Source organism: Methylovulum miyakonense HT12, assembly GCF_000384075.1.
Lineage (GTDB): Bacteria > Pseudomonadota > Gammaproteobacteria > Methylococcales > Methylomonadaceae > Methylovulum > Methylovulum miyakonense.
In genome coordinates this window covers 4,632,216-4,687,143 of sequence record NZ_KB913025.1, presented here as the reverse complement: position 1 = coordinate 4,687,143, position 54,928 = coordinate 4,632,216, and the positions used below count along the sequence as shown (strand labels likewise).

The window sequence follows — 54,928 nt, the reverse complement described above, 5'->3', positions numbered from 1 at the left end:
ATAGTGCCAACACATGATCTCGTTCTCGTCGGTGCTGGCCTTTTCCTGGACGGTGTCGTCGAAGATCAGGCACGCGTCATCCTTCTCGATCTGGCGCACGGTGCGTTTGGCATCAACCCACAAGTCTTTTGAGGTATACAGCCTGGCGGACATGTGGCGGGTTATTTGGTCATGGCTGACTTCACCGTCAAGCATCGCCGACAGGCTGGTCGCCGTCGCCAAGCCTTGGTTGCAAATCAGGTAGTCTGTGTAGAGTTCTGTTTTTTCTTTATCCATCCTGAAATGATACGCTTTTTGGGATGGGGGTGCGTAACATCAGTTGCTACTATATAAAGCCTTCGTCCTTAAAAATAACAAAATCATCCTATGAATAACTCAGGCGCAAAAGCTGCATTAAAAGGCTACCGGTTCCAAACGTTATACACTTTAGTTGAAATCCTTGAATCTCATGACAGTGATAACATATTCCAACCTGAAGGAGTTATCGGCCAGGCATCGTCTTACCGCGATGAATGGGACAGTTTTATCGAGGCGGTCAAGGAAGCCGATGATTGGGCTTTCCAGAATTTTGTGATCGCCAATACCTCATCCGATCCAGCGCAAGCCTTGCAGCGCTTATTGCCTTCGTTCAGTGGTTGCCCGGCATTATTTGCTAAGCGGTTTCAACTGGAATTGGACTTGCGTGGTCAGGTTATTGCCATCATTGAAATCCGGTAATCGATAACATTCATTATAAAACGGCTAAGGGCGCACTTATCCATGGTAAGTGCGCCCTTTTTTTGTTTGCTAAGCTCTGTTGACATAACTTAGCGCAACCAAATCAAGGCGGAGACGAAACAAAGTAATCCCCTGTTTGCGCGCAAGCTTTTCGAAGCGGGAGAAGATACGGCGGTAATGCTTGATTTTGCCGAAGAAACACCCGATGGCATGGCGCTTCTTATAAGCGTCCCAGTCGCATTCGCGGGGGTCGGCGCGGTTGGCCTTGGGCGGGATGACCACCGCCATGCCACGGGCTTTGATGGCGTCAACCAGCGCGCCGCAATCGTAGCCCTTGTCACCGCCTAGGGCTTTGGCCTCTTCCGGGGCGAGTTCCAGCAAGGCTTCGGCCTGGCCGATGTCGCTTTTTTGGCCACCCGTCAGGATGAAGCCCAACAGGAGACCCAACGCGTCGGTGATGGCGTGGACTTTGGTGCCGGAACCGCCCCGGGAGCGTCCCAAAGCCTCGGCGTTGCTGCCAGCCGCCCCCGCCGCGCAGGCGTGGGCGCGGTTGATAGTGGAATCGATGAAAACCGCTTGCAGGTCAGGCAGGTGGATGCAGCCTTGGTGGAGAGGCTCCCAAACGCCGAACTGGCACCAACGCGAAAACCGCTTGAACACCGTGTCCCACTTGCCCAGTGTTGCCAGCAACAACCGCCACTGCGCCCCGCTGCGTAGAACCCACAGCACGGCACAGAGAAAAGCCCGGCATCGGCCAGGGTCGCCCACCCGGACATAGGGATGGGTCTCTAGGATTGGGCGGATGGCCTCCCATTCCCGATCACTGATGGCTAATCGGTTCGCCATTTCAAATGGCGCATATATCAACGGGTTTCTGTTGTTATGTCAACAGAGCCTAAGCTGACAGTTAATATCGAAATCTGTCTTTTTACATGACTGATAGGTGACTACCCGCCGACATTGAATCATGTCATTGCTAAGTTTAGCGGTTGCAGCTATGCTACCGTATACTCATGAAAATTGTCGTAGATACCAATATTTTTTTGGCTGCCTGTTTAAGCCAAGGCGCTGCTAACGCGGTGATCGCTGCTTGTTTACGAGGTCAGGCCATTCCCTTAATGGGCACGGCATTGTTTAACGAGTACGAAGATGTACTGGCCCGGACAACGTTATTTGACCGTAGTCGTCTGAGTGCTGAAGAACGTAATGAGCTTTTGGATATTTACCTCTCGGTTTGTCAGTGGACGCGGATCTATTATGGCTGGCGGCCGAATCTACCTGACGAGGGCGATAACCATTTGGTCGAGCTAGCGGTTGCAGGTAATTCACAATTTATAGTAACTCGCAATCTTCGTGATCTATCCAGAATGGAATTGAACTTTCCGCATTTGACTGTCCTGACACCTGAATCATTTTGGCTATGTCACCGTTAATTGTGGAAGCCTTAAATGACGCGGCTTTGAGCGAAAGCCGCAATCCGCATTAAATAAGGCTTTGCGCCGAACATAAAATTTTTTCAACAACTAACGATGACATAGCCATCATTTTTGAAGGAAATAGCAGCATGACAGCAATGACCGTAAGACTACCCGATGACAAGTACCGTCGCCTTAAAGAGGTGGCTCATCAGCGTGGCACCAGCGTCAACCGTTTGATCGACGAAATGGCCACTTTGATGCTCGCCGAGCTGGATGCTGAAACTCGTTTTTTAATTAGGGCCGAAAGGGGCCGTGGAAACTTGGCGCGAGGCTTAGAATTGCTTGAGAAAGACTAACCTAGCAAGGCGGATTCGGCAATTCGCCATGGCTTTGAAGAATATTGGCGTTTTGCTATCGCGAAAACGGTCATCGGTTATTGATTTTTACATCGGGTTGTGTTTTTTGACTTAATTTCTTTGTGTTAGACGACCGCTTTATGTCTCTACCCGTCCTTGAAAACCAGTCCTTGTCCGTCTCTTTGGGTCGATAGCACTCTTTGGCGAACGAATTGGCCCGATTGACCCAAAGGAGACAGTCTGGCTTGTGCAAGCTCAACGACAGGTTTTGGGATAGAACTGCCCCTGGAATGTTCAGGATGTGTTGGAAATCATCGGCTATTGCCGCCATTCGCAATATATCGAGGCGGATTCCGGCAGTGTCATTGCAAAGATGCTGGATCTGGAAAAATTCTGGCTTCGAAGTAGAATGCAGATCCATTGCATGTCTTAAGCCAGAAACATTATCATGGAGCAAGCAAAATCGGTGCTATATACCCTGAAAAATTGGCCATGTGAAATTAAGATTAAAGCTTCGCTCGTTGGATTTGCCTGACAGAGTTTTAGAATCTAGATTAAGCCAATTTCAAACTAACGTTCATGCACTTATGCAGTATTTTTGTCCTTATTGAATCTTGGGGGTAATTTATGTCATGCCAATACGTTGATTTTCCTGAAAGATCACAAAAACTTCTGGCAGCCGGCAGGTTGTTGCTAGAATCCATTCGCGACGAGGAGGTTGATCGTGGTATCGCTATCCAAAACATCGAGTCCGCCACCCAGGCCGTCCGTCCGTCTGAATTCATTTTAGGTTTCAAGCCCGCAATCGACGACGAATCCTATCAGCCTGCATACGATGCCGATGATGTCCTATCCGGACTCCTGTTTGAATTGCAATCGGCCAATATCCTGATGTCCTCCGGCATCGCGCTCAACGAGCATGGCCGAGGATCAGATGTTGCGCTGCTTAATCAGTCTCTTCTGGAGATAGCGATCTCCAAGGGGGAAGTGACGCAAGACTTGCAAGCCCGCGCCAAGCTGGCGTTTTCTCCTGAGAGTCTTGCAAAATCGCCAAACCTCGATAAGGCCAAGGAGACTTTCCGCCTTAATGCCGACAGCGTTCTCACGGGCATCGTTGATGATGCGGTTCCAGTCGTCAATGCTCTATTCGAGCAGTTGAAAAAATTAGATGCCACCAAGGTTTTGGAAGCTATCGCCGAACTCGGCAAGTCATATGAAACTATCGCAGCCGCAGGCAACCTAATTCGAAAAGGTGCCGAGAAGTTAAAAAATGCCCTGGAGGCTCTTTCAAAGCTGTTAGGAAGCGAGGTATTGAACCGGATCAAAGACAAGATTCAACAGATTTGGCAAAAGTTCCAGGATGGTGAACATACTAGGGCGTTGTTGCATTGGGCTTTTGGGGTTGAGGAGGCGGAATCGCTGATTGCAAAGGTTTGCACCACGGCAGGTGTCGGCTTGGGTGAGTACGACAGCGCTTCCCATGATCTATCCGCGTTGTATTCCAGATACGGGAATACCATCAAGCTGCTGCGCTCTCTGATTTCGGCAGTGGCGCTTGCGGGCGGCATTATGGCTTTTCTGCACCTCTCGACCCCAGCAGTGCCTCTGGCTATGGCAGGCGTCTATGCAGTCTTGATTGCGGCTACAGTTCTGGTAGGCATGGATTATTGCGATTCAGGGCGTGGATTGGGCTGGGTCGATGGTGTTGGGAAGATCACGGATAAACTGCTTCGCCCCGAAGTTATTCAGACACCATGACAGACAAAGAACTGTTCCTGATGCGCATGGACGCGCTCGTTGAGCGATTGAAAGAAACCCTGCGGGCCGTTGAAGCCGTCAAAGCTATCAACAACTATTTGTACAGGCGCGCCGCTGCCGAGTTTCAGTTAAGGATCAATGATAAGCTCAAGGAAATCCAAGCTCAGCGCTCGATGATTAAGGACAATTTCGACTCCGCCGAATGGCGCGCACAACAGGACTGCGAGCAAAATTGCTCCGCCTTGTTCCAGGAGTGCTTGGCGTTTCTGCAAGCCGCCCACACCCGGGGTCAAGACGTGGATGCCTATCTTTGCGTATTAGCCGACGCGCTGCTGGATGAACTGGCCAAGGTAACAGAAATAACATGGAACCGTTTTACTGTGCTTGCTTCCGAGGAATTCTTCTTCGATATGGCGCAGATAATCCGTTTGCGGTTCCCTGTGTGCGGGATCTGGGACTTGCCCGTGTCCGCACACGAATTCGGCCATTTTGTGGCGGGCCGTCTCAACCGTGCGAAGCTAGATGGCATAGGCCATGAGCTCCCGTTTCAAAAATATAAAGAAGCGTTCAAACAACAGCACCCGGAAGGAGGGGATAAATGGATGTTTTATCTTGAAGAGTTTTTCGCAGACATCTTTGCCACCTATACGCTCGGTCCCGCTTATGCCTGCACATGCCTTCTGCTTCGGTTTTATCCCGCATCGGCTCAGCACGGACTGGACAACCGGCATCCTCCCGACAGTTGGCGCGCACAAGCCATATTGCAGACGCTTCGGTACATGAATATGGAACAAGACAGCAAAGGCCGTTCCAAACTCCCCGTAGACCAGCTCGAAAAATTCTGGACGGAAACCCTGGATTCGGCGGGTGTCGTCGTAGATGTTTCGGAATACGACACAATCAACGGGATTGTTTCGAGCCTCTACCCCGACTTGTGCGCGGCAGTGCCGCACGCTCGCTTCAACCGCTGGGCTTCCGCGCTGGACATGTATTCATGGCTGGGCCGTACGCCGCCATCACAAACACCCCCTCCCGATTTCAATATCTCCGACCTTCTCAATGCCGCTTGGCTCTGCCGTTTGGGTCCAGATACCGATCCCACTCAACTGAGCAAAACTGTAATCGGCCTGTGCCAGACTGCGGCCAGGTAATAATATAAGGTTTCCTTCATGGATATACTAAAAATACGAGTAGAAGCTTTGCACTCAAACCTCAACAAGATTAGTGGACATCTCCAGGCGATCCCAGATCCTAGGGTAGACTTGAATGAATTGGATAAATACCTTAATGGAGCGGTAACATTATTGAAGAATTCTAAAAAAATTGTGTCTCATGCCAGAATAGATTCTGAAGATGACGCACCAGGAATATCTCAAGATTTAAAAACAGCCGAGGAAGATCTGGATAAGACCAAACAAGAGTTAACCAAGGCCATATCGATTGTCGAATCAATGCGAAATAAATGCTTCCGTATCCAGGATCGTGATATCGGAAAGAAGATTGCTGAAGATGTAAGAGACCGGACAAAACCTTGTATTGCAGCTCTTGATGAAATAGAAATATATTCCGCTGATCCGAAACAGGAATGGGACAAATTTAGTAAAACCATAGATAAGGTGAATGAATCTATATTTGCGGAATACATTGAGTTTTTGGGTGGCCTAGCAATGCGGGACAGAGGTTTCGACGAGGATATTAGCCAGATAGCCGACGGACTTATCCGAATCTACTCTTCTACAAGAGATAACATAGATCCAATTGCCATTCCGACACGCGAGCAAGCGGTTAACATCTCTTTGACCCGCGTCATCCGCGTTACGTTTCCAGACTGGTCTATTTGGACCTTGCCCTCCACCGCCCATGAGTTTTGGCATGTGATGGCCCAGGATGAACTTAAAGATAGGCTTCAGCTTGCGTTGCGTAAGCTGACAGGAAATAAAAAAGACACTATCCAGCCATATTTCTATAACTGCTTAGCAGATGCTTTTGCCACTTATACCATGGGACCGGCCTATCCATATTACGCGATTTTTCTTTTGTTGAGTCCATGCAGCCCTTACACAGCCAAATCCACTGATGCTGCGGATGATATACGGGTCTACGCCATGTGCCAGATGTTGGCTTGTATGGACTCGAAAGAATCAGCTCTTGAACTGCCTTACGCCAAAGTAAGGGCATGTCTTGACAAGGTGTGGGCTGACGCTATTGCCGAGACTTCAGCCAAGCCGACTGAAAAGCAAAAAACTCGAATCGAACAAGACAAGAAACGGGCGTGCGAGCTTGTCAAAACTCTATGGGAGGTGTTACTCAAAAGTAGTTACCCGTTATTTACGTCTGACGTATGGCGCACAATCGAACCTTGGGCGACTCTATTGCGCAATGGCAAGGTGGATGAAATACAAGTGCCACAGGGAGCGGAATTGCGTCATGTATTGAATGCGGCTTGGCTTGCCCGTGTCGATCCCATGCGCAACCCAGATGTGGATATCACCGCCGCTGCCAAAAACTTGGCAAATCGCATCAACGAGAGGCAATATTAAATTATGGCTGCACCACTTCCCCCAACCCCCGGGCGTACCCCCGATATCTTTCCTATTGACCAGAGATCGCCTTCACCGTCATCCGATTTGCCTTCGGAGTCTGCGGTAATTTCTGAGTTGCGCACCGCTCTTGAACGTGCACGGGCTGAATTCAGTTTGCGCCACTATGACTCGGTAAAAAGTATTCTTGACGACTTGCGAAACAAACTACGGCATCTTGATGGTTCTTCGCCTAGTAATACAAAGTTTGCTAGTTTGATATGTTTACTAAAGGCCAGTACATGGTGTTTGTATGGCCGTCTCTCCTATTACCTAGGAGCACTGGAAGGATCAAAAAGTGCTTTCAATGAGTCCGTACATTTGTTTGAAAGCCAAGACTTAGCTTTAGTACGGGAAAACAGTCGAATCTGCACCGATTATGCCATCTCACTATCCCGGATTGGACGCATGGACGACGCTTTCAAACTATTAAAAGAGATATGCGAAAGCGGTGTGGCGCCGCATGAAGCCTTTGGCTATCTTGGATGGGTTTATCAAGCTGAGGAACACTGGGCGGAAGCCGAGGATGCCTATCGCAAGGGCTTGCAACTAGCCCCCGGCGACCCGAATATTTTGCAATATCTGGCAGAAACATTGGAAGCAGAAAAGATGGCAAAGGAGGCGACAGAAGCATATTGCGACGCTGCACTGGCGGCAATCAACCTCGAAGATATGCAAACCGCCGCCGAATTTGCTAATCGCGCCCTCAACCTTACGCCTACCGACGCAGAAGCACTAAACATCGCATTTAAGATCGCATACAAACATCAAGGCATAGAAGCTTCCATGGCCATAGTGGAAAGGGTTCTTCAGCACGATGCCAAACATTCATGGGCGCTGGGATTGAAGGCGACATTATTGCGTGAAATCGGTCGGCCTGAAGAGGCAATCAATATTCTGCGCGAAATTGATGTATGCGCGCCTGAATTGGCATGGATTTTTGTTGAACGCGCCAAGGTACTACTCCAGATCAATCCGGGAAACGGTGAGGAAGCGCTTCATCTGCTTGATCTAGCGTACAGCTTAAATCCTTTGTTCGAAGGTATATCCTATCTTCGTGCGGAAATACTGATTGATGACCTAAATAGGCCAGAAGAAGCTGTTGAGCTGCTACGCAAAGCCATTGAAAATGAGCCCAATAACATCTTGTTTGCCAACGAACTGGGCCGGGCACTATATCTGTGTGACAACATGGAAGAAGCATTAAAGGTATTTGATGATACGCTCACCAATAACCCGAAATCCGTTGAGGCGCTCGTGGGAAGAGCCGTCACACTGAACGCACAGGGCAATTTTGATCAAGCGCTCGGCACTCTCCGCAGGGCAGCGCGTTTGGATCCAGAAAATGATATTGTCTTCCGGCTGATGGTCGATAGTTTGATAGAAAATGACCGCAGTGAAGAAGCTCTCGAAGAGGTTGACAGCAAGATCCATGGCAACCTCCAGAATTCCGCGTATTGTTACTGGAAAAAAGGGCAGATTTTGCTAAAACAAAGCAATTATAACAATGCTGCCGAAGCACTCGAACAAGCGGCATTACTGGCTCCCAATGATGCCGACGTGCAGTTAGACTTAGCCGAAGCCTGGTGCCAACTTGATAAGGATGACAAGGCGGGTGAAGCATATACCAGCGCCCTTAAACTCGCCCCAGATTCTATAAATGCTATTTTCAATAATGCTTATTACCTCTCCCAAATAGCTGCTTTTCGGGAGTCTTTTGAGCTTATAAACCAAGCTATCGAGAAATTCCCCAACGAGGCATGGTTTTGGGGCTTGCGAGGCTGGTGCCTGTCACACATCGGGGACCGCCCATCTGTTGAGGCGGCCTACGAGTCGTATAAAAAGGCATGCGAACTCTCCCAAGAAAGGCAGGGGGAGATGGAAGGCCGGTTTCAGAAAGGATTAGCAAATACTCTTTTCCAATTAGACCGGAGAGATGAGGCAAAAAAAAATTTCGAGGAAATCATTGAGCAGCAGAAGTATAAAAAAGGTAATGAAATCGAAATCCTTCAGCTACTCGGATGGTGCCATTACCGGTTGGCGCGTTATGACGAAGCCATGCGACTGCTGCAACAAGCCCTATCTGTCGATGAAGAGCCAATTACGGTGCGTTTCGACTTGGCTCTCACCATGCTTGCTGGCTCGCGGGACTCGCTTGCTTTGACCGAATATCAAGGCGCAATAGAGATGGCATCAAAAAAGCACCGTCTGCGTCAGCGCGGGCTATATTACATAGCTCTCTTTGATTTGGTAGACGCCGCTAAAGACGGAATAATAGGCTCGGATAGCAGAGAAATTTTCGAGCAGTTGCGCTGCCTTCTGGCGGAATCCGGTGTGGATTTAAGCATGCTGCGCTGGCTCGGCAAAGATTTTCCAGTGTGCCTGTGACGGCCGATCTCTTACTTATCTGTTTTGATAAGCAGAATGTCAGCCGACACGCGCCTTATCGATTCGAGTGAAGGAACTTACTAGTTGTTTTGTTAAAATTATCATATGCCGCTGCGGGGAGAAGTAATGCTGGTTGTTGTGTTCGGCACGTATTATGACAATTTCAAGTTAACGACAGGTATATCCGCCAGGAGAGAAATAGTCAAATCTGGTGTACAGCCGATTTGAATCAGGCGGCCATCTGCGGTGTTTCTTCTGTTTTTTCCGGTTCCGTGATGACGGCCATGCCATCCTGAAAACGCACGCCGTCGATCACCTCCGGCAAGCGCTTGAACCCGCCTATCCGGCGCCATCCCTTTTCGGCGGCCAGCGTTAGCTGAAAGACCAAGCCCAGTAACGTATGCCTCGACACGCAATTCTTGGTGCGGGTAGTCCGATGCCGGATCGTCGCAAAGGTCGATTCAATCGGATTCGTCGTGCGAATGTGTAGCCAGTGCTCGGCGGGAAAACCGTAAAAAGCCAGCAGCGATTGCCGATCTTTTTCCAACACGGCCACCGCCTTAGGATACTTGGCCCCGAAGTCGCGCAGGAAGCTATCGAAAGCTTTATTAGCCTGGGCTTGGGTGTCGGCCATCCAGATTGCTTTTAAACCCGCCTTGGAGGGAGTCCGGCAGCGCCGCCAACACATTCGCTGTTTTGTGTACCCAACAGCGCTGGTGTTGCGTGGATGGCCAAGCTTCATGGATGGCCGACCAGAAGCCCAAGGCGCCGTCGCCGGTCGCCAATTTCGGTATGCTTGGTAAACCGCGAGCTTGCAGGTCTTGTAGCACGCTCAACCACGAGGCTTTCGATTCCCGGTAACCGTCGGACAAGGCCAGCAAACGCTTTTCCCCCCTGTTCATTGACGCCGATGATCACCAACAAACACAGCCGGTCGTCCTCGCCGCGCAGGGTTGAATAGATGCCGTCGGCCCAGACATAGACGTAGCGTTCCTGCGATAAATCTCGCCGGTTCCAGGCTAGATAGTCCTCGGCCCACTTGTGCCCTACGGGTATTGGGCTTTCATACCCACAAGGGCATAAAGGCGACTGACCACGGCGGGTGACAAGCCTTTGGCCTCATCGCCCAACAGTACCGATGAGGCCGACTGCATGTCGCCGGTGGAAATACCGCGCAAATACAGCCACGGCAAGGCCGCTTCCACCCGTTTAGCTTTACGGACATAGGGCGGCACCAAAGACGAGTGGAACTTGATCTCGCCGCCGGAACGGTCTCGAACCTTGGAAATTTTGACCGTCACGTTACCCACACCCGTCACGATCTGACGCTCTGGCAGATAGCCATTGCGCACCACGGTTTGACAGCCTTGTAAATCGGTGACTTTGGCGTATTCGCCCAGAAAAGCGTGTAACTCCGCCTCAACGGCCTGTTGGATCAGGGCCCGGGCGCCTGTCTTCAACAAATCCGTCAACGGATCGTTAATCGTACTGGCCTTATGCCACTCTTTTGCATTGTCTTGGTTCATGGCGTCTCTCAGGTTGCTGTTATTCGATCTCGACAATCGTATTTCAGCAGAGGGCGCCACCTCTCTTCAACTCGGGCTGTACACCAGATTTAGTTATAACTCCCGCCAGGACGAATGACTGTTGAAATCGGAGGAAAGTCAATATCTGCAGCCGTGCGAACGGCAGGTTATGCGGTGGAACTGACATCCCAGTGACCGCTTCAACTGTTGACGCTTTGGCCGGAAATGGCCCAGACCGTGTAAAAACGTCGAAAAGATGAAACCCCCAGAGGATATCGACCAAGTTTGCTGAACTCACGCCGCTCTGGGCGGCTAACGTTTCTGAATGGCGTTTACTGGTTTATCGATTTGATTTGACCAAATTGATACGGATAGCCATCGGTAATAGGTAAAAAAGAGCAATAAATGGCCGTCAGGCCACCATTGCTTCCATCAGGGCAGTGGTTCCCAGCATATTCATTACCCGTTTGAGATTGTAAGCCAGCACATGCAGACTCATCTCGGTGCTGACGCGATCAAGCGTCTTGGTCAGAAAATGGGTTGCACCCATCCACGCCTTGAGAGTGCCAAAGGGATGTTCCACCGTCTGGCGTCGAATACGCATACTGTCAGGCGCTTGATCCAGACGCGTTTGCATGGCATCAAGCACATCTTCATGCTCCCAGCGAGTCACTCGCCTTTCGGTGCTGGGCGTACACTGAGCCTTGAGATCACACTGCTGGCAACATGAACTCCAATAGCGATGCAGATTCAGTCCATGCTCGATTCTTGATGAACGCCAACTCAGGGTCCGCCCGGCAGGGCAACGGTATTGGTCGGTCTCGGCATCGTAAATAAAATCGGCCTTATCAAATCGTTTTCAACGGGCTTCTTTTTTGTCATGTACAGAGATTTTTCGGTGTTGTCAGTGGGTAATTGGGCATACGGTTTCATGGCTTTTTGGCGGTTCAGGATAAGGCTTGGTATTTTAATCTGACGGTATTTATATGGTCAGCAACATTTAGGAAAGATGTCTATTCTATAGAGCCAGAGTTTTCTAATCTGTTAATATCGTGGTGGTATCGTATTGGCCTTTTGCAAGTTCCAAGGCAGTCCGTCCACCGTCGCTTCCAGGGCATTTTCAACCCCATCATCCAAATCCGCAAAAAAATCCAATCCCGTTTGGGCTTCTATCGTATCAATGCTGGTGACAAATTGCGCTAGCGGTTCTTTGCCATTGACCGTTTGCGGGACTAAGAACGCTAAGGCCTGGGGTTGGCCGGGCGGTGCGGTGTCGGTGATGTAAATCTTGTAAAACGCATCCGGTATTTCCACTTTCCAATCGGAATACAGGCGTTCCACCGTCCCGCTAAAAATCGGCCCGGTGACGACCCAAATTTTACCGAAGGTGCGCGCAAAATGATTTATTTCAGCGTCTTCCAACCGCTCCCAGAGTTTTTGGTTCAGGTTCTTTTTTTGCGGCGTGATGTTGGTGAGCAAGAAGCTGTCAGCTTGGCCTTGTTTGCCGTATAAATGGCTGATGGCGTAATTCGGTGCCATGTGGCCACGGTCATAACCGCTTCTGGAGTAACTGTCGTGGCTGATGCGGTTGAAGCTGCGCCAGTCGGTGGTGAAACGGTTAGGGCGTTTCAGGTTTGGCGCGTTATCTGGAACCGGTGTGAGCGCGTATTCCACCCACAGCGGGTTGCCGCGTAAATCCGAATAGCCGATGATGAAGCCATGGTTGCGCAAGACGCGGAACCATGTGTCGGGGTTTTGCCAAGCAATGGCGTGGGGTTCGCCTTGATATAACAAGGCGGGGCGGGCGATCTGGCTTTCATAAGCATAATCGCCAGCACCGATTAACAGGCCCAACAGCAATAGCGAAGGATGGCGGAAAATCAGGCGCAATAAGCCGAAAATTAATTTGAAGCCGTTTAGGGGTGGTCGTCTGCTCATGGAGAATGTAAAAACCGGTTTGAATCGGCTTACTATAGCTATCAGGAAAAGTTTTGTCTGCATTCGTGTCGTAGTCGTAGGCTGGGATGAAGAGATAGCGAAATCCCAGCACCACAAGCGACTCTGCTGGGGTTCCTTGCGTCACCCCAGCCTTTGCCGGGTGTCATAATGAGAATTGCTGTTTGTCTGCATTAGCCAAATTTACCTTGATCCGGCTGTGGTAGAATTTCACCTTTTTAAGGTTTGGGGCGGACTGAAAAAACTGCCGTCCCACCGCCAAATCATTTGGACGAACAAAACACATGGCTAGCAACGCACACAACACGCCGCTACAAGTCCTAAAAACGGTGTTTGGTTATGAGAATTTTCGGGGCCAGCAGCAAGCGGTGATAGAGCAAGTGCTGGCGGGCCAGGATGCCTTGGTGCTGATGCCGACCGGAGGCGGCAAATCCTTGTGTTACCAGATACCGTCTTTGTTAAGATCCGGTGTCGGCGTCGTCATCTCGCCACTGATCGCGCTGATGCAGGATCAGGTCAGTGCTTTGCTGCAATTGGGCGTGAAGGCGGCGTTCCTGAATTCCACCCTGGCCTTGCCGGAAGCCCGGCGCATCGAACAGCAATTGCTGGATGGCGAGCTGGATTTGCTCTATGTCGCACCGGAGCGGTTGGCTTCCGAATACACCCGTTCTTTGTTCGCCCGGATCAACATCGCCTTGTTTGCGATAGACGAAGCCCATTGCGTCTCGCAGTGGGGGCATGATTTCCGTGCCGATTATTTGCAATTGTCGATGCTCCATGAGCGTTTCCCGTCCATTCCGCGCATCGCCCTAACGGCGACGGCGGATGACCGTACCCGCCAGGAAATCACCGTACGCTTGGGTTTGGAAAATGCGCAACTGTTCCGCAGCGGATTTGACCGCCCCAATATCTGTTACCGGATTGTCCAAAAACAAAACGCCAAACAACAATTGCTGACCTTTATCCAGGCCGAACATGCGGGCGATGCGGGTATTGTTTATTGTTTGTCACGCAAAAAAGTCGAAGAAACCGCTACGTGGCTGACCGGCAAAGGCATCCGGGCCTTGCCGTATCACGCCGGGCTTAGCAATGACGTGCGCTATCAGAACCAGCACCGTTTTTTGATGGAAGAAGGTTTGGTGATTGTCGCTACGATTGCTTTTGGTATGGGCATAGACAAACCCAACGTGCGCTTTGTCGCGCATCTGGATTTGCCGAAAAGTGTCGAGGCTTACTATCAGGAAACGGGCAGGGCAGGGCGGGATGGTTTGCCCGCCAATGCCTGGATGGCGTATGGTTTGCAGGATGTCATCACCTTGCGGAAAATGCTGGCCGAATCGCCCTCGGATGAGGCGCGTAAGCGGGTGGAATTCCACAAGCTCGATGCTATGTTGGCTTTGTGCGAGCAAGTGCATTGCCGGCGGCAGAATTTGTTAAGTTATTTTGGCGACACGCTAGAAAAACCTTGCGGCAACTGCGACACCTGTATGGAACCCGTGCAAACCTGGGATGGCACCTTGGCGGCGCAACAGGCTTTGTCGTGCATTTACCGCACCCAGCAACGCTTTGGGGTGGGCTATCTGATTGATGTCCTGCTCGGTAAGCAGACCCCGCGCATCAGCCAATTTGGCCATCAGGGATTGTCCACCTTTGGCATCGGTACGGCCTTAGACGAACAGCAATGGCATTCGGTGTTCCGGCAACTGGTGGCGCGGGGCTTGGTCAGTGTCGATTTTGACCATTACGGCGCGTTGCAATTGACCGAGAGTTGCCGCCCGATTTTACGCGGCGAACAAAAGCTGATGCTGCGCAAAGACGTGAAACCGGAAAAAATCAAAGCCAGCCGCACCAACAGGGCGCAAGGCGATTCAAGTTCGCTGTGGGAAGCCTTACGTGCCAAACGCAAGGAAATTGCCGAAGCCCAAGACGTGCCGCCGTATGTGATTTTCCATGACGCCACCTTGATGGCGATGATGGAAGCCAAGCCTGTCAATCTCAGGCAAATGGCGATGATCTCCGGCATCGGCACGCGCAAACTTGAACAATATGGCGAGCAGTTTTTGGCGGTGATTAACGTGTTTGCAGGGGCTGGCGAGGATTTGGCGGACACCGCCAGCGAATCGTTGAACCTGTTCCGCTTAGGGTTTACCGTCGCGCAAGTCGCCGAAAAACGGAACTTGAAAGCCAGCACGGTTTATACCCATTTGGCGCAATCGTTGGAACAAGGTTTGTTGGAATTGGGTGACGTCGTGGACTTGCCGCAAGCGGAAATCGGGCAAATCGAAGCGGCAATTTTGGCCTTGCCGGAAGAACAGAAAAATGCCCTCAAACCCGTGTTTGAGCAGTTTGAGGGGCAGTACCCTTATGAGATTTTGCGTTGTGTGCGGGGGGCTTTGTTGGCTAAGACGTGATTCACGGAAACATCAAATTTTTTGTGCCAAATAAGGATTTGTATAAGGCGATGTCTTTCTTGAACGTTTTGCTGACTTTGGCAACCAATTCGTCATCATATAGTGTGGCGGGTTTGGGGGCTTTGCCGGTTTTTTTCATGGCACGGATAGCGTCGGGGAGATAATCGGCATGGTTGCCGTCGCTGACTAATTCAAAACGCTCTATGCCGTGGCGGGTCAGGTTTCTGGCATCAACGATTTCAATCTGGGCTTTGTTTGCTATGGTGTTTTGGGTGGTGGCGAAGGTTTCCAAATTGAAATAGTCGTCGTATTCCTTATACACTAAAAAATCCACTTGTGGTTGCCAGTGGATATTCGAGCGCAAGACATTGGCTTTTGTGACCGCATTGACAAAAACCCTAAACGTCATGGCTTCAATTTCTATTTTTCTTTGCACGGCGTCGTACAATTCCCAAGCGACGCCCGTCGTATCGACGATTTTGTCCAGGTATGCGCTTGCCAACCGTGCAAACGGGCAACGGAGTATCACAAACGTGTATTCGGCTTGGATCAATGCGGCGAGGTCGGCCCGAAAGGTGTCGTTGTTGCTGTGTATCCAGTTGAAATCCGCCTCACGGCTAATGCAACCGTTTGCCATTGCCAACGACAGGCGCATGGTCGAGCAGGCATTTTTAGGGATAAAACTATAAACGCTGTTGCTCCGGTAAATACGTAACGCGAAAGCTTGGGCGAATTGATGCGGGACGTTTCTGTTCAAAGACAGATAAGACGTGTCAGCATAATTCAGTTGGCGTTTTTTCATAAAGGCAATTTGAAGCGTGGGAACAGTCCCGTGTCCTAGGGCTTAGGTGTGGTTGCCGTTGGTTCTGCCGGTTTCTCCTCCTCTTTTTCAAGGATATCGAACTCATTGTCCAAATCAACATTATCCTTTTGGCTTTTGCCGTCGGTGATCAAATATTCGCGGCGTTGCTGGTAAGCGTTTTTAATAAAGTCATAGCGGTCGGAGTTGGTCGCTTCATCGACTATTTTCCCCGTTGAAAGCAACTGCGCACGGTTGTCGACTATTTCCACAAATTTTGCGCCAGCTGTCGAAGCTGCGGCAGTGGTGCCACCAAACATGGATATATAAGTGAGCGGGTTCATGAAAGCGTCGCCGACCAAGCCGAGTGTCTCCCTAGGTGAACCGGGGCCATAAAATGGCAGCACCAGATAGGGGCCGGAAGGTAGGCCCCAGACCGCCAGGGTCTGGCCAAAATCTTCACTATGTTTAGGTAAATCCATCATTGTCCCTACATCCATGAGCCCGCCTATGCCAACAGTAGAATTGACCAAAAGGCGGCTCAAATCCATACCGCTTTGCAGCAGTTTGAATTGCAGCAAATCGTTGACGGTGACACCAATGTCATTGACGTTACTGAATGCGTTGGTCACACTTTTGTCAACGAACTCAGGGGTCACCCATTGGTAACCTTGCGCCAATGGTTTAAGCAGGTTTCTGTCCACGCTGTCATTGAATGCTTGTGCCCCCTCGTTCCAGCCTCTCCAGGGATCATTATCTGTTGAGGCGCAGCCAGCCAGCGTTAAGGCAACCAGTAGGCCACTTAATATACGAGGCTTCGTTGTGATTTTTGTTAATTTCATTATTCTTCCCGTGTATTTGTTTTGCTTTTGCAGGCATTTTGGCATTATTTTTAGCCTTGAGAAAGGGTTCTTCAATAATACCAGTGATTATAACGGAGAAATTTTATTAGAATCAGATGGTTTTGGCATATTTTTGCGTAGCTGCAAAAGCTGGCCGCTGTTTTTCAAAAAATGGAATGTAGTGTTTGGATGAGAAAAACGCCTGCCATGAATTGAAAGGCGTGCGGCTATTGGCTAAGGTGTTGTGGTGAGGGTGTGGGGCAGTTTCGGATGCCAAAATTGTGCTGCATCTTAGGTATGTATCGCTCAAAGGGTGAATTGCCAAAAGCCAGTGATTTATTCCATAAGTAATTACACAAAAGTAACCCGGTATTCATCGCCGAATTTTGAAAGGATGTCCAATACGGCCTGTTTCAATGTCCCGTAACTGGCATAGCACGATAGGGGCAGCCATTCATACTTGATCTTGCGCCAGACGATTTCGATCAGGTTAAGCTCAGGGCTATAGGGCGGCAGATAATGCAACACGACACCTTGCGCCATCCAGTCGTCGCGGCGTGCCAAAAAGGCGCGGCTGGTGTGCATGGAAGCGTTGTCAATAATGACGACGCACGGTTTTTTATGGACGGCGTAGCCGTCGCCATAGTGTGCGGCAAACAGGTCGAAGGCCCCGGCCACCTGTTCAGTTTTGACGCGCCCTTCAACGGTGTGGAAAAAAGACCGGCTGTCCCGGGAAACAAACCCCAGGACATTGAGGCGCTGGCTATGGAAACAGGGGATTTCCAACGTCTGGCCTTTGGGTTGCCAGGCGTAAGGCACGGAGGACGCGGTGCTGAAGCCGGATTCGTCAAAATAGAACAGGCTGATTTTGTCTTCATCGTCCCATTTTTTCAGGGCGGTTTGGATGTCCTTGGCCTTGGCAAAGCCCTCGGCACAACGCCTGCTTTTTACGGAGCGCCTGCACCGCCGCCATGAATAACCGGTTTTTTTAAAATGCGCCTTAACGTCCCGGTCGCCGACTTTTTCCGGGTCCGGGCCTCCAGAAGGGCTTGGGCCTGCTTGATTTGGCGCGGTTCTTCGTCCAATTGGGCCCGGAACAGTGCGATTTCTTCGGGCGTGTAAATCGGTGGCCGCCCGGAGCGCGGTAAATCCCCAAGCCCGCCGACACCTTGCGCGTTGAAGCGGTTGATCCACTGGCTGATAGGGTCACGGTCAACCTGGAAAATGGCTTGTAGCTGGTTTATCGTATGCCCGCTGCCGCTCAGCAACAAGGCGTGGGCGCGTCTTCGCACCTTAAAGTTTGGGTGGGTCTTGTAAAGCGCATCCAACTCTTGCTTGTCTGTGTCGCTGAGTGGCCGGACAAATTTTAAACGTGGCATGGGGGCGGTGGCTCAAAAAGCTTATATTTTATACCCTTTAACTTATGTCAAATTACTTATACGCCCCCCGATTCCCTCTAGGGCAACCTTTTTCGATAGCCGACAAGCTCAATGGATTACGTCCGTTTTCAACTAATATCGAATACCAATCGGGGGACTCTGTATCTTTTAGCGCGATTTTCTTCAAGTAGCGTTGGTAAAGGATTTGCAGATACATGGAAGCTTCAAATCTGGATAAAAACGCGGCGCTATTCGGTGGTTTTTTCATCAATCAGACTCCTTTTGTTGGTGTTCGAGCTGGCGGTTTTCCCATTCTTTGAAAAGCTCCTTAGCGGTTATTTCGACTTTCGATAAATTTTTGCAGTCAACGGGGTGTCTATTTGGGTCTTCGCACATATCTACCATCTCTGTTGGCACTCCCTCTGCAAGCAATCTATTCTTTACTTCGTCCAAATACATGTTTAATGCGTAATAGACAACTTCATTTATCGCTTGATTGGTAATCTTTCTGTTGGTTACTTCAGTCTCAATGTCCAATTTGACATTAAATCTAAAGTCATCTACGCGCCAAAACTTCACTAACGATAAAAGCTGGTCATTACTGATTAAAACTGAATGAACGCCGAAGCCGTTACCCTCAGCCGCTTTGATATAGCAAGCTTGCTTTATGCGTTGACGGCGTTTTTTTTCCGCCTCTGTTAGTGGTTTACCTCCTAATGTCGGCCTTCCCATTTTCTTCATTTTCGTAAACCTGTGATTATAATTAAACAGAGTGTAGCGTAGCACAGTTAACTAAATAGGATAATCACTAAATATTTAGTGATTGTCCTATTTAGTTTTGTAAGGCACAAAAAAACCGCTGGTTAAGCGGCTTTGGCGTGGATGTCGATTAGCTAGGCGGCAATGATTTTGTACAGTGTAGGACGGCTTATCCCAAACTCTTTGGCAATTGCGCTTTTATCTCCCCCGCTGGCTACTTTGTCTCTAATCTGTGCGGTTGTTTCCGGCGTTAGCTTCGATGGTGCGCCTAATTTTTTACCTTTGGCTCTAGCCGCGTCTATGCCCTCACGCTGTCTTTCTTTAATGAGGGTGCGTTCAAATTGGGCGAACGCTCCTAACATTTGGAGCATTAAGGTTTGCATGGGTGAATCGTTTGAACCTTCGAAAGTCAGGCACTCTTTGTGGAATTTGACGGTAACCCCTTTTTTGTTGAGGGCTTCTACTGTTTCTTGAAGGTCTTTCAAGTTTCTTGCTAATCGGTCGATTGAATGGACGTGGAGCGTGTCGGCTTCCCTGAGGTGGCTTAAGCATCTTGTCAGTTCCGGCCTGTCGGTATTCTTGCCGCTGGCCTTATCCGTAAATGTGCGGTCAAGGTCGATACCTACTAATTGACGTTCTGTATTTTGTGAAGTTGATGATACGCGAACATATCCGATATTTTGACCTTTCATTTTTTCCACCCTCTTAAATGTGTTAAATAATGTCTCAGACATAGATTAACACAGTGTAAGATAAATTCAAATATACTTTACTTTACACGACATAATGCGGGCTGCAAGGGAGGGCTTAAAGTGTTAAATAATGTATACTTCATTTACAGGGCTTTAAAGGGGTATTTGTTTGGTGATCTTATTTTGCAAGGGGTAAGCGAAACCGAATCACTGATTTAAATTTAGGTTTTCAAACAATTCTAGTTTATAAGTTCGTACCAACAATTTTTTGACTTCAATTTTACTTAGACAAATGAAAAAAATAATCTCATCCATTGTTTTAATCTCGACAGCTAGTTTTGCTTATGCAGAGCCTGTTTATCTTAACTGTAGTATTCCCAGCATTCTAAATGGAGGGGATGTTTTTTCTGTAAGCATTGATGAGAGTAATGGAAAAATTTCTCAAACATACCCTAAAGATTCTAAATTTTCGTTTAATGCTAATGGCATGTATTTACCTAATAGCATATCTTACAAGGAAGATGTTGATGGTAGGGATCGAACCTATGTAATTGATAGAGCAACACTTTCAATTCAAATGCGCGACATAAACATACAATATGGTGATAACAAGGTATTTTTGAGTGAAGGGCAGTGTTCAAAAGTTGAAGAAGTAAAAGGTAATAAAATATAGCATTTAGTAGTGATCTTTAATCCAATTGCAACGGGTTATGGCGCGTTTGTAAATTGTATAGCTACATTTGCCGATATTATCTTTTCTAATTCATTCACTAAATTCTCATCCGATAAAATCCGCAGTCCTTGCGCACTTGGTGTTCTAATCCACGAATCAAGTTCATTATTTGTAATCAATACAGGTGCTTCAAAGTAACAGCCTTCTATGGGTTCGCCCGATAAAACAGTAATTTTGTATTGTTTGTGTTCGCCATCATTATTTGTTTTTTCAGTAGATTTAAATTTGTAGCCTAACTTATAAATTTTTCTTTTATTTTCTGTCGTAACTTCAATCACATAAATACTGCACCCTAGAGCAGCCTTAGTGGATTCAGTGTCTTTATCAGTTAAATAATATGGCTTCCCAGCTTTCTTAAAGCTCTCTATAAGCGTTGTGAAAGGGATAAGATTATTTTTATCTTCGTGTTTTAAAACGTAAGCATTCACAAGTAACCTCATTTTTTTATTAAATTTATCGGACTTCGTTAATTTGCTGACGATTTAAATACCCTTGATAGCTTATACCAAAATCAACCAGCTTTATTGCGTCAAACATCACGCCAACGCGGTAATCTTTCCCATACCGCCCATAAGTCATGGACTCGCTTTCGTGTCCGATGATAGCTTCTGCAACCTCCAGCGGTACGGAATTTTGTTTAAATTCATTGGCTAAGGTATGCCGGAAGCTGTGAAAGACCTTCCCGCTATCAACAATGCCGCACCGGATGCGGTATCGGGTGAACCACTTGGAAACCGACGCCCCATATTCGCCTTTGACGGGGTTTATTTCTGCAAACAGCCTTGTATTGCCATTTGCCTTGATTTGCCCAACATAATCCAGCAAACCAAGTTCATGTAATTTAGGATGGAGTGGGATGTATCGAAGTGCCGCTACAGTTTTGCCGTCCCACTCCCCATCCTTACCAAGTGCGATACAGTCAATGCCGTCAACCAGTTTGAAGTTATAAATCTGCAAGCGGCACATTTCCTCAAGTCTCATACCGGTATAGAGGGCAATAATAGGCATCCAGTATTGATAGGGGTGTTTAAACCCTTTACGGTATTCTTTGGAGTCAAACAGCCTGATTAGGTCGTCTTTGTCGAAAGCCTGCCGCTCGTCTGCCGCTCGTTTTTTCTTGCCAAGCGTTAAGCCTTCAAGCGGGTTTTTGTCGATATAGCCTTGATTTACCGCCCATCCAAACAGAACGCTAACCCTGATAATGTTGTTGTTGATAGTGTTATGCGCCAGCCTATCTTGCTCTGGAATATCCATAGCCAACAACTCAAGAATTGTTTTGTCCCTGTAGGCTGCTTTTTTGTTCATGTTGGCGGGAAGCTTTAGATATTTCTGTTTGAAGTCTCTGGTTATGGCTTTGTCGATAGACTTAATAGGAATATCACCAACAATAGATTGAAACAGGCTGAGGGTTGCTTTAATTTGGTCTAGGGTGCGGTTTTTCCAACGCTTAAGGGTTTCGCCCTCTTCAAAGTATATTTTGATTAACTCTGATAATAGCGGGGCTGGTTCCGGCGGAATTTGCCGCTGGTTGGGTGCTGAATTGGCTTCTATCGCCGCAAGCCTTGCTTCAAAAAGAATTTTTTCTCTGGCCTCATCAAGTTCGTGTTTTGCCTCTTCCCTAAGCTGATTTAAGAGGTATTCCCTGTGAGGCTTGCTATCTTCATCTAAATTGAGGGCAATTTTTCCCTCAATGGTTTTCTCCTCGCCATCAGGCATGGTAAGCCGCCGATTACCCTCTAAAGTACGCTCTTCGGCAAGGTAAACGCCTTGCTTAAGCTTATCCAATTCTTTGTCCAATTCGACACGATAGGCGCGGGCTAGCTTTACGGCAAGCCGCAAGCTGTCTGTTTGCAAAGATTTCTTGATTTCGGATTTTTTGAAGTGTTGGCATAGTTGGAGCGGTATCCTCGCTCTGAAAAAATACGTCCCAAATTTGTTACGCCACAAATAGGAAGGGGAGTTCATTGAACTTGATTTGCTGGGTTCATGTGGCCTAGTTTGAGGCCACATTTGTTGCTGTGAACCCAACAAATCAAAAAAATGCTTTTAAATCAGTATGATGGTGGAGGCGGCGGGAATTGAACCCGCGTCCGCAAGTACTCCGCCACAAGGTCTACATGCTTATCCCGTACTTTTGATTTAACCGATGACTACCCGCCGGGCCAAGAAAATCATCAGCGATTCCGTAGGGTTTTAGCGCATCCACACCGGACAGGCTTCAGCGCGATCTTATGTAAATGACCTCTGAACGTCAGGCGAACCCGACTCTACCCGCATAAGCACAAATAGTCAGAGGAATGGAAGCTGTGTTTAAGCAGCGAGAGCCATTGAGTAGTTTTCGTCGTTTGCGAATACTTTTTTTCTGTAGATTTTACGAGGTGTACAGTCCTCGGCATGCACTCTAGGTTTCGCTACCCACGTCGAAGCCATGTCGCCCCCGTGGACATTATAGTCTACTGGATTTACCGTAATTTTGCTATGGCCATTAATTTATTTCTTTTAATGTTGATACAGATCAATTTAAGTTAGAAAACCTTGTTTGACGTAAGGTAGGCAATCACCCATAATTTTTGCGTGGTAATAACAATAAAATAACCCATGAGGAGAAAGATTATGTCATTGATAACTTGGACGCCCGAGCAATTCGGCACTAACGTTGGTTTTGCTGATGAAGAGCATAAGGTATTGTTTGATAAGCTGAATAAATTATATGATTTGGCAATTGGCGGTGCGGCGCGGTCTGCTATAGGCACGCAGTTGGATGATCTGATTGCGTATGTGGTCGAGCATTTTGCCCATGAAGAAAGGGAAATGCAGGCTAAAGGTTTTCATGATTACCCTGCCCATAAAGCAGAGCATGTTGCGTTGATTGGCATTTGCGCCGATTTACAGAAGAAGTTCCATGCGGGCGAAGCCGAAGTCACCGAAGAAGTCGGCCAATTGGTAAAAGGCTGGCTGGACAACCATATCCCTAAATTTGATAAAGCTTATTCCAATGCGTTAAACCGTTAATCCCGGCATTGTTATAGCAACATCTGGCATTGCACAGATAAAAAGACAGGTTTTTGCCTGTCTTTTTTTTTGCCTGCCATCCCGCTATCGGGGGAGTTTAGCCATACTGATAAAATGCCAACGTATTATAATGTTGCGCTTTGTATCCCCTGACTTTATATCCCATCCATGCAACCCGCCTTTGTCCATCTCAGACTCCACACCGAATTTTCGCTGGTAGACGGCATCGTCAAAATCAAGCCCTTGGTAAAACGCTTGGCGGAACTGGCCATGCCCGCCATTGCCGTGACTGATCACGCCAATTTGTTTTCCTTAGTTAAATTTTACAAAGCCGCAATGGGGCAGGGCATCAAACCGATTGCCGGGGCGGATGTGTGGGTGGCCAATCCTGAAGACGCGTCGGCGCCGTTCCGTTTGACCTTGTTGGTCAACACCCAGCAAGGCTATGTGACGTTGACCGAGCTGATTTCCAGAGGTTATCAGGAAGGCCAACACCTAGGCGTGCCAATATTGCAAAAAACGTGGTTGGAAGACAATCATGATGGCCTGATTGCCTTATCGGGCGCGATGGAAGGCGATATTGGCAAAGCCTTGCTTTCAGAAAACACCGAGGCGGCGCGGCGGTTGGCGGATTATTGGAGCGATTTGTTCCCGCAACGCTTTTATTTGGAAGTGCAGCGGGTCGGTAAACCGGAGGAAGAGCGGTACATCGCCGCCGCGGTGGAATTGGCTATTGCCACGGGTTTGCCCGTGGTGGCGACCAACGATGTGCGTTTTCTGCATAAGGACGATTTCGCCGCCCACGAAGTGCGGGTGTGCATCAACCAAGGGCGGGTGTTGGACGACACACGGCGGCCTAAAGATTACACCGAGCAACAATACCTACGCAGTAGCGGGGAGATGCAAGCCCTGTTCGCCGATTTGCCGGAAGCCTTGGCAAACACGGTGGAAATAGCCAAACGCTGCAATATCACCCTGACCTTGGGGCAGAATTTCTTGCCGGATTTTCCGGTGCCAGCGGGCATGACGCTGGGCGAACTGATGGCGGACGAAGCCAAAAAAGGTTTGGCGGAGCGCTTGCTGCACCATCCGGCTATCGGCAAAGGCACGGTTGAAGAAAACGAAAAACCCTATTATGAGCGTCTGACCATCGAGCTGGACGTGATCAACGCGATGGGTTTTCCGGGCTATTTCATGATCGTCGCCGACTTTATCCAATGGGCGAAAAACCACCAAATTCCGGTCGGGCCAGGGCGAGGTTCCGGTGCGGGTTCGTTGGTCGCTTACGCCTTAAAAATCACCGACCTTGATCCGATTGAATTTGATTTGTTGTTCGAGCGGTTCTTGAACCCCGAACGGGTGTCCATGCCCGACTTTGATATTGACTTTTGTATGGACAGGCGCGACGAGGTGATTAATTACGTCGCCGAGCATTACGGGCGTGACCATGTCGCGCAAATCATCACCTACGGTTCGATGGCGGCGAAGGCGGTTATCCGCGATGTCGGGCGGGTATTGGGTTTTGCTTACGGTTTTGTCGATGGTTTGGCAAAGCTGGTGCCGTTTGAAATCGGCATGACCTTGGATAAAGCGTTAAAAGACAGCCCTGATTTAAAGCAACGTTACGAGACTGAAGAAGAAGTCAAAAGCCTGATTGATATGGCCTTGTCATTGGAAGGCACAGTCCGCAATGCGGGCAAACACGCGGGGGGCGTGGTCATCTCGCCGACCAAACTGACCGACTTTACGCCGCTGTATTGCGAAGAAGGCGGCGGCAATTTGGTCACGCAATTTGATAAGGACGATGTGGAAGCCGTCGGTTTGGTCAAATTCGACTTCTTAGGGTTACGCACCCTGACCATCATCGACTGGGCTTTGCAAACCATCAACGTCAAAAAACACCAAGCGGGCGAGCCGCCCGTTGACATCACCACGATTCCCCGCGATGACTTGCCGTCGTATGAACTGCTGAAAAAAGGCCTGACCACCGCCGTGTTCCAGCTCGAGTCGCGCGGCATGAAAGAGCTGATCAAAAAACTTAAACCCGACTGTTTCGATGACATCATCGCCCTGGTGGCCTTGTTCCGGCCCGGTCCTTTAGAATCGGGCATGGTCGATGATTACATCAACGTCAAACACGGCGCAAAAGCCGAATACGCGCATCCGTTGCTGGAGCCAATTTTAAAACCCACCAACGGTGTTATCTTGTACCAAGAACAAGTGATGCAAATCGCGCGGGAATTGGCGAGTTATACCTTAGGTGGTGCGGATATGCTGCGCCGTGCGATGGGTAAGAAAAAACCGGAGGAAATGGCGAAAGAGCGGGAGAAATTCACCTCCGGCGCGGTTGCCAATCACATTGACGAAGCCATCGCGACCTATGTGTTTGACTTGATGGAAAAATTCGCGGGTTACGGTTTTAACAAATCCCATTCCGCCGCCTACGCGCTAGTCGCTTACCAAACTGCGTGGCTAAAACAGCATTATCCGGCGGCGTTTATGGCGGCGGTGCTGTCGTCGGATATGGACAACACCGACAAAGTGGTGGTGCTGATTGAAGAATGCCAGCAAATGAAGCTGACCATTTGCCCGCCTGACATCAACCTATCTGAGCATAAGTTTACGGTCAACGACAAAGGCCAAATCGTTTATGGCTTGGGCGCGATCAAAGGCGTGGGCGAGGCGGCGGTTGAAGAAGTGATTATCAGCGAGCGCAACGCCCATGGCCCTTACACCGGGCTATATGATTTGTGCAAGCGCGTGGATTTACGCAAGGTCAACAAGCGTGTCCTGGAGGCGTTGATCAAGGCCGGGGCGTTTGATGACTTCAATCCCTGCCGCGCCAGCCATTTCGCCGAACTGCCGACCGTGCTGCGGGTCGCCGAACAGCACAGCAAAATGGCGATGACGGGGCAGAATGACTTGTTTGGCTTGGCGGTCAACCATGAAGAATCCGAAAATGAAGAAGCGTATTCGACCCTAGTGGAACCTTGGTCGGAAAAAGAAAAGCTTGATGCCGAAAAGTCCATTTTGGGCTTATACCTCAGTGGGCATCCGATAGACCAATATGCCGCCGAATTGCGCCAATTCACCAACGGTACGCTGGCGAGTATGCCGGACGTCGTGGAACGCTCCCGCGGGCCGGTTACCGCGCGGGTTGCAGGCTTGGTGATGGACATACGGGTGCGCCAGACCAAAAGCGGCAAGACCATCGTGTCCGTGATTTTGGATGACCGCACCGCACGTATGGAATGTACCGTGTTCGGCGAGGCTTACGAACGCTACCGCGAGGCGTTTGTCCGCGACACCTTGTTGATTGCCGAAGGCGCCTTGGCAATCGACAGCTTTGCCAACGCCTTGCGGTTGAATGTCGAAAAAGTCTATACCATAGAGCAAGCCAGGTCGGCGTTCGCACGGTCATTGCAAGTGCAGTGGTCGGCAACCGGGCCGGAACGGGCGACTATCAGCAAACTCGCGGCTATTTTGCAGGATTTTAAAGGCGGCCAGTGTCCGTTGGAGCTGAATTACCAGTCGCCTGTGGCAAAGGCCGCGCTAAGGCTGGGTGACGGGTGGCGGGTGAATGCGAGTGATGGCTTGGTGGTTAAGCTATGCGCGTTATTTGGCAAGGGTAATGTGGAGATTAAGTACCGGTAAGGGCTGGGGCGGCAGCAATGCCCCATGCGCCCCATGTCACTCGTGCCCAGTCACTGGTTTTTTGTCGGGCCAATCTAAATCGGTAGGGGCGGACGGTTGTCCGCCTTGTTTATGGCCTGTGCCAACATCCGCAGCAGTCAGGCGGGCAACCGCTCACCATAACACTGACAATTCAACAGTGACTGGGTACTAGGGGCTACAGGCGGGCAGGATCAGTGTTGAGTTGGGCCGCCTTGCCAGCCAGGCCCGCCGTCCGGGCCTGGCTGTTTGTCCAGCAGTGCTTGAAAATGTTTAAGCAGCGCGTCCCTAAGAAGGTGAAGTTCATTGAGCCTTGCCAGGGCTTGTTGGTTCTGGCCTTGGTTCTTGAGATGGTCAAGTTCCGCCGCCAATTCGTGCACCCGCTGGTGTAATGAAGTGATGGCCTGGAGGGTGGGCTGCGGGCCTTTGTCAGCTAAGCCGCCGGAATCCAGCCACATACCAAAACGGCACTGGTGATGGTCGAGCGGTGGGGTATCCCGACCGTCGGTGAGTGAGGCTTCAAAGGCCCGGATCCAAGCACGCAGCTCGACTCCCGCATACAGTAGCGGCAAGTCATCACGGCTGATGGCCTTGAGGCCAAACCAACGTGGGTCGGGCCGCCAAGCGGCAATCCATCCGGGGAGTTCGTGGGCCGGCATGGGACGGGAAATGCCATAGCCTTGGGCGAGATCGCAACCCAGTTGCAACAGCATTTCCCCATGCTCCACGGTTTCCACGCCCTCGGCGATGATTTGCCGGCGGAACGCGGTCGCCAGCCCCAAGACGCCTTCCAAAATAGCCAGGTCTTCAGGATCGTCCAGCATATCGCGCACGAAACTTTGGTCAATTTTTATCATGTCAGCCGATAGGCGTTTGAGGTAGGTTAACGATGAATAGCCCGTGCCAAAATCGTCCAAGGCAAAACTCACGCCTAGGCTGCGGCAGTCTTCCATCACCCGGCAAACCAGGGCCAAATCCGCGAGCGCACTGGTTTCCAACACTTCCAGTTCAAGTGAGGATGGCTTGACTTTCGGGTGTGCCGCCAGCAGGCTGGCCAGCCGTTCGGCAAAATTAAGTTGCTGCAATTGGCGGGCGCCGATATTGACGCTGACCCGAAGATCCAGCCCGGCTTCTGCCTGCCAGCGTTCCATCTGGGCCAATGCGCTATCGAGCACCCATTCGCCAAGTTCGATGGCCAACGGATGCTCTTCCACCACCGGCAAAAACACCGACGGCAATAACAGCCCCCGGTCTGGATGTTGCCAACGGATCAGCGCCTCGGCCCCAATGACCTTGCCTGTGCGCAGGTTAACTTTGGGTTGGTAATACAGCACGAACTCCCGTCCCGCCAGGGCGCGCCGGATATGTTCCAGGCTTTCATGGTGGCCACGGGCAAGGCGGTCTTGCTCGGTGTCAAAAATATGGTAACTATTCTTGCCTGCCAGCTTGGCCTGGTACATGGCTTGGTCAGCTTGGCGCAGCAGATGGTCCGCATCCACGTCCCCTTCCTGCGGGTAGAAGGTGACACCGATACTGGCCGACACCTGGAGGGCCGAGCCGCCCAGCTGCACGGGGACGGCCGCTGCGTGAAGCAGCCGGGCCAGCATCGGCGCGCTGGTTCCGGTGTCGGGCAGGTCAAGCAGCACGGCGACAAACTCGTCGCCACCCAGACGGGCGAGCGTGTCGCCTTCACGCAAGGCCTGTTTCATGTGTATGGCCACGTTCATCAGTAGTTGGTCACCGGCATCATGCCCGTGGCGGTCATTGATCACCTTGAAGCCGTCCAGGTCAATATAGGCCACCGCCAGCTGCAGCCCGCGCCGCTGGGTTTGGGCCATGGACTGATGCAAACGGTCCGCCAGCAGCACACGGTTAGGCAGGCCGGTGAGCACGTCATAATGGGCGATATGTTCCAGATACTGTTCGTGCTCCTTAATTGCAGTAATATCGGTTGATATGCCCAACAAGCCCCAGACCGTTTTGTCATCGGCGTGTTCGTAAATCGGTGTCTTGATCTCCAAATATACCCGTCGGACACCCTCGGCATAGGCAACCTCAACCTCCTCCGTCGTCTGCTCGCCCTTGAAGACGCGCCGGTCAATCTCCCGCAACCGCCTTACCGTGTCGGTGGGGAAAAACCGGGTGTCGTCGGAGCCCACCAATGCTTCCGCCGAGCATCCGAACAGTTCCAACGTGGAGCGGTTGGCGTAAACATAACGGAATTCGGTGTCTTTCATGTAGATGAATGAGGAAACATAATCCAGCGCATTGCGGAACCGTTGGGTTTCCGTATGTGCGGCCTGCAACATCAGCTCGGCTTGTTTGCGTTCGGTGATGTCGGCCGCTACGCCATGGAGCCCGGTAATGGCGCCATGGCCATCACGGATAGCCTCGCCACGGGTCAGTATCCAGCCATGTGTCCCGTCAGCCCTGACCGTCTCCAGCTCAAGTTCGTAGGGTGCCCCCAGGTCTTTGGCCCGGTTTACGGCGGTGGCCAAGCGTTCCCAACTCTGGGGGGCAAACAGCCAGGAATGTTGGGTGAAATCTGGCAGTGGCGACTTGGGGTCGAGGCCAAGCATCCGGTACAGCTCATTTGACCAACGGACTTGGTTTGTGGCCAGATCCATATGCCAACTGCCTACTTGGGCTATGCGCTGCGCTTCTTGCAGTTCGGTTTGGTTTTGCCGTAGCGTATCTTCCAGTGATTTGCGCCCGGTGATGTCCGTATGCGTACCAATCATGCGCAAAGGCGTGCCGTCGTCACGGCGGCTCACCACCATGCCACGGTCAAGCACCCATTTCCAACTGCCATCTTTGCAGCTGACCCGATGTTCGCTGATATAAATGGGGGTCTTGCCATCAAGGTACGCTTGTACGATGGCCAAAATATCAGCCTTATCATCAGGGTGGATGCGTTTTTCCCATTCGTCCAGGCTGTCGCCTAGCTCATCTTCGGCAAAACCGAGCATCCCCTTCCACTGTTTGGAAAAGAACACTGTGTTGTTTGCCAAGTTCCAGTCCCAGACGCCATCCCCGGAACCTTCGAGCGCGAACCGCCAGCGGTATTCGCTTTCTTCCAGCAATTGCCCGTGGCGTCTGAGTTCTTGGGTCAGGTTGTTGGCGATGCGGGCGGCGTTGGTTTGGGTGTTGACCACCGAACGCATTAAGCCGAATAGCAGGCAGCTCAGTGAGCACCCGCCCGCCAGGGCGGCCCATGCGTTTGCGTAGCCGATACCGAATGCCATGCCCTTGCGTTCAAAAGCCATTAGCCACCGGTGGCCATTGAAATCGAGGATGCGTTGTTGTTGGGGCAAACTATGCGGGTCAGCGGCTGGGGCGGCCTTGTTTGTGAACAGCAAGGCGGAAGGCGTTGCCTGCGGGCCATCATAAATTTGCAAACGGATAGCCTGGCCTTCACGGTGTTCCCAGTCGCCCAAAATCCCGGTCATCAGGTCATTCATCCGGTAGGGGCTATAAACCCATCCGATGAGCGCCGCCCGTTTCTGTGCGATGGTGCCGTGAGGCATGTTTTTGTGATAGGCGGGGACATACATCAGCGTGCCCGCCTGTACTTCAGTGCCCGTTTCCTGCACTAGCTCCACCTTGCCGGACAAGGCCGCTTCGCCAGTGTCGCGTGCCTGCTCCATGGCGGCACGCCGCACCGGTTCGGAGAACATGTCGTAACCGAAGGCGCGCAGGTTGCGGTCGCGGAAGGGTTCGAGGTAAATGATTGAGGTGTAGAGGTCGCGTTTGCCCGCCGGGCGTACGCTGTATCCGGGAAACCCTTCCTTACGGATGCGGGCGATGTGGCTAGCCAGTTGGGCCGGTGCGATGGCTTGCGCAAAACCAATGCCCTGTACGCCGGGAATGCTGTCCTCCGCCCGCAAGGTTTCCGTATAGGCTTGCCATTCTTGGCGGGACACCTCTTTTGATGCGTCGAAAAGGGCGGCGCCCCCACGTAGGGTTAAGGCGTAAGCCCCAAGGCGTTCTTGGATCTTCAGGGTAACTTGGTCGCAGGTGAAGGAAAAATGCTGCGCCGCAGTCTCCTCAATGCCCTGTTTGATCCGGAGGCTGCCAAAAACAGTGGCCAGCAGCCCCAAAACGAGCAATGCCCACGCGAGCCAAGCGTGCTTAATAACCGACCGCATATAAGCCATATATCAATTGCCGTAAAAATTAATTGAATCCAGCCGGTGTGCTTGGCAAAGTCCCATTGGGCGGTAACTCGGCGCCCCGCTGTTGCCCTATCACTAAACCCAAGGCGGGAAGGCGTGGTTGAAGTGTTGTTTGGCCAATATTCATAGCTGATGTTACGTAGACTTTTTCTGCAAGTTGAAAATAAATAAAGTAGAGTCGCTATCGCGATGTTTTTTAACCGGGTTCCCGCACCCGAAGGCGAGATACTTTCTTTTGCTCCGCCTCGACAACTGCTCCTGCGTTGCCCTACCTCCTGCATCCATGCAGTCGAAAAGAAAGTATCCAAAGAAAAGGCGGCCCGGTTGCCGCTGATGTCTTGCGCTCCTCGCATTGGTCGGGGGACGGCAAAAGGGGCTTCCTGCCCCTTTGCCGCCGTGCGGCATCCCTGCCGCACCCCTTTATGCCCTATGGGTATTCGGGCTAGTCCCGACCAATACTGTGGTGCTCGACGCGGCAAACGGGATAATAACTACGTTACTGCGTAACGTGAGTTCATAGGTAGGATCTTAAATTCTAAAGTAAAGCCTTATCGTGCCTTTTTATAATAACATCGCCCGCCATAAATCTCCCCCATGGCAAGCCCCGAAGCCAAAAGAACTTTCGGGAGGGCGGCGGGCCTCTTGAAAAACCAAGCCGGAAACGGCTGGTTAGCAGAAAGGCCTAGGGTTAGAATGGCAACCCCAGCGGCCTTTACGGAGGCCTAATTTTAATCGCATCAGACGGGTCATCGCATGAAAATAGTCTCCTGGAATGTCAACGGCATCCGCTCGGTACAAGGCAAAGGCTTTGCCGAAACGCTCGCACGGCTAGATGCCGACTGTATCCTGTTGCAGGAAACCAAGGCCCAGGCCGATCAGGTCGCTAAGGCCTTGGCCGGAATTGATGGTTACCACATCTATTCCAATTGCGCCGAACGCAAGGGCTATTCCGGCGTGGCGATTTTATCCCGGCAAGAGCCGCTGCAAGTCATCAACGATATGGGCATTGCCGGGCATGATCGGGAAGGGCGGGTGATCGTCGCCGAATTTGAAAAGTTTTTTTTGCTCGACGTCTATGTGCCGAATTCGGGCGAGGCCTTGGCCCGGCTAGATTACCGGCAAAGCTGGGATACGGATTTTCTGGCCTATTGCCGGCAACTGCAAAGCCAAAAACCATTGGTCGCCTGCGGTGATTTTAATGTCGCGCACCGGGAAATCGACATCGCCCGCCCCAAGGCGAATTACAATAAATCATCCGGCTACACCCAAGTCGAAATCGACGGTTTCAGCCGTTTCCTGGACGCCGGGTTGGTTGACACCTTCCGGCATTCCCATCCGGACACCGTCGCTTATAGCTGGTGGAGTTTCCGCGCAGGCGCCAGGGCAAAGAATGTCGGGTGGCGGATAGACTATGTCCTAGCTAGCGTCGCGCTGGCCGAAAAAGTCCGGCAGGCGTTTATCCTGCCGGACATTACCGGATCGGACCATTGCCCGGTTGGCATTGACATTGAGCTTTAGCCCCAAGGTTTACAAGGCCTAGTGCTTAGTCACTGATTTTTTGTCGGGCCAATCTAAATCGGTAGGGGCGGACGGTTGTCCGCCTTGTTTATGGCCTGTGCCAACATCCGCAGCAGTCAGGCGGGCAACCGCTCGCCCCTACGCAATTGACACTGACAATTCAACAGTGACTGGGCACTAGGTTTGGGGAAGTAAGGCCGCCATATTGGGCGCCCCGCTTGACCGGGAAGCCAGGGGATTGGCCAGGCGGGCTCCAGATATGGCCCCTCCCAAGGGAATGCCAATTAAGGTGTTGTTTTTATAGCGAGGGGGATGCTACGTAACGCAAGGTCACTGTTGTGCGGAAGTGCTGGCCGGACTGGCTTTCATGCGATACGAGACAGAATCCAGGGCCTTGCTTTGGATGTGCCCGACCAGTTCCATGATTTGCTGGTCTAGCCTAAAGCGCAGTTCCCATTCCAGCGCCAGGTCAGCGGGCAAGCTGTCTATGCGGTGGTGCTCCGTGTAGCTTTGTTTCAATAGCCCGTGGATGTCTGCAGCCTTAGCCCTGGTTTCCTGCTGCCCGTCTTGCAGCGTCAGTGCCGCATTCTCCAGCTCGCTTGCCAACGCCGCGTCGAAAGCGCGGCTATATTGTTGCAGTTCATCAGGGAAACTGCTGAATTGCTGGCCGCTCAGCAAGCGATAGCGTCGCCGGATCTGTAGCAAGCCGGATAAGTTGCTTGCCGCTTCAATCAACGCACTTAACGCCGTCCTTTCATAGAGCTTGTGGCTTAACCTGGCGTCCGGTTCCAATACCGCGTGGACCACCAGATCCTGTGCGGCCGCTAGGTCTTTATCTGCCGATAAACGCAAGGGCAGGGTGGATTTTAGCAATAAACCCACATCCGGCAACCGGGCGGTGAGTCTGGCGAGCGTGTGCAATGCCGTTACGCTATGGTGGCGGGCCAGCGCAATCGAACGCCGCGGCCACAGCGCATAGTCGAGCAGCCCCATCACGATAATGCCCAGCAAAATCCCGGCAACCCGGTCGCGCGGCAGGTAGAGGTCGGTGACCGGGCCGAAATCATGCAAAACGAACATCGCAAATGAAAACCCAAGCTGCCGGCCCAGGTAAGCGATACGCTCGCTACCCGCCGAAATCCAGGCCGCCAAAGCCCAAAACGGGGCCGTTGCCAGTGCAAAGCCGGCGATGGTGTCGAGCTGGGACTGGAACACCAGCACATAAAAATAGGCGCACAGCCCGCCCGCAACGGCTCCCGACAAACGCAATAGCGACAGCCGGTAGTCGGCGCCAAGGCTGGTTTGTGCGGCGACCAGACAGGTGGGTATGGCGGTGTTGATAGCTGGCCAGCCCAGGCTTTCCACGATCAGCGTGCAGAGTATCGCGCCCAGGGAAAACTTGATCCCGAATTGCAGGCTGTCGGCATGGGCGGCCCAGAAGTCATAGCCAAACCAAGCAGGAAACCAGCCTTCCGCTTCACTGTCGTCCGTTTCGGTATCCGGCGTTTTTATGTCAGGCACTGGCAGATGCAAGTCATGCAACAGCCCGGCAATCCGCTGCAGCGCGCGCCAAATGGCCGCCAGTAGCGAAGGGTTGGTTTGCAGCGAATAACCGTGCAGCACTTCATCGGTCAGCAGCGCCGCTATGTGTCCGGAAACGTCGCGCCATTCTTCCATGCCTTGCCGCAGCGTTGCGCAGGCGCTTTGCATGGCCAAGTAGACGTTTAATTTTTCCTGGTTCATCGGTTGGGCGCGATATTCCGCCTCCAAGACCTGGTCCAGCCAGATGGCCATCTGCCGTAGGCCGTCGATTTCCAGCAGCAGAGCACGATACGTGTCGTGCCGTTTATTGATAGAAGGATGCACCAGTTCCGCGTTCCCCAGCAATGCCAGCATCTTGCCTAAGCTGCCGGCACTGGAGGGCTTCGGGATCGCCTGTGCATGGACATTCACGCCACTGTCAGCCAGGCGCGTGTTTAAAATAGATTCCACCGCCGCCAGCTGCACCGCGATACCCGCCTTCAATTGTTTGAGCGGGTCTTGTGGTTTGATGGCCAGATGCACCACCGTCCAGGAGCCGATCGCCAGCACGCCGATGATCGGGATATTCCACAAGGCGTTGTAGATCGCCTGTTCGGGAGTGCCGGGGTTGTACAGCACCGCCACCGAATACCATAGCGCGATGCCGGTGGGCCAGGCGATCAGGCGGGCATGGAACAGGGCCAAAGCCAATACGGTGAAAGACAGGGGCAGCAACAGCCAGGCGTCATTGCCGGCAAACATCAGCGTGAATACCGAAATTAGGGTGGTGACGATGATATAGCCCAGTTGGCGCATCCCGAACGCCAGCGATTGGCCAGCATTCGCATAGGCGTCGTAACTCAGGCAAATCAGCAGCGCAATCGCCCCCAACGGCGGCACATGCAGGGTTTGGCTGGCCAGGGCGATGCTCAGCGACACGATGAACAGGCGTAATGCAGCGACGCGCCGCCCTGGAAAATCCTGAAGTTCGGCTGTCAGGAATTGCGTCAGGTTGGTTCCGAACCACAGGCCGCTTCGCTTTTTCTTCAGAACTGAAGCGTGCTGAGCGCCGCTGCTGTTCATTGCGGAATCGGGGGCGTGTTGGCTATATCCTCCTTGGCCGACAAAGGCTTCGGAATTTCGGCCAGGCGATCCAGAACGGTGACAAAGGCGGTCATGCCCATGCGTAGCGGGTGTTCGGGGTCACGTTCATTTATCTCGATGCGCACCGGAAAGCGGGACGCCAGGACAACCCAGTTCAAGGTGCGCTGAACTTCCGGCAATACGCCTTGTTGTTTGATGTTATCGGGGGAGTTGGCCCAGCCGATACCGGTCACTACGCCCCGATAGCGTTTGCCCGGATAAGCGACCAGGAAGACTTCGGCTTCCTGGCCCGGGCGGATGGATTGCAGATAAGTTTCCTTGAAGTTGGCGATGGCGTACCAGTGGCGGTCATCGACCAGCGCGAATAGCTGCGCCCCGGCCTTGGTGTATTCGCCTTCGCGGGTGTTCAGGTTGGTGACGTAAGCATCGAAAGGCGCGCGCACCGAACAGTATTCCACATCGAGTTCGGCGGCGGTGACCACCGCTTTGGCCGCTTCGATGCGGGCGTTGACGTTGCCGGATTGGGCAATCAACGAGACGGCGCGGCGGCTCTCGCTTTTGGCTTCCTCTATCGCGCTTTGGGCGGAAAGCGCCTTGGCGCGGGCATCCGCCAGCTCGGCGCGGGAGGCGGCGTATTTGGACCGGGCCTGTTTTAGCTGGTCCGCCGTGACGTATTGTTTTTCCGCCAATGGTTCAATGCGTTCCAGATAGTTATGCAGATATTCATCCTCAGCCTCAATCCGGTTGGCTTCGGCTTCGGCGGCGGCGCGTTGGTGTTCCAGCCGTGCTATGGCAAGCTCGGCGGAACCGCTGGAGGCGCGCCGTGAATCGACCTCTTTTTCGGCCAGCAGCAATTCCGCCTTGGCCTGGGCCAGTCTGGCCAGATAGGGGCGCGGGTCGATCACATACAGCAGTTCACCTTTTTTAACATACTGGTTGTCCTCGACATGCAGTTCCACGATACGGCCGCCCACTTCGGACGCAATGCCGACGATATTGGCCCGTATCATCGCATCGTTGGTGCGGGGATGCTGGTAGTTGATGCGCCATGCCAATGTCCCGGTCATGAGCGCGCCGAGCACTATCAGTGTGCCGATGATGCGTCCCAGCAATAGGCGGCGTTTAATGCTGGTGACGTGGGGGTCAGCTTGATGGTTTTCCATAATGGGCGGAACGCGTTTACGTCGAGTAAAATAACAACCAGATGGCAAAAGTGCATAAGGCCCATAGGCTAGGCGCAATCAACAGTGGCGGCCCCAGATGCGGCGCCAGCCTGTACCGCACCAATTGCCACATCAGCACCATGCTGGCCGCCAGACCGGCAAGAATGCAGATAATCCAAGCGGGCCAGAACGAACCCTGGATACTTAGCATCGGGTCGCAAGCGGTCAAAAAAACCGGAAAACTAGTCAGCACCGCCGCTTTTCGTAACGTTGGCCAGAGCGTCATAATTTGTGCCTGAACGAAAAATTAAATTCCGATAATCTGGGTAAGGACATTTGATTGGCTTTAATGGATCTGTATCACTCGGTGGCTTATTGTTTTATTATGGCCGCAATCCTTCTGCCCAGCCACTAAATTTAATCCCCCGAACATGTATTTACTCCACAACGGAACCGGCGCTTGAAGAAGATGTTTTCAAGTTTGCGACAGTTGCGGCGCGGCAAATGCCTGGTGATAGCCGTAGCGATGGCACTGACAGGCTGCATGCCGCCAGCTGCAATACAATTTGATGGCCCCTACGCAGCGGCTCCGGCTCATCCTGCCGATTATTGGCATGGGCGGGAGGCTACAAGCGGTGCCCAGCAGATAGGCATACCCAGCCGCACGCCGGAAGAAAATCCGGTCGACACCACGCTGACCTACGACCTGCCGGCGCTGGTCGATTTGGCCTTGCATGCCAATCCGGAAACCCGGGCGAGCTGGGAAGAAGCGAAAGCCGCCGCCGCCAAGCTCGAAAGGAACCGTAGCGCCTGGTATCCGACGCTGACCGCTATGGCGTTCGGGCAATATTTCAACACCAGCTTCCCCATCCCCGGAGGCGCGTTGGTCAGCGATGGCCACGCCGCTTTTGGCAGTTTGGAGTTGGCCTGGACACTGTTTGATTTTGGGCGCCGGGAGGCTTTGGTCGATGCGGGCGCACAACGTTTGATGGCCGCTAATTTTTCCTTCAACCGCAAACACCAGGAAATTGCCTATCGGGTTGCCAGCAGTTTTTTTGCCTACCAGGCCATGCTTTCCAAGGTAACGGCGGCGCAGCGGACGTTGGAGTCCGCAAATGCGGGCACGGCTTCAGTCCAGGCAAAATTCGGCCAAGGCTTGGCGACGCGCCCAAGTTTGTTGTTGGCGGTCCAGGAGCGGGCAAAAGCCAGCTATGACCTCCAGGATGCCCGTGGCTCGGTGATCCAGGCACGGGCCGAGCTGGCCGCTAACTTGGGCATTTCACCTTCTTACTCCTTGCAACTGATAGATTTGGACAAATTGCCGTTACCGGCGGGGCTGGTGCAGTCGGCCGAAAAAATTGTCGACCAAGCCTTGGAACAACGCCCCGACCTGATGGCGCGGCTTGCGGAATTGCGGGCACGCGAAGCGGAAGTGAAGAAAGCCAGGGCCGAATTTTGGCCCAAGTTTTCCCTGGGCGGCAATATTGGCAACCAATACTGGGGCAATGTGCATACAACGCCACCCGGCAATGAAAGTTATTCGGCCAGTAATCTGGTCGGCACCGCGATGCTGACGATGGAATGGGTCTTGTTCGACGGATTTGAACGCAGCAACGCCGTGCATGAAGCGGAAGCCAGGAAAAAGGCTTCCGGGGCTGAACTTGAAACCTTGCGCCTGGACATCATGCGCGAGATTTGGAAAGCCTATGCCGACACCAAAACCGCGCTGGAAAAACGTGAGTTTGCGCTAGCCTTATTGAAGGCCGCCGAAGAATCCTACGCCGCCACACAAGAATCCTACGCCCACGGCTTTTCCACGGTAATCGAACTGCTGTCCGCGCACAAGGATTTGGCGCGCGCCCGTTATACCGAAATCGACAGCCGCGCCACCTTGCTACGGTCGGCGGCGGCGCTGGTTTATGCTTCCGGAGGGTTGGGCAGGGGCAGTTTGAATACGGACGGCGAAGCGTTTGGCAGCGGCCTTCCATAGTTGGGCCTAAGGCAGGGCACATCGTGTTAAGGGCAATAAGTGACCTTTTGTACCCACCCGACGGGGGCAGCGGGTACGGAGTTGCTAGGGGGGTAGGTTTTCCTTGGGTTTCCCTATTTCGCTACCGAGGCAATAACAATTTTTGATGAAGCCCCGTATTCCTGTTTTCCCTTAAAAATGTTAAGGTTGGTAGGATTTTTGTGCTTTTGTTTATGTGTTTTTAATGGATGAAACTGATGGTTATGGCCTTTATCCCATGGCTGAAGTGGTGGCCGGCTTTATTTAATCGCCCAGCAGTGCTAAAGTTATAGCCTATTAAATTACTGGGTAATTGGTAAATCCAGTGCTTTTTACACTCCCTTTTAACTTTTATTTAGGAAAATCAAATGGCTTTCGAACTTCCTGCTTTGCCTTATGCTAGCAATAGATTAGTCCCTTATATCTCTGAAGAAACTTTAGAATTCCATCATGGTAAGCACCACCAAACGTATGTGACTAACCTGAACAATTTGGTTCCTGGTACTGAATTCGAAGGGTTGTCATTGGAAGAAATTATTGTGAAATCTTCCGGGCCTATTTTCAACAACGCGGCCCAAATCTGGAACCACACATTTTACTGGAACAGCTTGGCTCCTAGCGCAGGTGGCGAACCTACTGGCGCGTTGGCGGCGGCGATCAACGAAACATTTGGTTCTTTTGAAAAATTCAAAGAAGAGTTCACCAAATGCGCCGTTGGCACTTTTGGTTCTGGTTGGGCGTGGCTGGTTAAAAATGCCGATGGTAGCCTGGCGTTGGTGAGCACTAGCAACGCAGGTTGCCCGTTGACTACCGGCCAAACGCCATTATTGACTTGTGACGTGTGGGAGCATGCTTATTACATTGACTACCGCAACGCACGCCCTAAATATCTGGAAGCCTTCTGGGCCTTGGTTAACTGGGATTTTGCCGAAGCGAATTTCGCTGCCTAATCACCCGTTTGATGTTGTAACCAAAGCCTTCTGCGTCACTGATGCAGAAGGCTTTTTTATTGGAGGAAAATATGGGGATTATTTTAATAACGGGTGCGAACCGGGGCTTGGGTTTGGAATTTTGCCGCCAATATGCGGCGGACGGTTGGCGGGCCATCGCATGTTGCCGGAATCCGGCGCAAGCCGCGGGTTTACAGGCTTTGGCAGGCAATATCCAACTGGAAACCCTGGATGTCGCCGATTTTGCGGCGATAGACCGTTTGGCGGCAAAACTGGCGGATGTTTCTATTGATGTGTTGCTTAACAATGCGGGCGTTTATGGCGACAATAAGGCCAACGGGTTTGGCCAGCTGGATTACCCGCTGTGGTTGCGGTCTTTTGTGACCAATACCCAAGCCCCTGTGAAAATGGCGGAAGCCTTTTTGCCGCATCTGCAACGTGGCGGGCAAAAGGTCATCGCCAATGTCAGCAGCCTGATGGGCAGCATTGCCGACAACACCAGCGGCGGCAGTTTGTTTTACCGTTCCAGCAAAGCGGCGTTGAATGCGGCAATGAAAAGCCTGGCAATCGACTTAAAGGCGCAAGGCATTGGCGTGTTGACGTTGCACCCGGGTTGGGTCAAGACCGATATGGGCGGGCCGAATGCCTTGATTGAAGCGCCAGAAAGCATAGCCGGGATGCGTGACGTCATCGCCCAATTTTCACCGCAACAATCCGGCAGTTTTATTAAATACGACGGCACGTTAATGCCTTGGTGAGTAATATGTTGAAAAAAATCCTGTTGTTACTGGCGCTGTCGCAAAGTGCCGCCCATGCCAATTGTGCAATCCCTGAACCCATTAAAGCCCCGCCTGGACATCAGCCGTTCTTGTCAGTCCATGCGAAAGGCGAGCAGATTTACCAATGCACTTTAAACCAAGGCAAATACGCTTGGGAAGCTAAAGCCCCCGATGCGGCCTTATTTGATAAGCACGGGCAGGTGGTCGGCAAACATTATGCCGGGCCGATCTGGGAATATAAGGCCGGTAGCCATGTGGTCGGGCGTGTCCTTAAAAAGCTTGATGTGAACCCGGAAACATCCATTGCCTGGTTATTGGTGGAAATTGTCGCGCATAAAGGCAAGGATATATTTGCCGAGACCCGTTTTATCAACCGGATCAACACCCACGGCGGTTTGCCACCGGTGTCCGGTTGTGACGGCAACCATTTAGGTGGCGAAAAACGTGTGCCTTATACGGCGGACTATGTGTTTTTTAATGGCCCTTAAGTTTTAATCTGTAGTTGGCGGGCGGTTTAACCCATTGGTCCGGTAAGTGGATGGGGATAAACCGCCAAAATTTTTATGGCCGGGCCGGGGCGGCTACCCATCTGGCGCTTAAAAATATCACCCCCATCAACGCGTAGGCGCATGCCCATTCCCATGCGGGCGTTAATGACAATGCGGTGTCGCTAACCGTCCAGCGGTAAGAGTGGATCAGGCCGCCCGCCGCCAACAAACTGGCGGAGCCGCTCCATAAGGCCGCTTTGGCAAATTGCCGTTCAATGATCGCGACCGTCATCGCCGCCAGGATCATCGCCGTGAAAATAAACCCTTGCTCCAATGCAAAAGCCCCGTTAATCCAAATGTCTTCCTGTTGGAAACGTGCTAGCAGGGTTTCTGAAAAGGCGGGCATGGGGGCATTGCCATAATCGGCGGCCCGCACACCGCTCTTCGCCATGAACGCCCCCCACGCGGCAATGCCGGGCAGCAAGCCCATCACAACCGCTGGCGCGTGGCTTTTCGGGGTTTCCTGAAAAGCCTGTGCCGCAATCACAATGCCTATCCACAAAACAATCGCCATACCGGCATCAACCGGGATTGCCCAGGCGATGTAAGATAAACTGCCCGTCAGGCAAATCAAGGTAATGACCGCGCCGTTTAGGATCGAATAGCCCGCCCGTGCCCCCATCGCCTTCCAGCCCGGATGGCCGATGTAAATGGTCGTAGGGAAGCAGGAACCGAACAGGCAGGCCGCCAATGTCCCTATGCCGTTGGCCGCTAAAGAGGGCCGGCTGGGATAGCTGTCACCAGCGGCCTCGGCGGATTCGATATTTTGTAGGGAGCCGATGAGGTTGAACAGCCCCATGGGGATGATGACCGATAGGTAGCTCAAGCTATGCCCCGACGTCAGGGCTTGGAACAGGTCGCTTAGCACCGGGATGGGCAAATACAGCCCCAATTCATTGTCCGGCGGGCTCCCGACCGGGGCCAAACCGGTCAACCAGGACAATAACGTGCCCAAGACCACCGCCACCAAGCCACCCGGAATATTGCCGCGAAACCGGAGCTTGCCGAAATAAGTCAATAAAATCACGCCGAGCGTCACCAAACCGACGATGGGATGGGCATAAGTACGGAACAAAAAGCCCAAGGAAATGAACGTCAAGGCAATGCCCGACAAAGTGGACAATAAGGCGGCGCGCGGCGTGGCTTTCCTTAATTTTTCCCCGACAAAAGCCCCGCCAAACTCGATCAGGCCGGAACCGAAACAGGCCAACAAACCCGCTTGCCAAGCCACCGTTTCGGGGTCTTTGGCGCCACTGGCTTCCGCCACCATTTTCGCAGGCAACATCACCAAAAAAACAAAGGCAAATAAGGAAACGGTATTGATGCCGTAGGGCAGGGCGCAAATATCGCTGCGTCCCGTGGCCGCCGCCAATTGCTTGGCTTGGTAGGCATAAAAGCCATTGCCAATTAGCAACGAGACGGCGGCGCCAGGCAAGATGTGTTGGTAAACCAAGGCTTCCGAAAAGCCTAAGACATGCTGGCATAAGCCTACGATAACCAGCAATTGCACAAGATTATCTAAAGCCAAACCAAAAAAGCCGTCAAGATCGGCGCGTACAAACCATTTCATCGTGAAATCCTAAAAAAAGCGGGCCAGAAAGTGTTCCTATGTGTACAAACGCCATTTGAATTGTTGGGTCTACAAAGGAGGATGTGGCTTGGGGAAGCTAAGTAGGTGTGCAAAAGTATTTTAACATTAAATTTTTGGAGCACTCATCCGACAGCCGGAACGGTTTTGTACCAACAGTAGGCGCATTATGCATGGATGCAGGAGCAGCGTAGCGGTGTGCCGAGGCGGAGGGTGTCCTGAATTTTGTGTAAACGAACTTTCATTTATCGGCCAGGCATCCGGTCTTCAAATAGGAGGGTAAACCGATTAAGGGCGGCTTTCCAGTTTTGCAGCGGCATCGGCCATTTTTTGCTGATGTTAGCCAAGGTCAAATAGAATAACTTCAGTACCGCCTCATCGCTGGGGAACGCCGCCCGGTTTTTAGTGACCTTGCGTAGGCTCATGTTCACCGGCTCAATGGCGTTGGTGGTATATATGATCAGGCGAAGTCCGGCGGGAAGCCAAAGAAGGGGATGATACGGGCCCAGTTACGTTGCCAGGACTGGACGATAGCCGGGGATTCGGCTCCCCATTAGCCTGCAAATTCCGCAAGTCGCGTCTCGGCTCCTTTAGCCGTCGCGGCGGTATAGATGGCCCGCAGATCAGCCGCCACCGCCTTGCGCCGTTTCCAACTGACAAAGTTCAGGCTGTCCCTGACCAGATGTACGATGCACAACTGCACGGCAGTCTTGGGATAGGTGGCTTCGATCGCTTCCTACCCACATAAAATGTCGGTTACCTTCAACAGACGGTCGTCAAGCTAAAAAGAAAGCGTATGTCTGCATTAGCGCGTGCAAAATTAGCCACTTTTAAAACAAAAATGGACGTTAAAAATTTTCCGGTCAACGGTTTAAGGGATTAATCTGAAATAGATTTTAGGGTTACCCTAGTGCCGATCAATGGAAAATTTTTAACGCCGTTTGACACCCTACAACCCCCGCTCCAATAATTTCAACTGATTTTTGAATTCGCTCTTGAGTCCGTAAACTTGTGCCGGGCGATGAGCTCCCCCCGATTCCGTTTGTCCTGGTATTTCCTCTAATACACCAAGTTCGTCCATTTTCCTTCTGAAGCTGACTTTATTCAAACCTTCGCCCAAGCAGGCCTCATAGATCTTCTGCAATCTTGGCAGCGTAAAGGTTTCCCCAGCCAGATAACAAGGTAGGGATGAATACTGCGATTTGTTACGAATGCGATCCACCGCAGTTTCGATGATCTCATTATGATCGAACGGTAATCGGCGTAGTTCGTCAACGGGGCAAATTGTAAGTCCCGGCTGTTGCGAGGATATAATCAAGTCGTTATTGACCAAGGCAAAATACACCACCGATATGGACCAGCCGCGAGGATCGCGCGAGGCGCCGGCAAATGTGCGCAATTGCTCCAGATAAGGCGGAATCAGGCTGGTTTTCTGTTGAAGTATTCGCACGGCGGCATCCAGGCTGTCCCTATCTTCTTCGGCATGAATGTATCCGCCCGGCAAAGCATCCAGGTTCGCATAGGGCTCCTTGTCTCGTTTTGACAATACGACACACAACCGATCATCTTGAATGGTCAGTAATACGACATCGATAGTTGCAATAATGGACTGCATCATGTTGATCTTTACCCTTCTTCCGATCGGCGGAAACGCGCCTTGGCATTCACTACTTAGTAACGAATTATAAATAATTAAAGCATTAAACTATCAATTAATTCAAGTATATTAAATTTTGTTAGTTGCAATTTGTAACTAATTTAACTACACTAAAACCGTCTAGATTATTTACCTAGGATCGACGGTTATGACCCATACTCAACTCCTCATCATCGACGCACAAAACGACTTTTGTGATTACCCATCGAACGGCTACCAGCCAGCTCTCCCCGTTCCCGGCGCTTATCAAGATTTTCTGAGATTGTCCCGGTTAATCCGCCTGGCCGGCACCGGCATTAGCCAGGTGATCGCTACGCTCGACACCCACCACGCTATCGATCTTGCTCATAACATGTGCTGGCGTGATGAAAACGGTAAGATTCCGCCGCCCTTCGCGCTTGTCTCGATAACCGGTTTACTCGCCGGCCGCTACCGATTGGCGCCGGGCCTTGCAAGCCAGGAGGCTTCGGAATATGTCCTTCAGTACCTTCAAGATCTGGAACAACTGGGTAGGCCTTTTACGCTGTGGCCACCACATTGTTTGATCGGCTCGCCGGGCAACAACCTGAATGCCGAACTGGCCATAGCCTTACGCGATTGGGAGGCACAGCATTTCACGCCGGTTAGCGTCATTCAAAAAGGCGAAAACATTTGGACGGAAAACTTTTCTGCTTTAAAAGCAGTGATACCTTATCCCGGCGACCCGACGACCGACCTCAATCAGCCGCTTCTTAACATGCTACTTGAGTCGGATAACATTTTGGTTGCCGGTCAGGCTAGCAGCCATTGTGTTAAAGAAACGGTTGAGGACATCTTGCGTTTCGGTTCGCCCGAGATCAAAAACAAGCTGATCATGCTGACCGACTGCATGAGCCCGGTTCCTGGATTCGAAACAAGCACCGCTAAATTTTTAGACGACTTGCAATGGCAGGGCGTTCGTCTGGCTAGCAGCGAAGAAATCGTTTCAGAACTGATTGCCGACAGCCAAAATTCATAAAGGAGAACGTCATGGAACCTATTGTTAGAAGCCTACTGGAAAACGACCTTTACAAATTTCCCATGTGGCAGACCATGTTGCACAAGCGTCCCGAGGCAACGGCCGAGTATGACTTTGTCTGCCGCAGTACACCGGAATATCCCCTGGCCGAATTGCTTGACGACATGAAACAGCAACTCGACCAACTCTGTTCGCTGCAGTTTGCCGACGATGAACTGGACTACTTGGCGAGCCTGCGCTACATGAAGCCGGACTTCATCGAATTTCTGTCGTTATTCAGATTTAAGGCTAAATACCTGAAAGTGTTTACCGAAGGCGATAGCCTAAGGATTCAGGCGATCGGCCCGCAAGTGCATGTCATGAATTTCGAAATTTTCTGCTTGTACATCGTTTCGGAACTGTACTTCCGCCGTTTTGATCAGGCGGCATTATTGGATGAGGGACGTCGGCGTCTTAACGAGAAACTGGCCGTGCTGAAATCATTTGAAGCCGAGCCATTGAAAGCACATCCTTTTGAGCTTTTCGATTTTGGCCTGCGCCGAAGAGCCTGGGGCAGTTGGCAAGAAGAAGTGGTGAGAACTTTTCAAGCGGAGCTGCCTGGCCTGTTCAAAGGCACATCTAACGTCTATCTGGCCAAGAAATTTGGCCTGACACCCATCGGCACTATGGCCCACGAATACCTGCAATCCTACCAAGCACATGTGGTCAGGTTGCGCGAGTTTCAACGCACGGCACTGGAAGACTGGGCCCAGGAATTCCGCGGCGATCTGGGCATAGCCTTGACTGACACCATTGGCATGGATGCCTTTTTACGCGACTTCGATCTGTATTTCGCCAAGTTATTTGACGGCCTGCGCCATGATTCCGGTGAGCCCTTCGTCTGGGGTGAAAAAGCCATTGCCCATTATCAAAACTTTCGCATCGACCCGCACGGCAAACGGCTGGTTTTCTCGGATGGCTTGGACATCCCCAAGGCAATTGACCTCTACCGGCACTTCGCCGATAGGATTCAACTAGGCTTTGGGATAGGCACCAATTTAACCAATGACCTCGGCCAAAAACCTTTGAATATCGTCATGAAACTAGTTCGCTGTAACGGCGCCCCGGTGGCCAAACTCTCCGACGCCCCTGGCAAAACCCTATGCAATGACCAAACGTTTATTGCCTATTTGCGGCAAATTTTCAATCACTACGCCTGATTTCCAACAAGGGATTTTAATATGGCAACAGCTAATCCACTCAATATCGCCATCGCCCAAATCAACCCCATGGTGGGGGATTTCGCCGGTAACGTAAAGATGGCCATGGATGCTTTTCAGGAAGCGAGCCGCCTTCACGCCAGGCTTCTGGTTTTTCCCGAACTGTCCTTGTGCGGTTATTACCCTGGCGATTTGTTGAATGAATCCGCCTTTATAAGCAAAAGCTATCAGGCATTAGGGGAATTGGCGAGTTTTTCAAAACAGTTTCCAGGCATCACTGCCATTGTCGGCATGCCCAGAAAATCCAATGGCCCCGGCAAGCTTCTGTATAACTCGCTGATCGCGCTCAATAACGGCATAGTCATCGCCGAATATCACAAGCAATTGCTACCGACTTACAACATTTTCGACGAGCGCCGTCACTTCGAGCCAGGCCCCCAACATGCGGTGGGCATTGATGTCTCAGGCTACAATGTGGGCTTGATGATTTGTGAAGATGGCTGGAATGATAGTGCGGAAAATTACGCCGTCAACCCGTATGAAGCGCTCGCCATGATCCGTCCTGATCTTGTGGTTAGCATCAATGCCAGCCCCTCCAATATCGGTAAGCGTGAGCAACGTCAACAAGTCATTTGCGCTGCAGCCCGCCGACATGCCTTGCCGATTCTGTATGTCAATCAGGTGGGTGGGCAAGATAGTACCGTTTTTGACGGTGCATCGTTCGCGGTGAATGCCGACGGCTTGGTCGCCAAGCAATGGCCTGCGTTTCAAACCGTGGTTGATACCCTCACTTTTGATACCCACACATTCCTACCTCAACCGCACTTCCCTCTCAATTCACTGGATGGCTATTCTGTCGATGAATTCGTTTTACGTCACATTGTGTTGGGCCTTAGGGATTATGCCCGCCGCTGTGGTTTTAAAACGGCCGCAGTGGGCTGTTCCGGTGGCATTGATTCGGCTTTAACGATCGCGCTGGCGGTTGAGGCATTGGGCGCCGGCAATGTGATTGCGATCACCATGCCGTCACAATTTTCCAGCTCGGGTTCCGTTTCGGATTCCCGGCTGCTCTGCGATGCGCTGGGTGTGACACTTTATACCCATCCCATCAAGGCTTTGGTCGGGGATTTTAGCCAGCAATTCCATGATAGCTTTGCCGATGAACTGAAAGGCCTTTCCTTGGAAAACCTCCAAGCCCGAATCCGTGGCACGATCCTGATGGCTTACTCGAACCATTCAGGCGCCCTGGTGTTGACCACTGGCAACAAGAGCGAAATATCGGTCGGTTATTGCACCCTCTACGGCGATACCAATGGCGGCCTTAGCCCTATCGGCGACCTTTATAAAACGGAGGTTTACCGCTTATCCGCCCATATCAACCAACGCGCTGGCAGGGAGATCATTCCAGAGACGATTTTAAGTAAGGAACCGTCCGCCGAGTTGGCGCCCGACCAAAAAGACACCGACAGTCTTCCGCCTTACGAGGTGCTTGACGAGGTTTTAAAAATATTGATCGAGGGCGACCAGTTACCGCAGCCGGAATTTCAGCAAGCGCGCGACTTTGTTGCCAACTATCGGTCGACGGCGGCCGGCGAAACGGTTTATCAACGGGTTGCCGGCATGATCGCGCGGAACGAATACAAGCGTCGGCAAGCCCCTCCCATCATTCGTGTACGGCCAAGAGCATTTGGGGCGGGCCGGCAAATGCCGATCGCCGCCAGGCATTAAGGGAACCCATTATGTCGAACTACCAAAAAGCGATTGTGATTGGCCGCTTCCAAATCTATCACAAGGGCCATGAGCTGTTGACCCGCCAGGCTCTTGAAATAGCCGATGAAGTGTTGGTCATCGTCGGCTCGTCTTTCCAGTCGAGAAACATCCGCAATCCTTTCAAGTGGACTGAGCGGGCCGAGATGATCTTATCTACTCTGCCTGAGTCCGATCGGATTCGTCTTAAGTTCTTGCCGGTGCGAGATTACTATAACGATGCCCTGTGGAATGCCGACGTTAGGCGTCAAGTGGGGGAATACGTTTCAAGCACCGATCGGATCGCGCTGGTAGGATTCAAGAAGGACGATACGACTTACTACCTGGATAACTTTCCGGCTTGGCGGATGGTTGACGTTGAATCCAGTCTCGATATCGACGCCACCGATCTCAGGCAGCTGTTTTTTGAGGCGGAAACGGTAAACCAGGCTTTGGCGGAAATGGCTGAACGGATACCATTGCCAGTTAGACATTTCTTAAATGCTTGGTCTCTGGATTCCGTGTATGACAACCTCAAGAGCGAACACGCCAAAATTAAGCAAGATAACCAGGTCTATACCGGCATCCCCTGGGACGTGATTTCGACGACGGTCGACGCACTGGTAACTGTGAATGGCCACGTATTGCTGGGACAGCGAAAAAATTATCCCGGTAAAGGCTTGTGGGCCATTCCCGGCGGATTCCTTGAAAAACGCGAGTCCTTGCTTCACGGCGCCATACGTGAATTAAAGGAAGAAACAAGTCTCGATATTTCAGATGCCGCGCTACGGAAATCTCTTGCCGCAGTTAAGGTCTTCTCCCACCCCCGACGATCATGCCGAGGTCGGGTTATCACCCATGTTCATCACTTCTCTTTAAGCGGATGGCCGCTCAATGATGATGTTTGGCCTACGATTCAGGCCGCCGACGATCTAGAAAGTGTGGCATGGATACCTTTTTGCAGGATTCCTGCAATGGAAGAAGAATTATTTGAGGACCACTTTGCCATTTTGTTCGACTTTCTACCTGTTCATGCCTAATCAGAACGGCTCATAGAACAAATTTGCCGAATTAAATCGACAGAGCACTACTGGCATGGCTAGAGTACCAGTTCGTCCTCCAAAGTGAACAACCGACCCATACCTGTCCCTGACAACAAAAATTTGATCGGCCGGTTTGTTACACATACCTGACTATCATCCTATACAGGAAGATATACAGAACCATATAATTACCCAACATATTCAACAACGGCAACTCCATCGTGAACGTCGAAATCGTGAAGCGTGGCAATGAGTCGTCTGACCATTACAGGATCCATACACTGGCGTTTACGATAAACGCGCTTTCCGACAAGCCTGGTCTTGCCCCGACATAAACTGGCCAAGGCACTTGAGCCCGGTTGGTCTTATGACGGGAAGAAAGGCTTGTCGATTGGCCTCCTCGCCGTCCTATAAACCGCCCCCTCCCGAAGGTACACTCCTATCGTACAAAACCGTCCATGAACCATCTGGGTTATAGGTCACGTCAAATGTGTCGGAACCCTGCGTTGCGTCACAAATCGCCGCAGATTCCAAAAGCTTCTCGAGCGATTCGGGGTTAATCAGTTGTCCCGCTTGGTAGTCATTGCCGGTGGTGATATAAAATTTCGCAATCGGTTGGCAATCGATGTTGCTCAAGGGTTGGGCCTGGATAAAGCTGGACAGGATATACGAATCACTCGCGGGATGCTTAATGGCCAGGCCCACGTTGATTGGCGAGCTTATCGGGTCGAATGAGGGCGTTACGATACGATAAGCGCCCTCACGAACGCCCTCTGCATGAGTGGGGCTGTCCAAGCCCAAGGGATTGATCGACAAATTGAGGTTGGTGGAATTATTGGAGACACCGGATTGCGGCGTAACATCTATCGCTTGCCCGGCTGTCATATAACCCGTGCTTTGTCCCGGTTGCAATGAGGGCACCGCCACCTGGGCGCCAGCGTAACAGTGTTGAAGGCATTGAAATATTAACAAGCCCCCATCAGAATAGAACGGCCTTAAGCTGCCATCAAAAACGGCATTGACATACACCTGCCATCCGCCGACATAAACCGCGGGTTGTTGGAAGATAACAAAATTCTGGTTAAGAAAACTTTCATTTTTTATTTTTATCGTATAGAAGCTGCCCATTACACTCTCCGGTTAAAGTGACTCAATTTGCTGGCCACGCATCGTATAGCTTTCATCGGCCTTTCGAAAACCCGTTGCCAGCTGATTATTTTTCATTGCGGCCTCAGCAACCAGCCAGAGAATGCCAAGCGACCCAACGATTAAGCGTTGAATTCAACCTCGACCCCCGGTTCCGCCACAATTTCTTCCGATCTTGGATACGATACTCCGCAACGGGCACAGAAGTAAAGGCTCCTGCCGTAAAGTCAGAACGACACCGCAAAGCTGTCCAGTTACTTGCCGCCCTGAAAATACGGGGTGCGGGCATATCTTCCCGACACGGCTAGCGGTGCGGCCAGCAAGCGGCCAGGATTGACGCGCTGCCTGGAGTCGCTACGGGCAGGGGATACGCTTGTTGTCTGGAAGCTGGGACAGGCTGTGGCGGTCGCTGTCTTATCTGGTTGGGGTGCTGGCTGGCCTGTAAGGGAAGGAGGGCGCCTTCCTGTCGCTGACCGAAGCCATAGGCACCGAAAGTGCGGCGGGGGCTGCTAGTCCACATGCTGGCGGCGCTGGCGGGATTCGAGCGGGATTTGATGTTGGGCGAATCCAAAGCTGGATTGAAGGCTGCTAAGAAACGTGGGGCGGAAGCCTTCGGTTTCGGACTAAATAGAGCGGTTAAAACGGGATGATTGTAAGCGGGATGCGTGTTGCAGGCCACTACTCACAATTTACGAACAAACCTTTGCGCTTGGCTAAGTTGAGATCCGGTGTTACCCATATGAACAAACTCAATGGATCGGATCAAACATTACTTCCGGACCTATTAGTACCACCAGCAAATCAAAAGCCCCAGCATTCTTGCGATGCTTCGGCTAAAAAAGGTTCCTTGTAGTCATTATCCTTTGGAAAAAAGTCACGCACAATAATGGGGGGCCCACTTACACCCTGCGGTAATACAGGATGAGATTTGTCAGTTTCCGGCTCCCCTGCTGTCAAGATATGGTGCTGGATCAATCTGGCCCGAACCACATGTCGGCTCAGCCCAAGCAATCTGGCTGTTGCCAATTGGTTTCGGTAGGTATGCTTATAAGCGACTTGTAACAAAGCTTGTTCGGCACGGGCATATAAATCAGGATACTCTTGTTCGCATAAAGCCTGAAACGCACTAACTAATCTCTCAAAATCTCCAGCATCAGAGTCTGCCGATTTAGGAAAACTTGGCAATTGAGAGAGATTTAAATCCGTTGGCTTAATGATAAGGTCACGCGTTACCAATAAGGCGTGATGGATAACATTTTCCAATTCACGAATGTTACCGGGCCAAGTATGCGCTAACAGAATTTGTTTTGCGGCAGGGGCAATCGTGGCTTCAGGACAACCAAAGCGCTGGCCATACACTTTTAGAAAATGCTCGGCTAAGGGCAAGACATCCCCAGTACGTTGCCGCAATGGCAATAAATTCAATGCGGCTACATTCAGGCGGTAGTACAAATCCTCACGAAACCGACCGGCCATGACCGCTTCTTCCAATTTGACGTTGGTTGCCGCAATCAATCGCACATCTATAGGTATTGCCTTGTGGGAACCGACCCGCACCACCTCCCGTTCCTGCAACACCCGCAATAATTTTACTTGCATCGACTGAGGTAAATCACCAATTTCATCCAGAAAAAGCGTGCCGCCCGAAGCAGCTTCAAACCAACCCTGTTTGGCCGTCATCGCGCCGGTAAAAGCCCCTTTTTCATGGCCAAACAACTCACTCTCAATCAATGTTTCCGATAAGGCACAGCAATTAACCGCTAAAAATGGCCCGTTGCGTTTTGCGCTAAGTTCATGAAGGTGGCGGGCGACCAGTTCTTTCCCGGTACCCGTTTCGCCGATGATAAGGGCATTCAACTCACTAGGGGCAATACGTTTGATTCTGTCCAGTAGCTCTTTGGATTTTGGATCTTCGAAAACGAGGGCTGATGCTCGAATTGAGAGGGCCATCTCAGATGGATTAGGAAAAGCAAGTAAATGCATAAGTATAAACATGTCCTTTGAAGTTATGTTGACTGTCAAGATAACATGCTGGAAAGAACTTATAAAGTGATTAAAATCAATATAATTATGCTTAAATGTGATAATGGTAGGGCTGCCGGGTTCCGCAAAACTGGGCAATTTCCGGATAGGCAGATCCAGGCTTTGTTGGGCCTGAATCTGTCAAGCGCACGCCAATTTTCTGGTGTCAGGCCGCCTCGAGCGCCTGTTCCAGATCCGCGACAATATCGTCGATGTGTTCTATCCCGATGGATAAACGCACCATATCTTCGGTGACCCCCGCCTTAACCAGCTCCTCAGGCGACAATTGCCGATGTGTGGTGGAGGCCGGATGACAAGCCAGCGATTTGGCATCGCCGATATTCACGAGCCGGGTGAACAGTTTTAAGGCATCCTGAAAGTGCCCACCGGCCTTGCGGCCCCCTTTCAAGCCAAAGGTGAGGATACCGGAGGCGCGTCCGCCCATGTATTTGTCAACCAGCGCTTTGTCTTCATGGTCATCCAATCCTGCGTAATTCACCCAAGCAACTTTACTGTGGCTTTGCAGATATTGCGCGACTTTGACGGTGTTCCCGCAGATTCTATCCATGCGCAACGCCAGGGTTTCAATGCCTTGCAAGATCAAGAACGAATTGAACGGCGAAATGGCCGCGCCGGTATTGCGCAACGGCACCACCCGCGCCCGGCCGATATAAGCGGCAGGCCCCAGCGCTTCGGTATACACCACGCCGTGATAGGAAACATCCGGTTCGTTCAGACGACGGAAGCGTTCTTTATGTTCAGCCCAGGGGAATTTGCCGCTATCAACAATCACCCCGCCGATGCTGTTGCCGTGGCCGCCCAGATATTTGGTGAGCGAATGCACGACGATATCGGCACCGTGTTCGATCGGTCGGCACAAATACGGCGATGGCACGGTGTTATCGACAATTAGCGGTACGCCATGGCGATGGGCGATCTCGGCCAACCGTTCAAAATCGGTAATATTGCCCAATGGGTTGCCGACCGATTCGCAGAAAATGGCTTTGGTTTTGTCGTCAACCAATGCCTCGAACGCATCCGGATCGCGATAATTGGCAAAACGCACGTTGATGCCGTATTGAGGTAGGGTATGGGCGAAGAGGTTATAGGTGCCGCCGTACAGCGTGGCGGCGGAAACGATGTTGTCGCCCGCCTCGGCGATGGTCATGATCGCGTAGGTAATTGCGGCCATGCCGGAGGCCAGTGCCAGCCCTGCCAATCCGCCTTCCAATTCGGCCACGCGTTTTTCCAGTACGTCGGTGGTCGGGTTCATGATGCGGGTATAGATATTGCCGGCCACTTTCAGGTCAAATAGATCGGCGCCATGCTGGGTATCGTCAAAGGCGTAAGACGTGGTCTGATAAATGGGCACGGCCACGGCTTTGGTGGTTGGATCGGGGCTGTAGCCACCGTGTATGGCTATTGTTTCTAGTTTCATAGGCTTTAGGGTTGGCGAGGTTGATAGAATCTGTAAAAAGTCTGGTTTTCGGTTTTGATAACGGGCTTGGCGGCAAACGATGGCAGCGCCAGTCCCGGCGCCGCCCCAGCTCACCCGGCCTTGGCTTGCAACTCGACTTTTCCGGTATCGCCCACAGGGCTTAAATGGAACACCGGTTTGGCGCGTGTCTTTTTGCCAGCTTTTGCGACCGGCAACAACGGGAACAGCAATTCGGCCACGCGGTAGGCTTCTTCGAGGTGCGGGTAACCGGAGAGCACAAAAGTTTCGATGCCGAGATCGGCATATTCCTGCAAGCGTTTGGCAACGGTTTGCGGGTCGCCGACCAACGCAGTCCCTGCGCCGCCCCGGACTAAACCGACACCGGCCCATAAGTTGGGGGCGATTTCGAGGTTTTGCCGGGAGCCTCGGTGCAGGCTGTTCATCCGCCGCTGCCCCTCGGAATCCGAGCGGGCATAGGCGTGCTGCGCGGCGGCAATCGCGTCATCGCCGACATGACGGATCAGCGCATTGGCCGCCGCCCACGCTTCGGCTTCGGTTTCCCGAACGATGATGTGTATGCGCAGGCCGTAACGCACGGCCCGCCCGGTCAGCCTGGCGCGAGCTTGCATATCGGCGATTTTTTGCGCCACGGCCGGCACCGGCTCGCCCCAGCTCAGATAGTGGTCGATATACTCGGCGGCCAAATGATGGGCGGCTGGCGATGAGCCGCCAAAATATAACGGCAGGCTGGGCGTCTGCGCAGGCGGAAAGGCCAGTTTCGCGTTATCGACCCGGATATGCTTGCCGGCAAAACTGACGGTTTCACCCGCCAATAAGCGCTGCCAGACGGTCAAAAACTCGGCGGCCAAGGCATAACGCTCATCATGCGCCAGGAACAAGCCGTCGCCGGCCAGCTCAACCGGATCCCCGCCGGCAACGACATTGACCAGCAAGCGCCCGCCGGAAAAGCGGTCCAGAGTAGCCGCCATGCGTGCCGCCACCGTGGGCGAGGTCAAGCCGGGCCGGACCGCCACCAAAAACCGTAGATTCTCGGTGGATTCAATCAACGAGGCGGCGGCGACCCAGGGATCCTCACAGGTGACGCCGGTAGGAATCAGGACCCCGCCATAACCCAAAGCATCCGCAGCCTGGGCTATTTGGCGCAAATAGTGCAAACTCACTTCGCGTGCGCCTTGGGCCGAGCCCAGGTAACGGCCGTCACCATGTGTCGGTAAAAACCAGAAAACATTCACTTTATTGTCTCCAAATTCAGTATTAGTGTGCTCGCCAGCCTCATTCGGCACTTAGGGCTTCCCAAGGAAGATTGTT

43 protein-coding genes, 1 other RNA gene and 5 pseudogenes (1 of these 49 running past the window's edge) are annotated in these 54,928 nt (G+C 51.8%); 22 read left to right on the top strand and 27 right to left on the bottom strand.

Annotated features, from left to right (window positions below):
- Window positions 1-276, bottom strand: a pseudogene (locus METMI_RS0122790) (IS701 family transposase); the annotation flags it as partial.
- Between the two features lie 90 nt (window positions 277-366).
- Here METMI_RS0122790 and METMI_RS0122785 point away from each other — a divergent pair.
- Window positions 367-717: a hypothetical protein gene (locus METMI_RS0122785; protein ID WP_019868609.1), complete on the top strand. Its 351-nt coding sequence runs from the start codon at window positions 367-369 to the stop codon at window positions 715-717.
- 69 nt (window positions 718-786) lie between these two features.
- On the opposite strand, the gene METMI_RS25135 is transcribed toward METMI_RS0122785, so the two are convergent.
- Window positions 787-1,563, bottom strand: coding sequence for an IS5 family transposase (locus METMI_RS25135; RefSeq protein WP_051102387.1), 777 nt, complete (start codon window positions 1,561-1,563; stop codon window positions 787-789).
- 167 nt (window positions 1,564-1,730) lie between these two features.
- On the opposite strand from METMI_RS25135, the gene METMI_RS0122775 reads away from it, so the two are divergent.
- The 6 genes from METMI_RS0122775 to METMI_RS0122745 all read left to right on the top strand — a co-directional run bounded on the left by METMI_RS0122775 (window position 1,731) and on the right by METMI_RS0122745 (window position 9,216).
- Complete coding sequence (locus tag METMI_RS0122775; protein WP_019868608.1) at window positions 1,731-2,150, top strand: putative toxin-antitoxin system toxin component, PIN family; 420 nt, start codon at window positions 1,731-1,733, stop codon at window positions 2,148-2,150.
- Between the two features lie 131 nt (window positions 2,151-2,281).
- A complete protein-coding gene (locus METMI_RS0122770) occupies window positions 2,282-2,491 on the top strand; it encodes a hypothetical protein (protein WP_019868607.1) in 210 nt (69 codons plus the stop codon).
- 627 nt (window positions 2,492-3,118) lie between these two features.
- Window positions 3,119-4,249: a hypothetical protein gene (locus tag METMI_RS0122760; RefSeq protein ID WP_019868605.1), complete on the top strand. Its 1,131-nt coding sequence runs from the start codon at window positions 3,119-3,121 to the stop codon at window positions 4,247-4,249.
- Window positions 4,246-5,400 carry a hypothetical protein gene (locus tag METMI_RS0122755; RefSeq protein WP_019868604.1) on the top strand — a complete coding sequence of 385 codons (1,155 nt, stop codon included), beginning with the start codon at window positions 4,246-4,248 and terminating at the stop codon, window positions 5,398-5,400. Before METMI_RS0122760 ends, METMI_RS0122755 begins: the two co-directional genes overlap by 4 nt.
- A gap of 18 nt (window positions 5,401-5,418) precedes the next feature.
- Window positions 5,419-6,789: a hypothetical protein gene (locus METMI_RS0122750; protein WP_019868603.1), complete on the top strand. Its 1,371-nt coding sequence runs from the start codon at window positions 5,419-5,421 to the stop codon at window positions 6,787-6,789.
- Between the two features lie 3 nt (window positions 6,790-6,792).
- The gene (locus tag METMI_RS0122745) at window positions 6,793-9,216 is read left to right on the top strand and encodes a tetratricopeptide repeat protein (RefSeq protein ID WP_083930455.1); all 2,424 of its coding nucleotides are present in this window, start codon (window positions 6,793-6,795) and stop codon (window positions 9,214-9,216) included.
- A 229-nt stretch (window positions 9,217-9,445) separates the two neighbouring features.
- Here METMI_RS0122745 and METMI_RS25130 read toward each other — a convergent pair.
- From METMI_RS25130 to METMI_RS0122720, 3 genes and pseudogenes are all read right to left on the bottom strand, one after another.
- Window positions 9,446-10,742 (bottom strand): annotated as a pseudogene (locus METMI_RS25130) (IS256 family transposase).
- Between the two features lie 412 nt (window positions 10,743-11,154).
- Window positions 11,155-11,598 (bottom strand): annotated as a pseudogene (locus METMI_RS25125) (transposase); the annotation flags it as partial.
- A 188-nt stretch (window positions 11,599-11,786) separates the two neighbouring features.
- On the bottom strand, window positions 11,787-12,680 hold the full coding sequence (locus METMI_RS0122720; protein ID WP_019868598.1) for a DNA/RNA non-specific endonuclease: 894 nt from the start codon (window positions 12,678-12,680) through the stop codon (window positions 11,787-11,789).
- A 302-nt stretch (window positions 12,681-12,982) separates the two neighbouring features.
- On the opposite strand from METMI_RS0122720, the gene recQ reads away from it, so the two are divergent.
- Window positions 12,983-15,109: a DNA helicase RecQ gene (recQ, locus tag METMI_RS0122715; protein WP_019868597.1), complete on the top strand. Its 2,127-nt coding sequence runs from the start codon at window positions 12,983-12,985 to the stop codon at window positions 15,107-15,109.
- Window position 15,110: 1 nt separating this feature from the next.
- Here the strand turns inward: recQ and METMI_RS0122710 are convergent, their stop codons facing one another.
- The 7 genes and pseudogenes from METMI_RS0122710 to METMI_RS0122680 form a co-directional block, all read right to left on the bottom strand.
- On the bottom strand, window positions 15,111-15,911 hold the full coding sequence (locus tag METMI_RS0122710; protein ID WP_019868596.1) for a sulfotransferase family 2 domain-containing protein: 801 nt from the start codon (window positions 15,909-15,911) through the stop codon (window positions 15,111-15,113).
- A 35-nt stretch (window positions 15,912-15,946) separates the two neighbouring features.
- Window positions 15,947-16,750, bottom strand: a complete 804-nt coding sequence (locus METMI_RS25120) for an MlaA family lipoprotein (protein ID WP_051102385.1) — start codon at window positions 16,748-16,750, stop codon at window positions 15,947-15,949.
- Window positions 16,751-17,101: 351 nt separating this feature from the next.
- Window positions 17,102-17,836: an IS630 family transposase gene (locus METMI_RS27315; RefSeq protein ID WP_232215317.1), complete on the bottom strand. Its 735-nt coding sequence runs from the start codon at window positions 17,834-17,836 to the stop codon at window positions 17,102-17,104.
- Window positions 17,752-18,129: pseudogene (locus METMI_RS28085) on the bottom strand (helix-turn-helix domain-containing protein); the annotation flags it as partial. The gene METMI_RS27315 and the pseudogene METMI_RS28085, both read right to left, overlap by 85 nt.
- 52 nt (window positions 18,130-18,181) lie before the next feature.
- Window positions 18,182-18,397: a hypothetical protein gene (locus METMI_RS0122690; RefSeq protein ID WP_019868593.1), complete on the bottom strand. Its 216-nt coding sequence runs from the start codon at window positions 18,395-18,397 to the stop codon at window positions 18,182-18,184.
- A complete protein-coding gene (locus tag METMI_RS0122685; protein WP_019868592.1) occupies window positions 18,397-18,870 on the bottom strand; it encodes a phage tail protein in 474 nt (157 codons plus the stop codon). Before METMI_RS0122685 ends, METMI_RS0122690 begins: the two co-directional genes overlap by 1 nt.
- A gap of 152 nt (window positions 18,871-19,022) precedes the next feature.
- The gene (locus tag METMI_RS0122680; protein ID WP_456299007.1) at window positions 19,023-19,622 is read right to left on the bottom strand and encodes a recombinase family protein; all 600 of its coding nucleotides are present in this window, start codon (window positions 19,620-19,622) and stop codon (window positions 19,023-19,025) included.
- A 250-nt stretch (window positions 19,623-19,872) separates the two neighbouring features.
- On the opposite strand from METMI_RS0122680, the gene METMI_RS27310 reads away from it, so the two are divergent.
- On the top strand, window positions 19,873-20,253 hold the full coding sequence (locus METMI_RS27310; RefSeq protein ID WP_156829947.1) for a hypothetical protein: 381 nt from the start codon (window positions 19,873-19,875) through the stop codon (window positions 20,251-20,253).
- Window positions 20,254-20,288: 35 nt separating this feature from the next.
- On the opposite strand, the gene METMI_RS0122665 is transcribed toward METMI_RS27310, so the two are convergent.
- The 3 genes from METMI_RS0122665 to ssrA all read right to left on the bottom strand — a co-directional run bounded on the left by METMI_RS0122665 (window position 20,289) and on the right by ssrA (window position 22,752).
- A complete protein-coding gene (locus METMI_RS0122665; protein WP_156829946.1) occupies window positions 20,289-20,741 on the bottom strand; it encodes a hypothetical protein in 453 nt (150 codons plus the stop codon).
- A 25-nt stretch (window positions 20,742-20,766) separates the two neighbouring features.
- A complete protein-coding gene (locus tag METMI_RS0122660; protein ID WP_019868587.1) occupies window positions 20,767-22,278 on the bottom strand; it encodes a DUF6538 domain-containing protein in 1,512 nt (503 codons plus the stop codon).
- A 95-nt stretch (window positions 22,279-22,373) separates the two neighbouring features.
- Window positions 22,374-22,752: a transfer-messenger RNA gene (ssrA, locus tag METMI_RS26620) on the bottom strand.
- Between the two features lie 174 nt (window positions 22,753-22,926).
- Here ssrA and METMI_RS0122655 point away from each other — a divergent pair.
- Together METMI_RS0122655 and dnaE are read left to right on the top strand one after the other, a co-directional pair.
- Entirely contained in the window at window positions 22,927-23,325 is a 399-nt protein-coding gene (locus tag METMI_RS0122655) for a bacteriohemerythrin (RefSeq protein WP_019868586.1), read from the top strand.
- Between the two features lie 168 nt (window positions 23,326-23,493).
- Window positions 23,494-26,979 (top strand): DNA polymerase III subunit alpha, encoded by a 3,486-nt coding sequence (gene dnaE, locus METMI_RS0122650; protein WP_019868585.1) that lies wholly within the window; start codon window positions 23,494-23,496, stop codon window positions 26,977-26,979.
- A 212-nt stretch (window positions 26,980-27,191) separates the two neighbouring features.
- Here dnaE and METMI_RS25895 read toward each other — a convergent pair whose 3' ends face one another.
- Window positions 27,192-31,154: an EAL domain-containing protein gene (locus tag METMI_RS25895; RefSeq protein ID WP_019868584.1), complete on the bottom strand. Its 3,963-nt coding sequence runs from the start codon at window positions 31,152-31,154 to the stop codon at window positions 27,192-27,194.
- Window positions 31,155-31,925: 771 nt separating this feature from the next.
- Here METMI_RS25895 and METMI_RS0122640 point away from each other — a divergent pair.
- The gene (locus METMI_RS0122640) at window positions 31,926-32,690 is read left to right on the top strand and encodes an exodeoxyribonuclease III (RefSeq protein WP_019868583.1); all 765 of its coding nucleotides are present in this window, start codon (window positions 31,926-31,928) and stop codon (window positions 32,688-32,690) included.
- A gap of 330 nt (window positions 32,691-33,020) precedes the next feature.
- On the opposite strand, the gene METMI_RS0122635 is transcribed toward METMI_RS0122640, so the two are convergent.
- The 3 genes from METMI_RS0122635 to METMI_RS0122625 are packed head-to-tail and all read right to left on the bottom strand — an operon-like array spanning window position 33,021 to window position 36,764.
- Window positions 33,021-35,294: an FUSC family protein gene (locus tag METMI_RS0122635; protein WP_019868582.1), complete on the bottom strand. Its 2,274-nt coding sequence runs from the start codon at window positions 35,292-35,294 to the stop codon at window positions 33,021-33,023.
- Window positions 35,291-36,478: an efflux RND transporter periplasmic adaptor subunit gene (locus METMI_RS0122630; RefSeq protein WP_019868581.1), complete on the bottom strand. Its 1,188-nt coding sequence runs from the start codon at window positions 36,476-36,478 to the stop codon at window positions 35,291-35,293. Before METMI_RS0122630 ends, METMI_RS0122635 begins: the two co-directional genes overlap by 4 nt.
- Window positions 36,479-36,494: 16 nt before the next feature.
- On the bottom strand, window positions 36,495-36,764 hold the full coding sequence (locus METMI_RS0122625) for a YtcA family lipoprotein (RefSeq protein WP_019868580.1): 270 nt from the start codon (window positions 36,762-36,764) through the stop codon (window positions 36,495-36,497).
- A 183-nt stretch (window positions 36,765-36,947) separates the two neighbouring features.
- Here METMI_RS0122625 and METMI_RS25100 point away from each other — a divergent pair, with 183 nt between their 5' ends.
- The 4 genes from METMI_RS25100 (at window position 36,948) to METMI_RS0122605 (ending at window position 40,703) form a co-directional block, all read left to right on the top strand.
- Entirely contained in the window at window positions 36,948-38,468 is a 1,521-nt protein-coding gene (locus tag METMI_RS25100; RefSeq protein ID WP_019868579.1) for a TolC family protein, read from the top strand.
- A gap of 386 nt (window positions 38,469-38,854) precedes the next feature.
- Window positions 38,855-39,436, top strand: coding sequence for a superoxide dismutase (locus METMI_RS0122615; RefSeq protein ID WP_019868578.1), 582 nt, complete (start codon window positions 38,855-38,857; stop codon window positions 39,434-39,436).
- A 71-nt stretch (window positions 39,437-39,507) separates the two neighbouring features.
- Complete coding sequence (locus tag METMI_RS0122610) at window positions 39,508-40,194, top strand: SDR family oxidoreductase (RefSeq protein ID WP_019868577.1); 687 nt, start codon at window positions 39,508-39,510, stop codon at window positions 40,192-40,194.
- 5 nt (window positions 40,195-40,199) lie between these two features.
- Window positions 40,200-40,703 (top strand): DUF3455 domain-containing protein, encoded by a 504-nt coding sequence (locus tag METMI_RS0122605; protein WP_019868576.1) that lies wholly within the window; start codon window positions 40,200-40,202, stop codon window positions 40,701-40,703.
- 73 nt (window positions 40,704-40,776) lie between these two features.
- On the opposite strand, the gene METMI_RS0122600 is transcribed toward METMI_RS0122605, so the two are convergent.
- The 3 genes and pseudogenes from METMI_RS0122600 to METMI_RS0122585 all read right to left on the bottom strand — a co-directional run bounded on the left by METMI_RS0122600 (window position 40,777) and on the right by METMI_RS0122585 (window position 43,969).
- Window positions 40,777-42,333, bottom strand: a complete 1,557-nt coding sequence (locus METMI_RS0122600; RefSeq protein WP_019868575.1) for a SulP family inorganic anion transporter — start codon at window positions 42,331-42,333, stop codon at window positions 40,777-40,779.
- A gap of 263 nt (window positions 42,334-42,596) precedes the next feature.
- Window positions 42,597-43,087 (bottom strand): annotated as a pseudogene (locus METMI_RS28080) (transposase); the annotation flags it as partial.
- A gap of 213 nt (window positions 43,088-43,300) precedes the next feature.
- Entirely contained in the window at window positions 43,301-43,969 is a 669-nt protein-coding gene (locus tag METMI_RS0122585; RefSeq protein ID WP_019868574.1) for an NUDIX hydrolase, read from the bottom strand.
- A 187-nt stretch (window positions 43,970-44,156) separates the two neighbouring features.
- On the opposite strand from METMI_RS0122585, the gene METMI_RS0122580 reads away from it, so the two are divergent.
- From METMI_RS0122580 to METMI_RS0122565, 4 genes are read left to right on the top strand one after another with little or no spacing between them, the layout of a single operon-like run.
- Window positions 44,157-45,005 (top strand): cysteine hydrolase family protein, encoded by an 849-nt coding sequence (locus tag METMI_RS0122580; RefSeq protein ID WP_019868573.1) that lies wholly within the window; start codon window positions 44,157-44,159, stop codon window positions 45,003-45,005.
- Between the two features lie 11 nt (window positions 45,006-45,016).
- Window positions 45,017-46,204 (top strand): nicotinate phosphoribosyltransferase, encoded by a 1,188-nt coding sequence (gene pncB / locus METMI_RS0122575; RefSeq protein WP_019868572.1) that lies wholly within the window; start codon window positions 45,017-45,019, stop codon window positions 46,202-46,204.
- A gap of 21 nt (window positions 46,205-46,225) precedes the next feature.
- Window positions 46,226-47,932: an NAD+ synthase gene (locus tag METMI_RS0122570; protein WP_019868571.1), complete on the top strand. Its 1,707-nt coding sequence runs from the start codon at window positions 46,226-46,228 to the stop codon at window positions 47,930-47,932.
- Between the two features lie 11 nt (window positions 47,933-47,943).
- Complete coding sequence (locus METMI_RS0122565; RefSeq protein WP_019868570.1) at window positions 47,944-48,990, top strand: NUDIX domain-containing protein; 1,047 nt, start codon at window positions 47,944-47,946, stop codon at window positions 48,988-48,990.
- Between the two features lie 411 nt (window positions 48,991-49,401).
- Here the strand turns inward: METMI_RS0122565 and METMI_RS25090 are convergent, their stop codons facing one another.
- Entirely contained in the window at window positions 49,402-50,121 is a 720-nt protein-coding gene (locus METMI_RS25090; protein WP_019868569.1) for a hypothetical protein, read from the bottom strand.
- A gap of 297 nt (window positions 50,122-50,418) precedes the next feature.
- On the opposite strand from METMI_RS25090, the gene METMI_RS28375 reads away from it, so the two are divergent.
- On the top strand, window positions 50,419-50,652 hold the full coding sequence (locus METMI_RS28375; protein ID WP_083930449.1) for a recombinase family protein: 234 nt from the start codon (window positions 50,419-50,421) through the stop codon (window positions 50,650-50,652).
- A complete protein-coding gene (locus METMI_RS28370; RefSeq protein ID WP_408630388.1) occupies window positions 50,634-50,789 on the top strand; it encodes a recombinase family protein in 156 nt (51 codons plus the stop codon). The genes METMI_RS28375 and METMI_RS28370 overlap by 19 nt, the downstream gene beginning before the upstream one ends.
- A gap of 151 nt (window positions 50,790-50,940) precedes the next feature.
- Here METMI_RS28370 and METMI_RS25085 read toward each other — a convergent pair whose 3' ends face one another.
- From METMI_RS25085 to METMI_RS0122535, 4 genes are all read right to left on the bottom strand, one after another.
- A complete protein-coding gene (locus tag METMI_RS25085) occupies window positions 50,941-52,161 on the bottom strand; it encodes a sigma-54 interaction domain-containing protein (protein ID WP_198007962.1) in 1,221 nt (406 codons plus the stop codon).
- 166 nt (window positions 52,162-52,327) lie between these two features.
- Window positions 52,328-53,599 (bottom strand): bifunctional O-acetylhomoserine aminocarboxypropyltransferase/cysteine synthase, encoded by a 1,272-nt coding sequence (locus METMI_RS0122545; RefSeq protein WP_029151888.1) that lies wholly within the window; start codon window positions 53,597-53,599, stop codon window positions 52,328-52,330.
- Between the two features lie 110 nt (window positions 53,600-53,709).
- Window positions 53,710-54,903 (bottom strand): FMNH2-dependent alkanesulfonate monooxygenase, encoded by a 1,194-nt coding sequence (gene ssuD, locus METMI_RS0122540; protein ID WP_232215277.1) that lies wholly within the window; start codon window positions 54,901-54,903, stop codon window positions 53,710-53,712.
- Window positions 54,893-54,928: the 3' portion of a bifunctional 3,4-dihydroxy-2-butanone-4-phosphate synthase/GTP cyclohydrolase II gene (locus tag METMI_RS0122535; RefSeq protein WP_232215276.1), read on the bottom strand. The gene runs 1,203 nt beyond the window's last position; the window shows 36 of its 1,239 coding nt (coding positions 1,204-1,239); its start codon lies beyond the right edge, outside the window; the stop codon is at window positions 54,893-54,895. The genes ssuD and METMI_RS0122535 overlap by 11 nt, the downstream gene beginning before the upstream one ends.

Bases quoted from the DNA above. Each gene is read 5' to 3' on its own strand.
- METMI_RS0122720 (WP_019868598.1), bottom strand. From the start codon at position 12,680: ATGAGCAGACGACCACCCCTAAACGGCTTCAAATTAATTTTCGGCTTA.
- METMI_RS0122770 (WP_019868607.1), top strand. From the start codon at position 2,282: ATGACAGCAATGACCGTAAGACTACCCGATGACAAGTACCGTCGCCTT.
- METMI_RS0122690 (WP_019868593.1), bottom strand. From the start codon at position 18,397: ATGAAAAAACCACCGAATAGCGCCGCGTTTTTATCCAGATTTGAAGCT.
- METMI_RS0122755 (WP_019868604.1), top strand. From the start codon at position 4,246: ATGACAGACAAAGAACTGTTCCTGATGCGCATGGACGCGCTCGTTGAG.
- METMI_RS25895 (WP_019868584.1), bottom strand. From the start codon at position 31,154: ATGGCTTATATGCGGTCGGTTATTAAGCACGCTTGGCTCGCGTGGGCA.
- METMI_RS0122785 (WP_019868609.1), top strand. From the start codon at position 367: ATGAATAACTCAGGCGCAAAAGCTGCATTAAAAGGCTACCGGTTCCAA.
- METMI_RS0122750 (WP_019868603.1), top strand. From the start codon at position 5,419: ATGGATATACTAAAAATACGAGTAGAAGCTTTGCACTCAAACCTCAAC.
- recQ (WP_019868597.1), top strand. From the start codon at position 12,983: ATGGCTAGCAACGCACACAACACGCCGCTACAAGTCCTAAAAACGGTG.
- METMI_RS0122570 (WP_019868571.1), top strand. From the start codon at position 46,226: ATGGCAACAGCTAATCCACTCAATATCGCCATCGCCCAAATCAACCCC.
- METMI_RS0122600 (WP_019868575.1), bottom strand. From the start codon at position 42,333: ATGAAATGGTTTGTACGCGCCGATCTTGACGGCTTTTTTGGTTTGGCT.
- METMI_RS27310 (WP_156829947.1), top strand. From the start codon at position 19,873: ATGAAAAAAATAATCTCATCCATTGTTTTAATCTCGACAGCTAGTTTT.
- METMI_RS0122685 (WP_019868592.1), bottom strand. From the start codon at position 18,870: ATGAAGAAAATGGGAAGGCCGACATTAGGAGGTAAACCACTAACAGAG.
- dnaE (WP_019868585.1), top strand. From the start codon at position 23,494: ATGCAACCCGCCTTTGTCCATCTCAGACTCCACACCGAATTTTCGCTG.
- METMI_RS0122610 (WP_019868577.1), top strand. From the start codon at position 39,508: ATGGGGATTATTTTAATAACGGGTGCGAACCGGGGCTTGGGTTTGGAA.
- METMI_RS0122625 (WP_019868580.1), bottom strand. From the start codon at position 36,764: ATGACGCTCTGGCCAACGTTACGAAAAGCGGCGGTGCTGACTAGTTTT.
- METMI_RS0122760 (WP_019868605.1), top strand. From the start codon at position 3,119: ATGTCATGCCAATACGTTGATTTTCCTGAAAGATCACAAAAACTTCTG.
- METMI_RS0122585 (WP_019868574.1), bottom strand. From the start codon at position 43,969: ATGATGCAGTCCATTATTGCAACTATCGATGTCGTATTACTGACCATT.
- pncB (WP_019868572.1), top strand. From the start codon at position 45,017: ATGGAACCTATTGTTAGAAGCCTACTGGAAAACGACCTTTACAAATTT.
- METMI_RS0122640 (WP_019868583.1), top strand. From the start codon at position 31,926: ATGAAAATAGTCTCCTGGAATGTCAACGGCATCCGCTCGGTACAAGGC.
- METMI_RS0122565 (WP_019868570.1), top strand. From the start codon at position 47,944: ATGTCGAACTACCAAAAAGCGATTGTGATTGGCCGCTTCCAAATCTAT.
- METMI_RS0122660 (WP_019868587.1), bottom strand. From the start codon at position 22,278: ATGAACTCCCCTTCCTATTTGTGGCGTAACAAATTTGGGACGTATTTT.
- METMI_RS25120 (WP_051102385.1), bottom strand. From the start codon at position 16,750: ATGAAATTAACAAAAATCACAACGAAGCCTCGTATATTAAGTGGCCTA.
- METMI_RS0122710 (WP_019868596.1), bottom strand. From the start codon at position 15,911: ATGAAAAAACGCCAACTGAATTATGCTGACACGTCTTATCTGTCTTTG.
- METMI_RS0122635 (WP_019868582.1), bottom strand. From the start codon at position 35,294: ATGAACAGCAGCGGCGCTCAGCACGCTTCAGTTCTGAAGAAAAAGCGA.
- METMI_RS25090 (WP_019868569.1), bottom strand. From the start codon at position 50,121: ATGGGCAGCTTCTATACGATAAAAATAAAAAATGAAAGTTTTCTTAAC.
- METMI_RS0122680 (WP_456299007.1), bottom strand. From the start codon at position 19,622: ATGTCTGAGACATTATTTAACACATTTAAGAGGGTGGAAAAAATGAAA.
- METMI_RS0122775 (WP_019868608.1), top strand. From the start codon at position 1,731: ATGAAAATTGTCGTAGATACCAATATTTTTTTGGCTGCCTGTTTAAGC.
- METMI_RS0122745 (WP_083930455.1), top strand. From the start codon at position 6,793: ATGGCTGCACCACTTCCCCCAACCCCCGGGCGTACCCCCGATATCTTT.
- METMI_RS0122630 (WP_019868581.1), bottom strand. From the start codon at position 36,478: ATGGAAAACCATCAAGCTGACCCCCACGTCACCAGCATTAAACGCCGC.
- METMI_RS25135 (WP_051102387.1), bottom strand. From the start codon at position 1,563: ATGGCGAACCGATTAGCCATCAGTGATCGGGAATGGGAGGCCATCCGC.
- METMI_RS0122615 (WP_019868578.1), top strand. From the start codon at position 38,855: ATGGCTTTCGAACTTCCTGCTTTGCCTTATGCTAGCAATAGATTAGTC.
- METMI_RS0122545 (WP_029151888.1), bottom strand. From the start codon at position 53,599: ATGAAACTAGAAACAATAGCCATACACGGTGGCTACAGCCCCGATCCA.
- METMI_RS0122580 (WP_019868573.1), top strand. From the start codon at position 44,157: ATGACCCATACTCAACTCCTCATCATCGACGCACAAAACGACTTTTGT.
- METMI_RS0122655 (WP_019868586.1), top strand. From the start codon at position 22,927: ATGTCATTGATAACTTGGACGCCCGAGCAATTCGGCACTAACGTTGGT.
- METMI_RS0122605 (WP_019868576.1), top strand. From the start codon at position 40,200: ATGTTGAAAAAAATCCTGTTGTTACTGGCGCTGTCGCAAAGTGCCGCC.
- METMI_RS25100 (WP_019868579.1), top strand. From the start codon at position 36,948: ATGTTTTCAAGTTTGCGACAGTTGCGGCGCGGCAAATGCCTGGTGATA.